We start from the raw sequence: 57671 nt of genomic DNA, 5'->3' as shown, positions 1-57671 counted from the left end.
ATCGTTATCTTGTTTGGCTATTCTATAGGCGGTTTGGAAATTCAATTTGACACCCAACGTTTCTTGTAGTGGTTTGTCGTCTACCAATGAAATTTTAATGCGGCGTTGATTCTCTTTTAGCTCTTCCTTTTTAAAGGCGGCAATAATTTCATCGCCATTATTTATGAGTTGCTCACTGATTTCCTGGTCGGTTTTACCAGAAATAACCACTACAGTTTGAGGTCTTGCATAGACATCATGTTTAATGACCATACCTGCGGGCCCTCCCTTTTCAATTTTAAGAATGGTTCTACTCTTTGTGGCAAATCCATCAAATACAGTTGGAGGCATTTGACTTAGTGAAAATAGGGGCTCAGATTGAGTCAATTCTGGCACTGATGCAGCCACAACATCTCTGATGGTTTCACCTACGCTATCTTCCCACAATAAATTGTCGACCACTATTAACAGGCTATTAATGTTTCCATTAGATCCTGAAATAATTCGTTGGCCTTTACCATTGTTGCAGGAAGTGAACAGGAGTAAAGAAAAGGCAAGAGCGTAAATAATTTTCATGGTGTCGTTTTTAAGATGAAAACACTTAACGTGAAATTTTAAGTGTTGAACCTACTTTTAAATTAGCACCACTAATATCGTTCCAATCTTTGATATTTTGAATGGAAACGCCAGGAAATTTTTTAGAAATGCTCCATAATGAATCTCCAGACCTCACTTTATAGGTTTTTGAACCATTGGAAGCAGTGTTCTTAATACTAGAATTGTTAGCAACCGTACTTATAGATTTTGAGGGCTGAGCATTATAAACCGAAAGGCGTTGCCCGATTTTAAGATTGTTGCTTCGCAATCCATTCCAAGCTTTTAAATCTGAGACTCTCACCCCATATTGTCGCGCAATTTTACCTAAATTATCTCCTGACCGCACTTTATAGGTGGATTTAGACTTAGAATCTAAAATTTGAACGATTGGTTTTTCACGTTTGTTCAATTCATTAGTAACATATTCGTAAATACTTGTTTCATTATTCACAAATTTACCAACGGCATGTTTTGGTAATCTTAATGTGTAGTTTTCGCCTTCAACAAAAGGAATGACGTCCAATTTATAAGAAGGATTTAAAAACTGAAGCTCTTCCATTGGTAATTCCAACAATTCGGACACTTGATCTAAACTGATCATCTGTTTCACGTGGATCGTATCAGTTTCCATATACCTAAAGTTTGGTTTATGTTTTTTGAAACCGTGCTCTTCAGCATATTCAAAAATGTACATGGTGGCTAAAAAGGCGGGGAGGTACCCTGCTGTTTCACGTGGCAAATGAGGTCTGATATTCCAATAATTTTCATAACCTCCAGAACGACGGATGGCTTTACTGACGTTACCCGGACCAGAATTGTAGGCGGCAAGAGCCAAATCCCAATCGCCAAAAATCTCGTAAAGTTTCGCCAAATATTTGCTGGCTGCTTCTGTGGATTTAATTGGATCACTTCGCTCATCTACATAACTGCTTACATCTAATCCATACATTTTACCGGTGCCGTACATAAACTGCCATAATCCGGTGGCGCCAACACGTGATTTTGCCCTAGGTTTTAAAGCCGATTCTACAATGGCCAAATATTTTATCTCCAAAGGAATATTATAGTTGTCCAATTCCTTTTCAAATAAAGGGAAGTAATACTCACTTAAGGACATTAAACGTTCCATAGAGTGACGTCTATGCTTCAAATACGATTTGATAACACTTTCTAACGACTCATTATATTCAATATTAAAAGGGGTCCTAGCGCTTAATTTTTTAAGTCGGACTTTTAATGTATCAGTAGGCAACTCAGGATAATCAACAGCGTCATATTTTAAATCCGTAACAGATTCATAAATACTGTCAAACAATTCGTTTCCATAAAGCTCATCAAGCCATTTTTGGTCAATTTCAGAAGCTATCAGCAAATCTTCAATCTTGGTAGATTGTAAAGAATCAGCAACGGGTTCTATCTCCTTCACGGCCAAGTTTTTTCCATCACTAATGGAATCCATTTGAACTGAAACAGTTTTATTTGGTGCTAGGTCAGTGTCCTTTTTTAGCTTTTGAACTTGAGAAAAGCTAAGGCCACATACACATAAGGCGCCAAAAGTTAGAGATACTATTTTTTGGTTCATTGGTATGGTATTTTATAAATCAACGATTTGTAGATAAAAATCGTACAATAATATTTAAAATGATGGTATAAAACAACAATTTAACACAAACCAATGCGTTTCATCGGATAAATACTACTTGTGGTCTATACCATCATTTTGCTATACATTATGGAGAATATACTATTATTCTAATATGGCTGCAATTCCTGGGAGTGTTTTGCCTTCTAAACTTTCTAACATGGCACCGCCCCCTGTGCTCACATAGCTTACTTTATCTTCAAAACCGAATTCTTTAACGGCAGCAACTGAGTCGCCCCCACCTACTAAAGAAAACGCGCCATTTTTGGTAGCTTTGGCAATTGAATTTCCAAGTTCAATAGTACCCTTAGCAAAATTTTCCATTTCAAAAACGCCTAAAGGTCCGTTCCATAAAATGGTTTTGCATTGTTGGACCACATCGTGAAAAATTTTGATAGATTCTGGACCCGCATCCAAACCTTGCCACCCTTCTGGTATCTGATCCACTTTAACAATTTGCGTGTTGGCATCATTGCTAAAGTCATCTGCAGCCACAACATCTACCGGAAGATGAATTTTTACGTTTTTGGCATCGGCTTGTTTTAAAATTTCAAGTGCCAATTCCATTTTATCATCTTCGCATATCGAATCGCCAACAGCGCCCCCTTGAGCCTTGACAAAGGTATACGTCATGCCGCCGCCAATGATTAAATGGTCCACCTTATCTAATATGTTCTCAATAATAGTAATTTTTGAGGACACTTTTGCGCCACCCAGAACCGCTAATACAGGCTTTTCTCCCGTCTCCATTACCTTTTTAATGCTATTAATTTCTTGCTCCATCAAATAGCCAAAGCATTTCTTTTCTGGGAAAAACTGCGCAATAACAGCAGTGGAAGCGTGTGCTCTATGGGCGGTACCAAAAGCATCATTGACATAGATGTCTCCAAGTTTTGATAACTTTTCAGCAAAATCTTTATCTCCTGCCTCCTCTTCTTTGTAAAATCTTAAATTTTCCAGCAACAGGATTTGACCTGGTTGTAAATTATTGGCAGCAGTCTGTGCTTCTTCACCAACACAATCCGATACAAAAATAGCTTCTACCCCAATAATCTCTTCCACATTGTTTAAAATATGTTGTAATGAAAATTCCTCCTGAACACCTTTTGGTCTTCCTAAGTGTGACATTAAGATACAACTGCCACCATCTTCCAAAATTTTAATAATGGTTGGTTTAGCTGCTGAAATTCTGGTATCATCCGCCACATTAAATTGATCGTCTAAAGGCACATTAAAATCTACTCTAATAAGTGCTTTTTTATCTTTAAAATTGAAGTTGTTTAAGGTTTTCATTGTTATGTAATTTGTTAAAATGGAAACAAATGTAACTAATTCTAAAACGATAAAAAATCCATTCGTTTACGAAATGGAATTCCAGCTTCTTTTATGGAAAAAAATACATAGTTTTGTGCCATGCAATTCAGTACCGTATTAGGACAAGATCATCTTAAAAATCATTTGACCCAAAGTGTAGACAACGGGCGCATACCGCATGCACAGTTATTTGTGGGTCCGGAAGGCTCTGGAACTTTAGCCATGGCTATGGCCTACGCCCAATACATCCTTTGTGGCAATAAGCAATCAGAAAACACTGGTGGTAATGACAGTTGCAACCTAAAATTTGCAAACTTTGCACATCCTGACTTGCATTTTGCTTTTCCGGTGGCTACTACAGATAAGATTAAAAAGCACCCCGTTTCTAACCATTTTATGGAAGAGTGGCGCCAATTGCTTAAAGAGCAACCCTATGGAAACCTTTTTGATTGGTATCGCATCTTAGGAGTTGAAAACAAACAAGGGCAAATTGGTGTTGATGAAGCCTTACATATTGTCAAGGCGCTGTCACTTAAATCTTATGAAGGTGGGTATAAAATAATGCTTATCTGGATGGCGGAGAAGCTCAACACTTCTGCCGCAAACAAATTGCTAAAATTAATAGAAGAGCCTCCAGCCAAAACCGTCTTTATTTTGATTGCTGAAGACGAATCGCAAATTATAAGCACCATACGGTCCCGCTGCCAAGTATTACATTTTCCACCTCTCGCAGAAGGCGTCATTATTGAAGCATTGCAAAGAAATTACCAATTAGACGAAGCTACGGCTACAAAAATAGCCCATCAATCTAATGGCAACTACAATAAAGCCTGTGATTTAGTATACCACGATTCTGAAGATTTACAATTTGAAGAATGGTTTGTATTCTGGATCAGAAGTGCTTTTAAAGCAAAGGGCAATAAAACGGCTATCCACGATTTAATTAGTTGGAGTGAGCAAATTGCCAAAACCGGTCGCGAAACACAAAAACAGTTTTTACAATTTTGTTTGGATTTTTTCAGACAAGCACTTTTGATGAACTACAATGCCGATGCGTTGGTGTTTATGGAGCCGAAAACAAAGAATTTTAAACTAGAGAATTTTGCGCCGTTCATCCATGAAGGCAATATTATGGACATCAGCCAAGAATTGGAAGATGCCATTTACCATATAGAACGCAATGGTAATTCTAAAATAGTCCTAACGGATTTATCGATCAAACTGACGCGATTATTACATAAAAAAGCCAGTTAAAAACTGGCTTTTTTTATTCATATAGCAGATTGATGTCGATCAAATCGCATCAAATTTCAATAGTAGCTTAATCTTTCTTACCTTCCGCATTAAGTGCTTCTAGAATTTCTTTAGTCAAGTCTTTACTTTCATCACCGTACATGACACTTCCTGCCTCATTACTTCCTAAAATATAAGAATAGTCGTTCTTTTCGCCAAAATTCTTCACAAAAGTTCTTACTTGTTTAATAAGCGTATCTATTTGCGATTGACTTTTAGTTTGTATTTGTTGTTCTTCCATTTGGAATTGTTGTTGGAAACGCTGGTATTGTTGCGCTAAAGCTTGGTATTTCTCTTGGGAGCCTTTTTGAGCCATATTAGGATCTGATGCTTGCATCTCTGCAGCTTGCGCTTGAAAAGACTGACCAATACTATCAACTTTTTTATTGAAGGCGTCTATTTCTACTTGGAACTTTGCTTCAATGTCTTTTTTCTTTTGGTAATCATTAATCAATTTGCTGTTATCGACAAATCCAATTTTTGTTTGCTCTTGACATGATGACAACATCACTAAAGTTAGTAGAGCGATAAAACCTTTTTTCATTATTTATGTTTATTAGAATTTGTGCAAATGTAATAAAGTCAACGGGAAATTAACAAAAATATATAGTATAGGTTTTTATTATAAAAATTAAGTTTTGTATAAATTATATCAATCAGAAACACACGCGTACCGCTCGATTTAAAAAAGTCTTACGAAATTTACATGACAATACACTTACGAAGCATTAAAACGCGTTAAAAACGTCTCAAACAGCTTTTAGCCTTTCTTTATCACATAAATCAATGACGAATACTCTCCCGAACTCCGTGCCTTAACATTTGAGCGCCACCCGTTCCAAAACCCCTTGAGATAATTCATTTTCCCTGACTTATATTTTTCAGACAACAAGCTCACGTAAAAGGCATCAAACTTCATGGGTAATATTTCGATGACGTTCATATCCGCCCGAATGGACAAATTTTTAATAGCATCCTGACTAAAATGCCAAAGATGTCGTGGTGCATCATACGCAGCCCAAAATTCTTTGTACAGCTGCGCATCATAACTTCTATAATTTGGAACGGCAATTATGAGGGTACCCCCTGGCTTTAAAAGATTTTTAAGAGTTGAAATATGTTCTTCCAGATTAGGCAAATGTTCTAACACATGCCATAGGGTTATAACGTCATAAGTGTTGGCCTTAAATTGAAAAAGCCGTTCCGCATTATGAACTGCATTTTGCGTCTTTTTATTGGCTATTGCTCGGGCATTAATATTTGGTTCAATACCCGTAATTGTCCATCCAGCTTTTGCAGCAACTTGTAAAAAATCCCCAGTACCACACCCAACGTCTAACAGAGATTTTGAATTGGTGACAAGCTCCTCAATAAGCTTTAGTTTCCTTTTTAAAGCGACACCTTTAATGAGGTGGTATAGTTTTTCAAAAACATTTCGCTTCGCGTCTGTATGAGAAATGTAATCTTCACTCTTATAATATTCCGGCAACCGCTCGTCAGAAGGCTTTGGAAAAGTTTCGAGCATTCCCAATTCAGCATTCATCATCAAGTCAAAATGCTCTCCAGAAACTGAATGATCTTTTACTTTTATATAGTTTTTTTTATGAATTGAATTTGACAAAATAAAAATTATTATTTGCGAATTAAGTAAGCAAATTTAAGAAATAGAAAGCATTTTTTGTCGCAATTAACAGCAACTTCTTCTGAGGAATTTTTTGGTTACTTCACTCCCATGCCATTTAAAATTATAAATGATTAACTCTACGGAGACACGTTGTATTAGATCCCTATACTATATTGACCTAATTCAGCTGTTGTAAAGCCATTTTTTTTTCGCAAAACAATCCATCTAAGTATAAAGTATTGTCTTCGATTTTAGTCAGGCTTACAAATATCTATTCGCCATTTGAGCGAACATATTACAATTAAAACCAAACGTTCCACGTGGAACGTTTGGTTTTAACTTAGGAATTATCGTCCCATATAGACTAAAAGCACAGACACATCACTCGGAGACACTCCACTAATCCGAGAGGCCTGCGAAATAGTTCGCGGCTGTATTTTTTCTAACTTCTGACGAGCCTCAATACTCATCGATTTCAATTTAGAATAATCAAAATCCGACGGAATCTTGAGATCCTCCAGACGGTTTAACTTATCTGCATTATTCTTTTCCTTGTCAATATATCCAGAGTATTTTACCTGTATCTCCGTCTGCTCAATAATCTCCTTATCGAGATCGTGCTTCTGAATATAAGCTTCTACACTCTCTATTTTTCTTATGTCTTCCATCGCAATATTTGGTCTTGCAAAGATTTTAAACAACTTCCCCGACTGATTTACCAATGCGGAATCATTGTCTTTTAAAATAGGGTTGATATCTTCAGATGATACACTTGTGGTTCTAAAAAATTCAACAAAAGATTGCGCTTTGGTATGTTTATCTTCCATGCGTTTCAGACGTTTTTCACTTACCAAGCCAAGTTCATAACCTTTAGGTGACAACCTTAAATCGGCATTGTCCTGACGCAGTAAAGTTCTGTACTCGGCACGAGAGGTAAACATTCGATAAGGCTCTTCCGTTCCTTTTGTAATCAAATCATCGACCAAAACCCCAATATAAGCTTCATTGCGTTTTAATATAAATTCCACTTTTTCTTGAACCTGTAGTGCGGCATTAATTCCCGCCATCAATCCTTGAGACGCTGCTTCTTCGTAACCGGTAGTACCGTTAATTTGACCCGCAAAAAAAAGACCTTTTACCAATTTGGTTTCTAGCGTATGCTTCAATTGCGTAGGAGGGAAATAATCATACTCAATAGCATACCCAGGTCTGAAAAATTTCACATTTTCAAATCCTACAACGGAGCGTAAGGCTTTAAATTGGACATCCTCTGGAAGCGACGTTGAAAACCCATTGACATAAACTTCAACCGTGTTCCAACCTTCCGGCTCTACAAACAACTGATGCCGTTCTTTAGTTGCAAACCGATTGATCTTGTCCTCTATTGACGGACAATAACGCGGTCCCGTACTTTGAATTCGGCCATTAAACATTGGTGACCGATCAAACCCCTCGCGCAATAAATCATGTACAAGCGGACTTGTGTAACTCATATGGCAATCGCGCTGACGCGTCAAGGGCTTTGTAATATCAGAGTAAGAGAATTTCTCTGGAACATCGTCCCCTGGCTGCACTTCCATTTTGGAATAGTCCAAAGACCTTCCGTCCACCCTTGGAGGCGTACCTGTTTTCATTCTTCCGGACTCAAAACCCAATTGCACAAGCTGCTCAGTGATGCCAGTTGCGGCCCTTTCCCCAGCTCTTCCACCTCCAAAATTCTTATCGCCTATATGGATCAAACCATTTAAAAATGTACCATTTGTAAGCACCACGGTTTTGGCTTTAATTTCTAATCCTAAAGATGTTTTCACCCCAACAACTTGATGATTCTCCACAATCAAACCTGACACCATATCCTGATAAAAATCTAAATTAGGAGTGCCTTCCAACATCAATCGCCAATCTTCTGCAAATCGCATCCGGTCACTTTGCACGCGAGGACTCCACATGGCAGGCCCTTTAGATTTGTTCAGCATCTTAAACTGAATAGCCGACGTATCGCTCACAATCCCACTATAACCGCCAAGCGCATCAATCTCCCGCACAATTTGACCCTTTGCAATTCCACCCATGGCAGGATTGCAGGACATTTGCGCAATATTTTGAAGATTCATGGTAATTAAAAGGGTCGAACACCCCATGTTGGCCGCAGCCGCAGCAGCTTCACTACCAGCATGACCCCCGCCAACAACAATCACATCATATATATTTTCAAACATAGTTTGTAAATTTTAATTCTTATATGTTCCACGTGGAACATTCTAATTTTAACCATTAAGATCTCACGTTAACAACAGAAACCCAAAATGCAACCCTCTCAATTAAAGGCCTTATAAAAAAGTCTGCAAATATACGTGAAATTACTGAAACTCAGTCCAGTTGCGAGATGTAGTAATTTTCTTTCTCGCGCATCAAAGCCCCGTCAGCCTCAGTCTTATCTTTGTAGCCACAATAGTGTAGAATACCATGAATCAAAACACGGCTCATCTCGTTCTCAAAACTTACCTCATAATCATCCGCATTCTCTCTAACTCTTTCCACTGAGATATACACATCGCCGTTAACTTGTTTGCCAAGGGAATAATCGAAACTGATGATGTCCGTCAGGGTATCATGTTCCAGAAATTGAATGTTCAAATCTAAAAGGTAGGCATCATCACAAAAAATATAGTTGATTTCGCCTTCATTAAACCCTTCATTTATGATGGCATTTGAGATCCACTGAGACAATGCCGGTTCATTTTGTAATTGAAATTCTGTTTCGTAGTTAAAGCTGATCATTCTCTTTTTTAAAATAGTCTTGAACCTTCTTTTTGTAAAGTTGCTGCAAAGGTAAGGCTTGACGATTTAATATTTCAGTAGTATTAAAATATTCTTTAGCCGTAGGAATCTGATTATTGGTAGTATTGTCAAACTGTTTCCTGTTGGTATGAGACTCTCTTTTGTTCTCTTCGCCCTGTAAAAATGTCGCATTTTCTAATTTAAGCAGTTGATGTTGCAAGTTCATCATTCGTTGTAAAGTTTGATTGGTAAACCCATTGTTGATTAAATCCGATGCTATATGTTCCATTTGTTTGAGCAATTGCTCCCCTTGTACATTTTTACCTAATTCTTGTAACTTTTTTTCTAATGCCTGACGCAACTTTTGTTGCTCTTGATAGATACGATAGAGCTCTCCATTCAAACTTTCGGAGGATCCTTTGCCATCACCTTCACCTTCACCATTAGAACCTTCACCAGACTTACCCTTCCCATCTTTACCCTCTTTACCTTCACCGTCATTACCACTTTCTCCCTCTTTTGACTTTCCTGAATTAGCCTTTTTAAGCCCTTCTTCCATTTGCTTATTCAACTCTTCCTGACTCATGATGATATCGGGTAATTGCATCCCGCCTTTACCCCCCTCTTGCCCTAGGCCCTTTCCTGCGCCTTCTCCTTGACCCGGATTCATGTCAGATTCCATAGTATCCAAAATGTCACTTAAAAAACTCGAAAGGTCGTTAGTAGCGGTGATGGTATATTGTTGGGTTGCTATACCAGGATATAAGTAATTTTCTGAAAGCTGACCCATAGACTTATCAATATTGAAAAACACTTCTGTAATTTTAGTATTGACTTGCTCAGAAAGTTTAGGCTGACGGAGCGCTAACGCAAACAGACTATCATCTATATGCTCAAAATGCTCTCTTAAACTACTCTGCTTCCGTAAAAATTTGCCATATTGATTATGATTGATTTGAATGCTTTTAAATTGGTTCATCAAAGCTTCTTGACCAAAAGAAAATAGCACTAAATTATCCAAAATTTGACGCAACATGGCCGCATCTTCCTGTAACTGTTCTTTGCCCCCAGACATCATGGATTGCGACATCTTAGCACTCATTTCTTTCATTTTCTTGGAAGCATCCTTTTGCTTTTTTTGCGCATCCTTTTGTTTTTGATTGGCATCGTTTTGATCTTTTTTTTCTTCAGAGGCTTCTTTCTTTTCAAGTTGGTCAGAGGCTTCCTGTTGATCTTTCTGGATCTCCTTTTCGGCTTCAACATCCTGAGGCACATCGAAAGGTTTCTTTAAAGCCTTATTATCCTTTTGAAGTTCTTCCAATTCTTTTTGGAACTTCTCGAATTCCTTACTCAACTCGTCCTGCTTTTCCTTGGTGTTTGATTCTATGTCTTCTTTAGACAATTGATCTTGATCGTCTGCCAGTTTTTCAAGTTCCTGTTGCAGTTTTTCAGTCTTTTTGGCTACATAGTAACGCTTGGTTAATTCCAATAATTGCTGTAAACTCTTTTGTTTATTCTTATTTTGTTTGGCCAACTCATCCAACTTTTTAGTAAGTTCTTCTTTCTGGATTTTATCTTGGAGTTTTTCCAGTTCCTGTAATAGCTTTTCATCATTTTGGAGCTGCTCTTCATTATCCTTCAAGCGTTCTTTAAGATCTTCTTTAAACGGGTCATGTTCATTGTTTTCTTTTTGAAAATCCTCCAAATTCTCTTTTAGTTGCTGATTGAAATTCTGCATCATTTCCTCCTGCTGCTTCTGGCGCTTTATAAAATTTTCAAGCTTTTTCCTATCACTAAAATTAAGTTGTTCTTTCTCCTTTTGGGTTTTAGACAATTCCTCCAATTGTAAATCCTGAAGTTTTAACTTCTCAAACGAGTTGTCCATATTTTTGATGGTTTCACTCTGTTCTTGCAATTGCCTGCGCTCTTCCTCATCTTTAGTAAGTTTTCTGTAAGAAAATACTTTACTTTTCACGCTTTTAAAGTTGTGAAGAGCATCATTATCAAACACTTGGAAGTATAATTCGTAATTAACCCCCTCTTCCAAGGTTAAATTATTAGGGAAAGCACTGATAAACTCAGCAAAATTTGAAGCCGTTATAGGCAGAGGTTCCACCTTTTTATCGTCTTCATTATCAGAATTATAATACACCAATTGAAGTTTACTTAAACCATAATCATCACTTGCCTGACCATAAAAATAAAGGGATTGTTGATCAATGGAATCTCTTTCAACCTTTATATTCAGCTCCGGGTAGCCATCTTTAATCACCTGAATACTGTAAGCAATATTTTCGTAATCCTTCAACGCTTGGTTACTGGTTGCAATGTTATAATCCAATCTGGAGAATAGACGTTTAGAGGTCTCAAACTCACCCGAGCTCTTCATCTCGAAACCAACGGTATCACCGGCATACATGACCACTTGATCTGTAGAGCGCGCCTTGATTTTCCAAGTAACGTTCGTGCCCTCAGGTATTGTCGTGTTTCCCGTACTTTTTAAAACTTCGTCAGTTAGATTGGTATATGCTGGATAATTTAAAACCATTTCAAAGTTGACCAAGGTAGGCACCATAACCACGTTTAAGTGATACGGTTTTGAGATCACTTCATTTGCTGAAAGTGTAAATGAAATTGCATCCTTTAATTGCGGAAAAACATATTCAAAAGCTCTAGGTGCCGTTTGTCTTAAAAAATAAGTTTCCCCCGAATAATGAATCTGCGCATTTTCAGGCACAATTTTTCCCGCAGTCTTTACCACCAATTTAAAATTTTTGTTTTCTACAGCCTGCAAATTATCATTTACTACAAAAAACTGAAACGGTGCAGGTGGTTCATAAGCCGTTTTATAATTGACCACACGCTCGTAGCTGTCGCTAAACCAATTAAAATGACCGGTTAAAAAAGTTAGCAATAAAATTCCGACGGGTATCGCAGCATACTTTAAATAGATCATGTTTTTCCTGAAATTCACAGCCCTTTTAAAAGGTATGGGTTGTAACTCTGCCGATTTTTGCTCAATACTCGCCAATAACAGTTCAGACTGTTCTGAGTTTCTTTGCAGCTGAAGCACATTCAACAACTTATCACTGACTTCAGGGAAATGCCTTCCTATAATTTTAGAAGCCTTATCATAATTAATGCCTTTTTGAAGTTTGACTAATTTCAATAATGGCCATAAAATAAAACGCACCAATAACCCTACTTCCACCACCACAAAAACCCAAAATAAAATAGCTCTAGCCGTCGGGTTCAGCCACAAAATATATTCAATAAACAAGGTGATCAATAAATAAAGCAAACCAATGGCGAAAAACAAAATACTGCCTTTTAGCAACTCGTTGGTGTAGTACCGTCTGATAAATTGCTCGAGTTTGTTTTGTATGGTCTTGAAATTGTTCATATCAGGTCTGGAAGTACTGGCTATCTAACCTACTAAATTACGATTTTATTTTAAGCTAAAATTATCCTTATCAGATAAGCTTATGTTAATTTAGAGAAGGTTTCTTGTGTTTTGAAGTAAAAATCAACTTTATCTACCTCTTCTCCCATAAGATTCCGTCATTAAGCAAGCCTTCCGTTGTTTAGTAGTGGCAGCTGCATCATCTGAATAAACTTTTGAACTCTAAACCTTCGCCGAAGCTTCCGGATTGCATTGGAAAAATCTATCTTTGTAGTCTTAAATCAAACAAAATGACTGATCACGTTCGTGTGCGTTTTGCACCAAGTCCAACAGGACCACTTCATATTGGTGGTGTCCGTACCGCCTTATTCAACTATTTATTTGCGAAAAAACATAATGGTACTTTTATTTTAAGAATAGAGGATACTGACCAAAATCGTTATGTTGAAGGGGCTGAACAATATATTATTGACGCTCTAAACTGGTGTCATATTCCTTATGACGAAGGCCCGGGAAAGAATGAAAAATTTGCTCCTTATAGACAAAGTGAACGCAAACATTTATATAAAGATTATGCGGAGCAATTGGTTGCTTCTGGCAACGCCTATTATGCGTTTGACACTGCTGAAAGTTTAGAACACCATAGAAAAGACCACGAATCTAAAGGGAAAACCTTTATTTACAATTGGCATAATAGAAAGTTACTATTAAACTCCATTTCATTATCTGCAGAAGAAACACAAAAGAAATTGGATACTGGTGAAGATTTTGTCATCAGATTTAAATCGCCTAAAGACCAAACCTTGCATTTGACCGATATGGTTAGAGGCGATATTAGTATTGACACCAATATTTTAGATGATAAAGTATTGTTTAAGAGTGATGGAATGCCCACCTACCATTTGGCCAATATTGTGGATGACCATTTAATGGACATTACCCACGTTATTCGTGGCGAAGAATGGTTACCCTCCCTAGCCCTCCATTATCAATTGTATGATGCTTTTGGATGGGATAGACCTCAATTTGCACATTTACCATTACTTTTAAAACCTACCGGAAAAGGAAAGTTGAGCAAGCGTGATGGTGATAAGTTAGGCTTTCCTGTTTTTCCTTTAGAATGGAAAGATCCACAAACTTCTGATGTTTCACGTGGTTATAAAGAAGACGGCTACTTTAATGATGCCTTGGTCAACTTTTTAGCCTTTTTAGGTTGGAATCCAGGTACAGAACAAGAATTGTTTTCAATGGATGAACTTATAGAAGCTTTTGAACTGGAACGTGTTCACAAATCAGGTGCACGTTTTGATCCGGACAAAATTAAATGGTTCAATCATCAATACATGCAAATGCAACATAATGATGAACTGGCTGAAGCTTTTAAAAACAGTCAACCTCAATTAGAAACCATAGATGTTAATTACATCGCTTTAGTTATTGCAATGATTAAAGAACGCGCTATATTTATCTCTGATTTTTGGGACTTATCATCATTCTTTTTTGAAGTTCCTAAAAGCTATGATGAAAAGGCATTCGCAAAAATAATGAATGACGAAACACGTGAACTAATGAACGAACTGGCCCAAATAATCAGTCATAGTTCAGATTTTACAGTAGATAATATTCAATCAGATGTTAAAACCTGGATTGATACAAAAGGTATTGGGTTTGGCAAAGTCATGCAACCGTTGCGTTTAGCATTGGTTGGCGCCATGCAGGGTCCGGATGTTTTTGAAATCATTTTTATGATTGGAAAAGCAGAAACCGTACAACGTATCGACAATTTGGTGCAGGCCACATAATTCTATAATTTATTTCTATAAAAGGCTTAGTTTCCAACACGTATAACTAAGCCTTTTTATATTTCAGGATTCTTTCTAACTGTAATGAATAGGACTAAAATATAATCATCGCGGTTAATGCAAACATGCTTTGATTACCTTTAAATTTACTCGTATTGGTCTCTCCAGCAAACTTCTCATCATTAAGTTGGTTTAATATATTGGTAAACCCATAAATATATTGGCCTCTCAATTTGAATGATGGAAATCCAGCAGACACACCAACTGCACCATTAATATTAAACGGAGAGATTTTATAAATATCTTTAGCCGTAACGCGGGTATAATTCTCTATGATATAACTTCCTTGACGTTCGTTTTCCACCTCTAAATCACCAGTATACTGTATCATTGGGCCTACATCAATAGTGAGATACTCCTGAATGACTTTGAGATGGACCAAAAACGCTACCTGAGCGGTAATCATGTTAAAATCTACCTCTTCTTGCGCACTAGTAAGATTAGGTTTTGCCATAATACCCATAGAATTCTGTGCAATTTGGATAGTATAACTGACGTTATACCATTTATGGGGTAAGGCCACACTTGCTGCAAGACCACCTATCCAGCCCTGACCACTTGTGGTAATAAAGTTGTCTGTAGTGATATCAAATTGTGTGAAACCACCGTAGAGTCCTATATCGTTGTTTGTTTTTATATGTTGTTGTGCTTGTGCAACTGTAACGGATGCTACACTGAGAGCGACTAATAAAATGACGAGTTTATTTTTCATAAAAATTGAGATGTTCCTTAAACAAATTTCGCTTTTTTATTTAAGAAACTCCATAATTCATTGAAAAACAATTACTATGAAACCGCCCTTTTTGAATAAAATACAAGTTTCAGAGTAAATATAGTTTAATTTAGTATTTTACATAGTCTAACCCTTAAAAACCAAGTTATGTTTATTATTCCCATTATCGCCGTTATTCTCTTTATCATCGTCATTTCTTCTTTTTTTACCGTTAAGCAGCAATCCGCAGCTATTATTGAACGCTTCGGGAAATTTCAAAGTATTAGACATTCTGGCCTTCAGATGAAAATTCCAATTGTAGACCGTGTGGCGGGGCGTATGAGTCTTAAAATCCAGCAACTTGACGTTATTGTTGAGACAAAGACCTTAGATGACGTTTTTGTGAGGTTAAAGATTTCTGTACAATTTATGGTCATTTCAGAAAAAGTGTACGACGCATTTTATAAGCTGGATTATGCACATGATCAAATTACAAGTTACGTGTTTGACGTGGTCCGTGCGGAAGTGCCTAAGATGAAATTGGATGATGTATTTGTTAAGAAAGATGACATCGCCATAGCCGTTAAAACCGAGCTGAATGATGCGATGTCCGATTATGGTTATGACATTATTAAAACGCTTGTTACTGATATCGATCCGGATGCTCAGGTAAAGGCTGCGATGAACAGAATTAATGCGTCTGAGCGTGAAAAAATTGCAGCACAATTTGAAGGTGATGCTGCGCGTATTTTAATTGTAGAACGTGCGAAAGCTGAGGCGGAAAGCAAACGTTTACAAGGTCAAGGTATTGCAGACCAACGTCGTGAAATTGCCCGTGGTCTTGAAGAATCTGTTGAAGTACTTAATAAAGTTGGGATCAACTCTCAAGAAGCGTCCGCATTAATTGTGGTAACGCAGCACTATGATACGCTTCAATCTATTGGAGAACATGTTAACAGTAACTTGATATTGTTACCTAATTCACCACAAGCCGGAAGTGATATGTTGAACAATATGGTAGCCAGTTTTACGGCAAGCAATCAGATTGGTGAAGCTATGAAAGAAGCCAAAAACAAGAAAAAAGATAATGATCTGAAAAAACAATAGGTATTAAAAAAGCCCCTCAGTTATGAGGGGCTTTTTATTTTTTAATGCTCTTTTTCATATTTTATGACCAGTTCCTTCAAACTATTTAGATACTCCTTTAAAGCTTCGTTATCCATTTCTACATCACTATTATCGCCCTTAGGAAGGGTCATTGGATTTTCGTCCAAATACTTTTGAAGTTCAGGATAATTATCTTCAATAGCTCTGGTAACTTGCGTGATTTCTGCTAATATTTCTTGTGATAGTTCCATCTTTTATCTGCTTTTAGAAAAAAAAGTTACTGAAATTACCAAAGCCCACAAAATATTTAATTTAATATTAAGATTTTCCATCTGTTTTAAAGAAAACATCATGTGCAATCAATGCACTCCATTCTAATGGAATTTGTGATGTACCTCTTGTTCGTATTATGTCTATTTGAGCCCAGTCGAAAACCCTAACGGTTTCCTATCAAAATATTTCGACTGCGCTCAATATGACATTTTTATGTAAAACAGACTTTTTAGATAGCCTCTTGAATGTTTACTTTATATATTTGATCGCATCAGTGCCCGGTAAAACTGGTGAAAAGTTTTCAAACTCCTTTAAAACATAATCTGGTTCTAGAAATTAAAAATGACACTTTTTTTTTGAAACCAATTTCACTTAGAGTGATTGGGCAAATTTAATTTAGAATAACGACTGTTTATTACTCAGCTACAATCAAGTCTTTGTTCTTTTCCCGATAGTTATCGGGACTATAAGCGCAGCGATCTTAACTCTTTATCGGACAATAATGATTTGGTCGTATGAATTTCAACACCATTTATCGGATTGAAAAGCGTTAAAAACACCAAGAAAATATAGTACGCTTTAGAGCGCTTTTGCCTCAGCCGACAAGGCTTCATTTTTATCGTCTAGTCCTAAAGCGATAAACGCCTCAATATCCTCATTGCGTTCCAAGCCTTGCTCTAATAATACACCCAGTGTGATCATGGTTGCAATACGCGTCCCTACTTTTTTAGCCGCTGTATTAAACCAGGGCTGCAAATCATCATAACTCACATTTTTTGCAAGTTCTTGAATCTCTGCTTTGGTTTTTAACTGTTTCTCTTCAGGCAAATTGGTGTATTTTTTCCCTAATTGCTGAATGATATCAATAGCTTTTCTTTGCGGTTGATTATTTTTAGGTTTCGATTGCTGTGGCGTATTCTTTTGCTCAGTTTTTGCAGTATTCGATTCCTTAGTCCAAGAATCACGTAAGCCCACTGTTTTATTGAACACTAAGTTTTCAGCCGTCGAATCCTTATCAACATTAAAATACCCCAAACGTTGAAATTGGTAACGTTCACCCACTTTTGCATCTTTTAGACTTGGTTCCACGTAAGCACTTATAACTTTTAACGATTCAGGATTTAAAAATTCCATAAAATCCTTTTCCGCATGCGCATCTGGAGAGGCATCCATAAACAACCGATCATATTCTCTAACCTCTGCTTTTACAGCGTATTTAATAGACACCCAATGCAACGTCCCTTTAACTTTTATAGAAGTATCTTCAGTATAGGTACAATGAATTTCTATGATAGTTCCGTCAGCATCTTTAACAACGCTTTCACCTTTAATGATGTAAGCATTCTTTAAGCGTACCTGTTTCCCTAGCGTCAATCTGAAATATTTGCTACCTGCCTCTTCTTTAAAATCGTCTCTTTCAATATACAGTTCTCTAGAAAAAGGGATTTTTCTAAAGCCCATACCCTCATCTTCCTGGTTGTTCTCCGCTTCCAACCACTCTTCTTTTCCTTCCGGATAATTGGTGATGACCAATTTAACTGGATCTAAAACAGCCATGACTCGAGGCGCAGTTTTATTCAAATCTTCACGAATGCAAAACTCTAAAAGCGCCACATCAATCACATTATCACGTTTGGCAACCCCAACAGTTTCCACAAATTTACGGATGGCATTTGGTGTATACCCACGACGACGCAACCCAGAAATGGTAGGCATACGCGGATCATCCCAACCGGAAACAATCTTCTCTTCTACCAATTTTAGCAACTTGCGTTTGCTCATAATGGTATAACTAAGATTTAAACGGGCAAATTCGCGTTGTTTAGGACGTATTTCATCTGATTCAACCACTTGGTCCAAAAACCAGTCGTAAAGCTCTCTATGAGGCTTAAATTCAAGAGAACACAAACTGTGGGATACACGTTCTAAATAATCACTCTCGCCATGCGTCCAATCGTACATTGGATAAATGCACCAATCGTTACCCGTTCTGTGGTGGTGTTTCTTTAACACACGGTACATAATGGGATCTCGCATGAGCATATTGGTATGCTTCATATCAATTTTTGCACGCAATACATGCGAACCTTCCTCACAATCGCCATTTTTCATTTTTTCGAAAAGTGCTAGATTCTCTTCAACACTTCTATTGCGATACGGGCCATCTATACCAGGTTGTGTTGGTGTTCCTTTTTGTTCCGCCATGGCTTCAGACGACTGCGAATCGACATACGCCTTGCCATCTTTTATCAGTTGAACCGCCCAATCATACAACTGCTGAAAATAATCAGAAGAATACACTTCATCAGCCCATGTATAGCCCAACCAAGAAATATCCTCTTTAATGGCGTCTACATACTCTTGTTCTTCCTTTGCTGGATTGGTATCATCGAACCGAAGATTTACAGGTGCATTATACTTTTCACCCAAACCAAAACTAATACCAATGGCTTTGATGTGCCCAATATGCAGATACCCGTTTGGTTCCGGCGGAAACCTGAATCTCAGGTCATCTTTAGACATTCCGTTGGCTAAATCTTCTTCTATAATGTGCTCAATAAAATTGAGGGATTTTGATTCTTCTGACATAGGACTCGTGCTTATTTCTTGTGCTTTGTTGCTTTTTTAGGCGCAATAAGAATTCTATTGCAAAATTAGGGATTTTTTTAGTTCTATAAATGCCTTATTTTTGTGGCTATAAATAGAATTATGGGTGTCATAAAAGTTGAAAATATTAGGGTGTTTGCGCATCATGGATGTTTAAAGGAAGAAACAAAAATAGGGAGTGATTATCGGATAGATCTTAAGGTAAAAGCCGATTTACAAACCTCTGCAAGCTCTGATAAATTGAGTGATACCGTAGATTACGTGTTACTCAACAAAATTATTAAAGAAGAAATGCAAGTGCCTTCATATTTGCTTGAAACCGTAGCCAAACGGATCTTAAACCGGATTTTTAAGGAAGATCAGTTGGTTACAAAAGTGACCGTTTCTGTGAGTAAATTGAATCCTCCAATTGGTGGCGATGTGGAAAAAGTGACGATTAAAATGAGTGAAAGCCGAAAAAAATAGAACTATATAGCTTACCACGTTTATTTTTTTTACATTTGCACTTCCAAATTTGGCATCATGGCCGAGTGGCTAGGCAGAGGTCTGCAAAACCTTCTACAGCGGTTCGAATCCGCTTGATGCCTCAAGAAACCTTCAACTATGTTGGGGGTTTTTTTATTCTAAATTTTAAATCGAAGGAACGCTGATGACGCGGATTTGTCTGATGAGAGCTGATTTATTTATTTTATTCTAAATTTTTATAAAAAATTGATTAAAGCACATAAACCTTCTACAGCGGTGCTCCCGATGGCTATCGGGACGCTTGATGCCTCAAGAAACCTTCAACTATGTTGGGGGTTTTTTTATTCTAAATTTTAAATCGAAAGAACGCTGATGACGCGGATTTGTCTGATGAGAGCTGATTTATTTATTTTATTCTAAATTTTTATAAAAAATTGATTAAAGCATATAAACCTTCTACAGCGGTGCTCCCGATGGCTATCGGGACGCTTGATGCCTCAAGAAACCTTCAACTATGTTGAGGGTTTTTTTATTCTAAATTTTAAATCGAAGGAACGCTGATGACGCGGATTTGTCTGATCAGAGCTGATTTATTTATTTTATTCTAAATTTTTATAAAAAATTGATTAAAGCACATAAACCTTCTACAGCGGTGCTCCCGATGGCTATCGGGACGCTTGATGCCTCAAGAAACCTTCAACTATGTTGGGGGTTTTTTTATTCTAAATTTTAAATCGAAGGAACGCTGATGACGCCGATTTGTCTGATGAAAGCTGATTTATTTATTTTATTCTAAATTTTTATAAAAAATTGATTAAAGCATATAAACCTTCTACAGCGGTGCTCCCGATGGCTATCGGGACGCTTGATGCCTCAAGAAACCTTCAACTAAGTTGAGGGTTTTTTTATTCTAAATTTTAAATCGAAAGAACGCTGATGACGCGGATTTGTCTGATGAGAGCTGATTTATTTATTTTATTCTAAATTTTTATGAAAAATTAATTAAAGCCATCAAACCTTCTACAGCGGTTCTCCCGGTAACTATCGGGACGCTTGATGCCTCAAGAAACCTTCAACTATGTTGAGGGTTTTTTTATTCTAAAGTTTGAATCGAAGGAACGCTGATGACGCCGATTTGTCTGATCAGAGCTGATTTATTTGGTTTAAAAAGTATAAAAAAACGCATATATCTATGTTCATACGGATTTGATGAACATTCAATCTAAAAAAAAGTCCAGTTCTCTATCTCAAATTTCTAATGGTTTGACTGCTATCGACCTTGATTAACTGGTAAGCGAATATTAATATTTTAGAAAGATTAAATATTCAGACCAAAAAAACTATGCTTTATTGTTGATAAGTGCGATCTTTTGATTCACTTCATCAATAAAATTATGGAGATATTCAGGTACATTTTCTTTGATCTGGTCGAGGTTCCAGGTAGATAGTTTTTCATTTTAGGAGAGTTGGATATACAATCCACCGCCATCAGCACAATCTGGACATCCAAAAACAGTAGTTTCGTCTGTTAGTAATTGTTCGGGAATCGCATTTTTAAAATCCTTTACCTTATCAAAGGTGGCTTGGTCTAACTCACGGAATTTTAAATTATCTAAAGTATAATTGTCATTGGTATCCTCATAGAGTTTTGAATCCGTCAATTTGAAAATTTCTACACATTCTTCTCCTCCACACATGCCATAAAAATGACCGAAAATAAGATAATCTCCTGCTTCGACAGTATCGTCGTCAGAGTTGCAAGCCGTGAATATAAACGTAGCTAATACGAGAATGAGTACGCTTTTCATAACATAAGGTTTCTAAATAGATGGAACCAATTCGAAATGGTTGCGTGATCCTGCAGATTATTCGGCGTCAAAAGGGTTGATTTGTTCCAATTGGTCTTTAAGCAATTCCTTTTCTTTTGGGAAGAAGACCTGGGAAAGGAGTAAAATTCCAAAACCCAAGATCACTAAAGCGATAATCTTTTTTGCCTTAAAAATAAGGCGTGGGGTGAGCTTATTCTTAAGTTTCTTAGCAATAAGAATCTTAAAAATATCGATGATAAAATAGGTCACCAGAATGGTACTTAAAAAGACAATAACACCGCCTTTGGTTTCAGTGAATGAATTGGCAATGATGATAAAGCCTACCCACCCCACCAGTACACCGATGTTGATAAAATTCAGTAAAAATCCCTTTAAAAAAAGCTTACCGTAATTTTTTTGGAGTTCCACCTTATGGTATTCTCGAACAATGGAGCGGAAGGATTTTGAAGTTTTTGTAAAGCTAATAATGCCGTAAACCACTAGAATCATACCGCCAAATACCAGAAAATTGGGGTCATCCTTAATTTTATCCAATAATTTATTGGTACTAAAAAATGCCACAGCAATAAATAAAATATCCGCCAACATCACGCCCAAATCAAAAATTAGGGCACTTTTAAATCCTTTTGTAGCACCAGTTTCCAGAAGTACAAAAAATACTGGCCCGATTGTAAATGCCAGTATAAATCCGAAAGGGATAGCCGATAAAATGTCGTCAAACATAAAACTTGTGTTTCAACAAAGCTACATAAATTTTTAGTGTTTATAGTACTCAGAGGTTTTCAAAAACCTGATCAATCATAGGCATTGGTTCATTATCAAACACCTATAACATAAGAGATTTTTAATTCATGCGTTTAATACGGCCACCCAACACCTTGCTCTCATTTACTTGTTCTGGATTTCCGTAAATATACACATCACCTCCAGCTCTTATTTTAATATCAGCCACTTTTGAAGCATTAATATGGGCCTCTCCGGCTGCTCTAATGGATACATGTGTAGCTTCTGTCTCAAAAGATTTTCCATTGAAAATGCCACCAGTATTTATGGAAATATCCTGTCTTACGGCATTACCAGAAACTTGTACTTCACCACCTGTAACGGCTTTAACTTCATTTTCACTAACATCCAGCTTCAATTTAATGATGCCGCCTTCTTGGGCTCTGAGTTCCATTTTGTGCTGTTTAAAGGTGTCTTCAGAACTCACATAGGCCCCTTCATTGACATCCACAACCCTAATATTTCTATAATACAAAGTCACATTAGTTTTGTTACCATCAAATTTTTCTCCTAAGCGCATTTTTATTTTCAGGGTACCATTTTTGTTAACCAATTCCACATCGCTTTTGTGGTCTCCGGAAATGATCGCTTTATTTTCATTAGCCTTCACCAAAGTCACATTGATTAAATCGTAAACTTTCAGTGCATCAAAATCTCCAATATTTTTTTCTATACCCTCTTGGGCTATGGATTGTACACCTAAAAATAGGGACATTACCATTACAAGTATTTTCATAATTAGTGTTTTATATTTTTAAAGTCTACTGTAGTTAAAAAACTACCCTCAATTTAATACTTTGAAAGCACTTTTTAACTAAATCATCTGATAAATATAACTTAAAACTTAGGCTACAGAAACTGCGGTTCCCGTAACAGAAACGGCTATGTAATTACTGGCAGTAACCTCAATATCTACCTTTATGCCCACAATAGCATTGGCATTAAGGTTTCTGGCATTGTCCTGCAATTGTTGAAAGGCCTGCTCCTTTACTTGACTCATACTCACCCCAACACCTTCATAATATTTTTCAACATTGAAGGTCATGGTCATTTTTTGAGCGTTGACGGAAATACCGGAAACGATGCCTTTATATTCCAAAATTTTAAACCCTTCTATAGAGTTGGTGGTAGTGAGGATCATAAGTTGATGTTTAAAAGATTAGTAGAACCTAGAGCACAATTGTTACAATTCTATAATCTGTGGTTTTCCAATTAGCGTAAAATCAAGGTGTTTCTTAACTAAATCTGTGTTTTTAACTTTTACAACTACTTCTTCCCCAAGTTGATAACTTATGCCTGATTTTTTACCAACCAAAGCGTATTCTGTCTCGTCAAATTCATAATGGTCATCATTCATATCTCTGACAGATACCATACCTTCACATTTATTGCTGACAATTTCTACATAAATTCCCCAGTCCGTAACCCCTGAAATAACACCCACAAATTCTTCATTTTTATGGTTTTCCATAAACTTAATCTGCATGTATTTTATCGAATCACGTTCTGCTTTTGTAGACAGGTTTTCCATATTACTGGAGTGGTTACACTTCTCTTCGTAAATAGCTTCGTTTGCTGATTTATCACCATCGAGGTAATGTTGCAACAAACGGTGTACCATCACATCAGGATAACGACGGATTGGTGAGGTAAAATGCGTATAATAATCAAATGCTAAACCGTAATGTCCGATGTTTTGCGTGGTATATTCTGCTTTACTCATCGTTCTAATAGTCAAGGTATCGACTAAATTTTGCTCTGCTTTACCTTGAACATCGCGTAACATTCCATTTAAGGAAGACGATATGCTATTGCGATCCTTAAAATTAAGTTTGTAACCAAACTTAGATACTACACCTTGTAATGCCGCTAACTTAGCAGCATCTGGCTCATCATGCACACGGTATACAAAGGTCTTTTTAGGCGATTGCTTGCCGATATATTGTGCTACTTTTTTATTGGCCAGCAACATAAATTCTTCAATCAGTTTGTTGGCATCTTGACTGGTTTTAAAGAATACCCCAATTGGGTTTGCCTCTTCATCCAGATTGAACTTTACTTCTACTTTATCAAATGAAATGGCGCCATCTTTCATACGTTCACGACGCATAATTTTTGCCAAATCGTCCATTTTTAAAACAGCATCTGCTACTTTTTGGTCCACTTCATATGCTTTTCCTGTAATGGAAATCTCCTCAGGAATATGAGTTTCTTTAGTTTCAATAATGGATTGTGCTTCTTCATAAGCAAAACGTGCATCACTATACGTCACTGTTCTTCCAAACCATTGTGATTTAATTTCGGCTTTATTATTCATTTGAAAAACCGCAGAAAATGTATATTTTTCTTCGTTGGGACGTAACGAACAGGCATTGTTGGACAGCACCTCTGGAAGCATAGGTACTACCCTATCTACCAAATATACTGAGGTTGCACGTTCATAAGCTTCATCATCTAAAATGGTGCCCTCTTGTAAATAATGCGACACATCAGCAATGTGAATTCCTATTTCAAACAAGCCATTATCTAGCATTTCAAATGATAAGGCATCATCAAAATCTTTAGCATCTTTTGGATCGATGGTAAAGGTGAGTACATCACGCATATCGCGACGTTTGGCAATTTCAGCATCTGTAATTGAGGTATCAAGCGTATTGGCATATTCTTCGACTTCCGGAGGAAAATCGTATGGAAGACCATATTCTGCCAGAATAGCGTGAATTTCTGTATTGTGTTCTCCAGGCTTTCCTAAAACTTTTATAACGGCACCTTTAGGCGAATCTTCTTTTTGTTCCCAGCTTTCAAGTGATACCAATACCACATCGCCATTTTCAGCGTTGTTAATTTTATTGATTGGCACAAAAATGTCTGTGTACATCTTAGTCCCATTGACCACTACAAAGGCATAATTGTCATGAATTTGAATGACTCCAACATACTCGCTTTTAGCACGCTTGATGATGTTTGTAATTTCACCTTCAAACTTGCCTTGCTTTCTACGTTTATAGACGTAAAATTCAACTTCATCGCCATTTAAAGCTTTGTTGATATTGTTTGAAGAGATATAAACATCTTCATCAAAATCAGCACTGATAATGTATCCTGATCCCCTGGCGGCCATATCGAGGATTCCAGTATGATATTCTGTATTTACAACAGCTTTAAACTTACCGCGTTCTGTTTCTTCTATTTCTTTTTTAACTAGTAACTCCTGTAGTTTCTTTATAATTTGATTTCTACTGGAGGCATCATCAACCTCAAGTTTAGCAGCAATTTGTTTATAGTTAAAGGATTGGTTTCTATCTTTTTTTAAAATACTTAGAATTGTATTTGTTAGGTTGGAGATCTTGTTTGACGATCCCTTTCTTCTTTTTTTTGTCATTTATAATGTAATCATATTGAATTTCTAAAGTTAAACGAAATTCTGTTATTTGTAACTCAATTAAAGGAGAAGATTGGTAATTAAGTTTTTACAAAACTACAATTTATATATTAAATGAAAGTTTCCTTTACATCAAATTTAAGAAAAGTCAATCCTTGCAACTTTTTACAAACTCTAAACTTGGGTTTTAAAACAGTTATCCACAATAGTATATATTATAATAAGCTTTTCTTTAAATTTAAAAAAAATAATGATGGTTATGATGGGATGTTAATAGCCGTTATAACTTTTTTAGGTTTTGCTTTGAAAGTCTGTAGTTGACATTTTGTTATGATGAAGTTAACAGGTTATCTGATCCGAATACGCTGATTTTAAGGTTAATTTTCATTGTTATTAACAACTGTTGATAACCCTAAATACTTACTTTTTCATGATAAGATTATTCTATTTTTATGTTTACAGCAGCCTCTTTTGATAATGATAAGTAAACAGAAGAAAATGGCTTAAATTTTAGGAATTGATGTTTGTAAGCTTGGTTGTAAAAATAACTGGTTTATAAAAATTTTAATGTTAGAAATTAGCTACAAGATATTAACAAGTAATGAATAGAACTTTGAGGGTTGTTAACAACGTGTTCTGTCCTACTATATAGATGTATAAATATATCCTTTTATTTAAGAGCATTTAGTAACTTTATCCACGAAACAAAACACAACATATATGAAAATTTCAATTGGTAATGATCACGCTGGTACGGAGTACAAAGAGGCTATTATGAAGCATTTAGAAAAGAAAGATTACGTGGTTAAAAATTACGGAACCAATACCAATGATAGTGTAGACTATCCTGATTTTGTACATCCCGTAGCTAAGGATGTTGAGGATAAGACGGTAGATTTTGGAATTATTATCTGCGGTAGCGGTAACGGCGCCAATATGACCGCAAATAAACACCAAGGGGTGCGTTCAGCGTTATGTTGGAGTAAAGAAATTGCGGCGTTGGCACGACAGCATAATAATGCTAATATTTTGAGTATTCCATCCCGCTTTACGGCCCTGCCACAAGCCATTGAAATGGTAGATACATTTTTAAATACCGCTTTTGAAGGTGGACGTCACGAAAACCGTATCAAAAAGATTCCTGTGGATCAATAATCCATGGGCCATAACCATTCACATCCTGATAAGAAGCATAGAAATTTAGTGATTTCTATTTTGCTGAACATCCTGATTACCGCGGCACAAATTGTGGGTGGTTTACTTTCAGGAAGTTTGGCCTTATTAAGTGATGCGCTCCATAATTTTAGTGACGTTATTTCTTTAATTGTTACCTATGTAGCTTCTAAACTATCAAAACAAAAAGCTTCTTTCCATAGAACCTTTGGGTATAAACGCGCTGAGATTTTAGCCGCTTTTATCAATGCTTCTACGTTGGTTATTGTTGCCATTCTATTAATAATAGAGGCTATTAAGCGGTTCCAGAATCCGCAGCCCATTGAAACAGCTTTAGTAATTTGGCTGGCATTTATTGCTATTATAGCCAATGGTTTTAGCGTGTTATTGCTTAAAAAAGATGCACAGAGCAATTTGAACATGCGTTCGGCCTACTTACATCTGCTCACCGATATGTTGGCGAGTGTAGCCGTATTGATTGGTGGTTTATTGATGAAGTTTTACGAGTGGTTTTGGGTAGATAGTGTCCTTACCTTTTTAATTGCGCTTTATTTAATTTGGGTAGGGTTTGATTTGCTCATCAAATCTTCAAAAATGTTGATGTTGTTTACGCCAGACCATATTGATATTAAAGATGTGGTGAGAGTGGTCCATCAACTTTCTAAGGTGAATAGATTGCACCATGTACATATTTGGTGTTTGAATGATGATGAACTGCATTTGGAAGCACATTTAGAATTTAAGGAAGACATTAGTTTGTCTGAATTTGATACCATTTTACATGAGATTGAAACGGTCCTGCATGAGCAATTTGAAATTAATCATGTGAATATTCAACCAGAATTCAATAAAAAAGACCCTAAAGAAATTATTGTCCAGGATTAATAAATAATTTAAAAATACACCATCAAGAAATGTTAACTATTAGCACTAAAACCTTTAAAGAACTCACTATTGATGAGCTTTATGCTATTTTACAATTGCGCAGCGAGATCTTTGTGGTGGAGCAAAACTGTGTCTATCAGGATCTCGATTATAAAGACCAAAATGGCTTACATGTATTAGGGTATAAAGATCATAAAATTGTAGCGTACACGCGTATTTTTAAACCCGACGATTATTTTGAACATGCGAGCATTGGGCGCGTATTAGTGAAAGCTGAAGAACGCCATTTAAAATATGGATATACTATTATGGAAGCTTCCATAAATGAAATTGAAAAGCGGTATAACGAAACTAAAATTAAAATTTCAGCCCAAGCGCATTTAAAAAACTTCTATAATACTTTAGGATTTAAAGAAATTGGAGATGTATATTTTGAGGATGGTATTCCACATATTGGGATGATAAAAGACTGAATAATTTGCGAAACCCAAGTAACCAAAATTTCACACCTTTGGAATCTCTCCAAAGGTTATCAAATGACCACCGGAATTTTATTGAAGATAGCCTAAATAAGTTGAAGGGCTTTTAAGGATGTCTGTCCCTTTTCTAATTTCTGTATTGTTTGAAATATAATACGCATACATCCCTTCTCTATAGAAATAGCGTTTTACGATTTCTTCAGACAATAGGCCCATAAGCTGGGTTTTATTGTCGTCAATAGCTTTGGTCTTATAAGCGGACAAAGACTTTAATAAGTCAGTATATTGTGTATCTATAACACTCTGTAGCTCTTCATCAGTTGCCACTGTTAGCGCATCGTCAAATGCTTTTTCGGTCTTGGTTTCAAAGGTGAAATTTTTATCCTTTAAAAAGGTTTTAAAAGCATTGAAATCAGCGTCCGTCAGTTTGAAAGAATTTAAATCTTTAACGTCATGAGAATAATAATACATTGTAGCGAAGTCAAAAATAAGAAAGTCATTGACAATGGCAGACGTAATCGGACTTAATTTAGTAATGTCTAACTCGACATCTGGTTGTATACCGCCGCCGTCATAAACAGTTCTGCCTCGTTTGGTTTTAAAGGCGGTGTAATTTTCTTTTTTTACACGGGTAGCTTTTCCAAATTCGTCTCTATTCCAATAGTCTAAAGATTGGATGCTGCGTCCTGAAGGTGTGTAATACCGCGAGATGGTAATTTTCATTTGGGTACCATAAACCAAGGCTTTTGGACGCTGTACCAAGCCTTTACCGAAGCTTCTGGCCCCTACTACCACTGCTCTATCCAAATCTTGTAATGCACCCGCAACAATTTCACTGGCAGAAGCACTTCTACCGTCAATAAGAACCACTAATGGAATCTCAGTGTCAATGGCTTCTTTTTGGGTATAATAGGTTTTATTGTACTTATCAACTTTTGATTTTGTGGTGACCACCAATTGATTTTTAGGTACAAAAATATTGGTGATGTTTACGGCTTCATTGAGCAATCCGCCCAAATTACCTCGAAGATCTAAAACGATTTGTTTGGCACCTTGACTTTTTAATACCCGAACCGCATTGATAGTTTCGGCTGATGCTTTTTCATTGAATTTTCGCAACACCACATAGCCTGTTTTATCATCAACCATAGAATAATGGGGTACGGCGTGTATTTCTACAGCTTCTCTTTGAATACTGGCCGTTTGTGTTTTACCTTGACGCAAATAGGTGACTTCTACGGATGTACCAGCGGTACCTTGTAATAAATTGCCCGCATCATCATTAAAATCTGCCACCACGGTTTGATCTATTTTTATAATTTCATCGCCAGCCTTTAATCCGGCTTTATCCGCAGGAAAATCTTTATAAGGCTCCAAGATGACCAGCTTATCCTTTAAAGTTAACACACTGGCTCCAATACCTGTATAATCGTCCGTATTGTTGATTCTAGATTCTTCTACATCCTGTTCATTGTAAAAATTTGTGTAAGGATCCAAATCTTGAAGCATGCTTTTAATGGCGGTATCCATCAACTCTGCAGGATTTGTGTCGTCCACATAATTCATGTTGACCTCTTTAAACAAAGTGGTGAAGATTTCAATTTGTTTGGCAATCTCAAAAAAATCACCTTTAAATGCTGATCCGGTTATAAATAAAACACCGATAAGAATAGGGAGTACTATTCTTTTTGTCAATAACTTTTTCATAATCTAAGGGTCAAAAGTTTAGGGTTTAGGCTGTGATTCTTTTTTTAAGAAAGCATCCATCAAGGTATTCATTTTTTTCGAAACTGTTTTAAAATCGCTATCAGACTTCCCCGTATACAAAATCATAAACGCATATTGCTCCGTAATGTTGTTAAAATAGGCTGATTTATTGAGCCTGTAAGCCTCTCTCATCAAGCGTTTTAATCTGTTTCTCTGGACTGCTTTTTTAAAATTCCGTTTACTTACTGATACGCCCGCCTTTACAATTGCAGCATCATCAAAGCTGGTCTTTAAATACACAAGTCGTAAGGGGTATGCAACAACAGACTTACCTTCAGCAAATAGCTTTTCAATAAGCTTCTCGCTTTTAAGCTTTTCTATTTTTTTGTACGACTGCTCCATAGGACCCAAAGGTAATTAGGTTTCATAAAAAAACCGCTTGATTAAAAACGGTTTTTTATAATTTATGATCGGGTGCTAATTAACGGTCATTACGTTGTTTTCCCTTTTAACATCTGCCATATAACCTCTTGGGTCTATGGTAATCGAGGTTATGGCACTTTTAGGTTTTTGAATGTCAAAGGTATAATTTGGATGTGTCCACGCCCAATTTGGCAATACTGTGGTTGTAGTTGCTACGGGTTTAGCACCACGCATCATACGCAACGGAATGTTAAATTGGGCGGTTGTACCATCGGCATAAGTCACTTCAATATCTAAAGGCATGGGCATTAACCCTATGCGTTCAAGTGTAACTGTGGTCTTGTCGTCTTCTGAATCTACTGTTTTAATTGCGTAATCTATCGTGTTGGTAGTTTGCGTCCAGTCCATCAAATACCAATCGAGCTCAAGGCCTGAAACTTTTTCAGCTACTCTGATGACATCCAATGGTTTTGGGTGTTTAAACGCCCATTCTTTATAATACCGCTTGATGGTTTTATCAAGGTTGTCTTCACCAATAATATAGCCCAATTGCGATAAAAATAAGGTGCCCTTACTGTAGGCTGAAATAGAATACGCACGATTGTATATATAACGGTCAGAATGCGTGCCTTGAGGTTGTTCTCTGTCAGAATTGGCTAAAGAAATATAAGAGCGGTATGAGCCCGCAAACGGATTATCACTGTTGGTACCGTTAATGGCGTCTAAGGCTCTATCTTGAATATAGCTGGTAAACCCTTCGTCCATCCAAGAATGTTTGCTTTCATTGTTAGCCAATACAAATTGGAACCAACTATGTGCCAGTTCATGAGCCGTTACACTGATCAACCCCTTTAAAGTACCTTCGCCCACAATAAGGGTGCTCATGCCATATTCCATGCCCCCATCTCCACCCTGTATCACAGAATATTGATCATAAGGATACTCACCTACATGTGCGCTGAAATATTCCATCAATTGCTGTGTAATGGGCTGTAATTTTTTCCAGTTTTCCAGCTTCTCTGCCGGCATGGTACTTTTGTATAAAAAATGGAGCATGGGTCCATTTTCCATTTGAAGTTTGTCGTGGATATAATCCGTATCTGCTGCCCAGGTAAAATCGTGTACATTGGGCGCTTTAAAATGCCAGGTTAAGGTTTTTCCTTTTTCCTTTTTTAACTTTTCGGTTTCATACCCGTGTCCTATGTCGTTAGGGTTTTGAAGGTAGCCTGTGCCTCCAATGGTATAATTTTTATCGATGGTAATCTTAACGTCAAAGTCGCCCCAAACGCCATAAAATTCTCTTGCAATATAGGGGTCGGCATGCCAACCTTCATCATCATATTCTGCCAGTTTAGGATACCATTGCGCCATAGATAAGGCCACCCCTTCTTTGCTGTTTCTTCCAGAACGGCGGATTTGCAAGGGCACTTGTGCATCAAAAACCATATCAAAGGTTACCTTTTCGCCTGGTTGAATGGGTTCATTTAAGGTGACCATCAAAATGGTGCCTTGAGTTTCGTGAGTTACTGGTGTACCATTTTGAAGCAAAGTGTTTACCTTGATATAGCCAAATTCATCTGGACCCAACTTGCTGATTCTACTTTCGTAGATAGGATCTGCTTTGGTTCCTAAATTATTGACCATACGCCCATCAGGATCTGCAATACTTTTTAAGCGTGCATCCATTTCGCTATCCGGTTGAAAAGCGTTGGGATATAAATGATAAAATACCTTGTGCAATACATCAGGAGAATTGTTGGTATAGACTAATTTTTGGGTTCCTGAATATTTGTAGGTCTCCACATCCATATCAATAACCATCGTATAATCTACATGTTGCTGCCAATAATAGGGGTTAGAGAATGGAGTTATTTTATTTTGGGATTGTCCGTTAAAAGAAGACATCATCAAAAGAAAACCAAGAGTTAAAGCACTAAATTTCATTTGAGAAAGGTTTTATTAAAGGTTTTTTGCCACTTGTGCCGCTAAGATTAAAGCATTGTAAGCGTTGGCAATTTTTTGTGATTTAGACAGGGCGCTGAAGGGCTTTATTTGCGATGGATCGCCACCTACAACCACCTTCGTAGTTAATGCCAAACCAGAATCCATAATGATTTTCTTAACCTGTGGTGCGGTTAATTTTGGATATTGAGAACGTATTAACGCTGCAATTCCGGCCACGCCTGGAGACGCCATTGAGGTACCACCGATAGTTTTGTAATCATTGTTGGGAAAGGTTGAGTAAATTTCGCCGCCTGGCGCAAAAATATCAACGTTTATCTTTCCATAATTTGAAAATCCTGACACCAAACCTGAACCGTATTTTGGGTCTAAAGATCCCACGCTGATAAAGTTATCGGCAACTTCAGGACCTGTGCCAATAGCATCATTGGGATACACCTCTTTGGTATCTAAATCAGCCCCTTCATTTCCTGCTGCATTCACAATTAAAACATCTTTAGAAGCTGCGTATACAATCGCTTCTCTCACCCAGTCGCTGTGTGGCGAATAGTATTTACCAAAACTGGTGTTGATTACCTTTGCGCCATTATCTGCAGCATATCTTATAGCTAAAGCAATGTCTTTATCATATTCATCGCCGTTGGGAACCGCTCTAATGCTCATGATTTTGACATTGTTGGCCACGCCATTACCACCTTTTCCATTGTTTCTTACAGCTGCAATAATTCCAGCCACATGTGTCCCGTGGCTTTCAGAAGCTTTTACAGGTTTTACGTTGTTGTTACCATAGTATTTTTCAGTCATGTCATCAGGATTGTCACCTGTTTTACGACCTTTAAAATCTACATTCAGATTGTAATTCAGACGGTCTGTAATATCCACCAAGCCTTGGGTAAGCTCTTTAGTAGCCTTTTTTAACGTATCGAAATCTAAACTGTACACATATTTTGCCACAGCAATATATTGTTGAAGTGTTTGATTACTGGTGTTAAGAGCATCTACATCTGCTTTGGTATAATTACTCTTTTTTGTTTCTCTTTCTAAGGCATCATCAGCATTTTTTATTTGTTGTAAAAACTGCTCATAGTTGGTTTTGATGCCCACATATTTGTCATATTCTGACTGACGCTCTGCTTTTGCTTCTGCATATCTTGGGTGTGCTGTATTACCACTTGCCAATAAACGCACATATTCCAATTGCTCATCATACCCATCGCCCAGAAAATTCCACCCGTGGATATCATCAATATATCCATTTTTATCATCGTCTTTTCCGTTGCCAGGAATTTCTTTGGTATTTGTCCAGATAGCTCCTTGCAAATCTTCATGATCAATGTCAATGCCTGAATCGATAACCGCAACTATGGTAGTAGTACCTTTTCTGTTTTTTATAATTTCATCGTAAGCTCTATCCACACTCATCCCAGGAATGGTGTCATTTTTAAGGTCTAAATGTCCCCAATGGTGCTTTTCAGCCTCGGTTAGTTCAGACGTTTTTAAGGGTAGTGTGTCTATATTTTCCATTGGTGTAGAAACAACACCTGTGGAAGAACTACAATTAAAAAGCGTGGTTGCCGCAAAAGCAGCAATAGCGAATGATTTAAATAATTTCATGTGATCTATGTATTAATTTGTAAAAATGTCTTGTGTAGTATAGGTTTGATCTAAGCGCACACCTTTTTCAGTGTGTTGTACGGTGATGATTTGGTTGTGGGCATCATGCTCCAAAAACAGATAATAATTTTCGTCTGCGGCGGTTTTTAGGAAGATTTCTTTTTCATCTAAGGTCAACAATGGCCGGGTATCATAACCCATTACAAAAGGTAAGGGTAAATGACCCACGGTGGGAAGTAAATCGGCCATAAAAGCGATGGTTTTATCTTTATATTTGATGAGTGGGATCATTTGTTTATCAGTATGGCCATCGGCAAAAAAGATAGCGAAGCCCAGATCAGAATTTTTAAGCAGCCGATCTTCTGGAAGTTCCGTAAACCTCAATTGGCCACTTTCCTGCATCGGAAGGATATTTTCTTTTAAAAAGGACGCTTTTTCACGATTGTTAGGCTGGGTTGCCCAGTCCCAATGCTCTTTATTGCTCCAGAAATTCGCGTTTTTAAAGGCAGGTTCGTACGCGGTTCGGTCTTTATTCCATTGAATGCTTCCGCCACAATGGTCAAAATGCAAATGCGTCATAAACACGTCAGTAATGTCATCGCGATGAAATCCGTGCTGTTTTAAAGAATTATCTATTGAATCATTTCCCCATAAATAATAATACCCAAAAAATTTATCATTTTGCTTGTTTCCCATTCCGGTATCCACCAAAATCAGACGGTTTCCATCTTCTATCAGCAAACAACGCGCGGCAATATCAATCATGTTATTTGCATCTGCAGGATTGGTGCGTTGCCATATTGATTTAGGCACAACACCAAACATGGCACCTCCATCGAGTTTGAAATTTCCAGATTCAATAGGATATAGTTGCATAGTTTCAATTTTAAGGCTTTATTAATCCTGCAAATTACTAAATCACTTAAAATTTGTGGGTTTTGCACATTGATATTGGCTGTATTTTAACATTTAATTACGATAAGTATTGGGGAGATTATTTGAATCCTATTAAAATTAATCTAATTTTATAAAAAAGTGTTATGAAAAGAATCGTACCAGAGCCTTTGCGGCTCAAAAAAATGAGACTCTTAAAGTTTGGTCGTGATTTTAAGCCAGATCAAGAGATTATTTTAAGAGATTATCTTGCCATTGAACGCACACGCTTGGCCAATGAACGGACACTGCTATCTTACATCAGATCTTCACTTTACCTGCTTTTGGGAGGTATTGCTTTTTTTCAATTGAAGAATTTTCAAGATTTTAGATATTTGGCGTTGTTGGCCTTAGTATTTAGTGCCATTTTCTTCATTATTGGGATCTATCGCTTTACCTTACTAAAAAAGAGCTTAAAAAAATTATACTACAAATTCGAGTCGAAAGGCGGCGACAAATAACTACATTGTAGATATTGAAAGCTTCGCATCCTGCGCTTATTTTCATTTTATGATAATTTTTAAGGATGGATTACTCCAAAAAAAATAACTTTACCACCTTTGCAAAACGAAATTAAGGATACACAAATTATATGATTGAACTAGCAGGAATCGTTATACTCGGCATATTGGCGCAATGGGTGGCATGGAAATTTAAAATTCCGGCTATTTTACCATTAATTTTAATCGGACTTTTAGTTGGACCTATTGCTGCAGAATATCTGTCCAGTGACGGATCCAAATGGATAGAACCGATATATAATGGTGAAAAAGGGCTATTTCCTGGAGAGAGTCTCTTTTATTTTGTGTCTCTAGCCATTAGCATCATCCTTTTTGAAGGCGGACTAACGCTCCGGGTCAAGGAGATAAAAAACGTAGGTCCAGTTATCTCAAAATTAATCACGGTTGGCTCTTTGGTCACTTTTTTTGGAGCCGCCGTAGCAGCACATTTCATATTTTATTTAAGTTGGGAAATGTCCTTTCTATTCTCAGCCTTAATCATTGTTACGGGCCCTACCGTAATTACGCCAATTTTACGTAATATTCCCTTAAAACAAGATGTTTCAGCGGTGTTGAGATGGGAAGGCATCCTTATTGATCCTATAGGCGCCTTGGTGGCCGTATTGGTGTTTGAATTTATTAGTGTAGATGCTGGTGGTGCCTTTACAAAAACTGCCTTTATTGAATTTGGAAAGATTGTGTTGTTCGGAAGTACCTTTGGATTTGCCTTTGCGCACGGCCTCAATTTTATCATTAATAAGCGTTTAATTCCGCATTATCTTCTTAATGTTTTTGCACTTGCCAGTGTGTTGGGCGTCTTTGTGTTGGCAGATACCTTTGCGCATGAATCTGGGTTATTGGCTGTTGTGGTCATGGGGATGGTTTTGGGTAATTCCAATTCGCCTTACCTAAAGGAACTGTTATATTTCAAGGAATCATTGAGTGTCCTATTAGTGTCCATCTTATTTATCTTGCTTGCGGCCAACATCAATATGGAAGACCTCCTGCTTATATTTAACTGGAATACGGTGGTCTTATTTGCCATTGTAGTATTTGTATTAAGACCTATTGGCGTATTTTTAAGCACTTATAATTCTTCTTTACAACTTAATGAAAAACTATTTATAAGCTGGGTCGGCCCTAGAGGGATCGTGGCGGCAGGAATTGCGTCCTTATTCGGCTTAAAATTAGCCAAAAATGGGGTGCCAGATGCTGAATATATTACCCCTTTGGTGTTTATGATTGTGTTAGGTACCGTGCTATTAAATGCTACAACGGCGCGTTATGTAGCACAATGGGTGGGTGTGTTTTTGAAGAAATCCAATGGTATTCTGATTATAGGAGCCTCTAAAGCTTCGCGATTGATAGGAAACTATTTAGAAGAAAATGGACGCCATGTGGTGCTAATTGATAACAATCAGAACAACATCAACAAGGCCACCGAATTGGGTTTAGAAGCGATCAATACCAATATTTATTCAGATTCTTTAGACGATAATATTGAGTTGAATGATGTGGGTTATATTATTGCATTGACCGGCAACTCTGAAATCAATCAATTTGCGATTAACAGATTTAAGGGAGAATTTGGTGAAAATGGTGCGTTCAGACTGATCACTTCTGAAGAATTAAATGATCCCAATTACCAACCAAAACAAAGTATTTTCATTCAAAGAGACGATTTTATTTCATTGACAGAAACCACCCGAAGATATCCAGCGGTTCATGAAATTGACATCACTGATAAAAAACACTATGAAAACCTGATTGATCTTAGCGGTAGAGATTATGATATCATTCCTTTGTTTTTAAAGGATGAATCTAATGAATTACATATCCTTACTAATATTGACAAAGATGATGAAGAATTTACTGAAGGCTGGAAACTGGTGTATTTAGGGAAGCCTTATGATGTTGAAAAAATTCAGAAGGAAAAAACCAATACAAAAGAAAATGAAAATGAAGACGTTTCAGACTAAAAGCTTAAAACGTCTTCATTTTATATAAGTGCCTCTATAACATCGCAAGTCCCGTTCAATTTTGATGCTATTTAAAAGCTTATAATCGAGTATGATACAAGTAATGTCCTTGAAGGTTAAAACCCTTTAAATAACTGTTCCGTGAGGTATGGTTGCCCCTTTCCTGAGCACTACAATCCCATCTCTGATAACATAGGTATCTGTTTCGATGTCTTTGGAGTTGATATCGCCATGGATTCTCACATCATTGCCAACCCGGCAATTTTTATCGATGATGGCATTTTTTATAAAACAGCGTTCTCCAATGCCCATGGGTATTTTTGTGGTAGAAGTCACTTCCTCAAGGGTTTGGTAAGTATCACTTCCCATCATATAGGTGTTAATAATGGTCGTCTCATGACCTATGCGGGCACGAATACCAATAACAGAATGCTCTATTTTAGCTGCATTAATAATACAGCCTTCTGCAATGACCGCCTTGTTAAGCGTGGTTCCGCTTATTTTGGTGGTAGGTAACATGCGTGCTCTTGTGTAAATTCGTTTTTTAATGTTGAAGAGGTCAAATTCAGGGATATCATCTGTAAGACCTAGGTTAGCCTCAAAAAAAGAATCAATATTACCAATATCAGTCCAGTACCCCTCAAATTGATAACTTAAGGTTTTATGTTTGTCTATAGACTGTGGAATGATTTCCTTGCCAAAGTCGTTGGTGTCAGGATTGTTCATTAAATCTATCAATAGGTCTCTATTAAAAATATAGATCCCCATGGAAGCCAAATGATTACGGCCTTCGGCTTTCATCCCATCACTTACTTGAGAGGTCCAATCTGGTAATAAACTGGCATCTGGTTTTTCGATAAAGGAGGTAATCATGCTGTTCTCATCGGTTTTTAAAATTCCAAAAGACGTCGCTTCTTTCTCTTTTACAGGTAAGGTAGCAATGGTTATTTCAGCGTTACTCTCTTTATGTGCATCCAACATCTTATTGAAATCCATTTGATACAGTTGATCTCCCGATAATATCAGGGCGTACTCAAATTCATGGTTTAAAAAATGATGCATATTCTGGCGCACGGCGTCTGCAGTACCTTGAAACCAGGTATTGTTGGACATGGTTTGTTCAGCAGCCAAAACGTCCACAAAGGCTTGACTAAAAAAACTAAAGTGATAGGTGTTTTTTATGTGCTTGTTCAATGACGCTGAGTTGAATTGGGTCAGTACAAACATGCGTTTGATTTCTGAGTTGATACAGTTTGAAATGGGAATATCTACCAATCTGTACTTTCCCGCAATAGGCACAGCGGGTTTTGAACGCGATTGGGTTAGAGGATATAGTCGGGAGCCTTGCCCACCACCTAAGATGATAGAAATTACACTGTCGTGGTACATAGTTATAGAATTAGTGAATTATAAAGATTAACATACGCTTGCGCAGAAGCGTCCCAAGAGTGGTCAATTTTCATGATTAAATTACGATTTTTTTTGAACCTATCGCTATCATTATAAAAATTAATGGCTCTGTAGATTGCAAAACTGCCTTCTTGAACGGTTGCACCATCATGTAGCGCACCAAAACCGTTGTTGTCAATATCCGCAACGGTATCTTTTAAACCCCCAACTTTATTAACAATGGGCACGGTGCCATAACGCAAGGCATACATCTGATTTAAGCCACAGGGTTCTACACGTGATGGCATGAGTAAAAAATCTGCGGCAGCATATAGAATATGCGCCAAACGTTCGTTGTAACCAATATAGGTGTTGTAAAATCCCGCATGCTGTTGTTTCAGATCGTCTAATTGTTGTTCTACACCAGTGTCACCAGAACCCAACATCATGATGGATATATTTTTATGATAGAGCGAATTGTTGAAAATTTCAGGTAGTAAATCGGCTCCTTTTTCATCAACCAAGCGCCCAATAAATGCAAATAGAGGCAGCTTCGGGTTGAGATTGAACTCTTTACAAAGCCATTCTTTATTGGCTTTTTTACCTGAAGCAACGGTTTTTAACGAATAATTTTTAATCAGGTCCGTATCTGTAGACGGGTCCCAAACCTTGTCATCAATCCCATTTAAAATACCTACACATTTTCCACTTTCATAGCGTAACAAATCTTCTAACCCGTTAGCCGCATATTTGAGTTCTTCCATATAATTGGGAGATACGGTAGTTACCTTCCATGCACACTTTATGGCGGAAGCTAACGGGTTGATCAGGTGTTTCCAATCTAATAAGCCTGCTTTAGAAAAATCGAAAGGAGGGATGAGGTGTATTTTATTATGGCCAAACCAACCCTGATATTGTCCGTTGTGGATGGTCACTACCGTTGGAGTACGCCGTAATTTATGATAGGCATAAGACTGAGCCATCATAAACGGGATTAATCCGGCATGGTGATCATGACAATGCACTAGGTCAGGTTGTTGGTCCAATTGCACCAACCAATCCAATGTTGCTATTTGAAACCCTAAAAAGCGCTCCGTATCATTGGAAGAATAGACATAATCTGTGTACAATAGATCAGGAATATGCACCAGATAAAGGTCATACCCCAGTGTATTATCTACTAGGGTAAGAATATCAAAAGCGAAGGGTCTGCCCAAATTGAACCGGCCACTAAACACTTTTTCAAAATCGTGTGTATTGGTAAACTTGTTATCATAAAAGGGCATGATCACACTACTGGTTTCGCCGAGTTTGTTTTGATATTTAGGCAGTGCGCCAACCACGTCTCCCAAGCCACCAACTTTGGCAATAGGATAACATTCTGCACTGATATGGAATATGGTCATTGGTTGATTTTATGAGTTGTTTAAAACTACAAAATATTTGAGCATATTACCTACATATAAAATAAAATAATTATTGTCTGATAAAGAATTAAGATCCTGCCTCGCCGGCAGGCAGGCGCTGCGCTTATAGTTCCGATGGCTATCGGGAAAAGAACAAAGACTTGATTATGACTGATTGATAAACAGTCGTTATTCTAAATTAAATTTGCCTAATCCCTCTAAGTGAAATTGGTTTCAAAAAGCATGGCGTCATTATAAAATCTCCTGCCGCGTCTTACTATTAATGGGTTTGTACACTTTTTACTTGTTTTACCGGACATTCATGATTAAATTTGCCCTATAAATCTCAGTTAAACTGGTTTCAAAAAGCAAGGCGTCATTATAAAATCTCCTGCCGCATCTTACTATTAATGGGTTTGTAAACTTTTTATTTTTTTTAGTGATACTTATGTTATATAAATCGTTAGGTCAAGTTTGGATAGCATTGTGAGTAAACTAAGAAGCTCCATAGAATTATGATTCTATGGAGCTTCTCTTTAAGTTTAATTTTTTTTTAGAGAAAAAGTAAATTTATGACTTAATCATTCAGTTTTAACACGGCCATAAACGCTTGTTGCGGAATTTCAACATTTCCTACTTGGCGCATGCGTTTTTTACCTTTTTTCTGTTTTTCAAGAAGTTTACGTTTACGTGAAATATCACCCCCATAACATTTTGCGGTCACATCCTTACGAAGTGCCTTAATGGTTTCTCTAGAGATGATCTTGGCACCCACAGCGGCTTGGATCGGGATGTCAAATTGTTGACGCGGAATCAATTCCTTCAACTTTTCGCACATCTTCTTGCCAATATTTTGTGCGTTATCGGCGTGAATCAACGCTGAAAGGGCATCTACCGGTTGCGCATTTAATAAAATATCCAAGCGTACCAATTTGGACGCTTTCATTCCAATAGGATGGTAGTCAAAAGAGGCATAACCCTTAGAAACTGTTTTTAATCTATCATAAAAATCGAATACAATTTCAGCCAGGGGCATATCAAAAGTGAGCTCCACACGTTCTGGAGTCAAATAGGTTTGGTTAAGTACATTGCCTCTTTTTTCAATACACAATGACATGACGTTACCAACAAAATCAGCTTTAGTAATAATTGTAGCTTTAATATAAGGTTCTTCCACACGATTAACGGTAGATGGATCCGGTAAATCAGACGGGTTGTTGACAATAAAGGCAACATCAGGATTTTTATTGGTAAAGGCGTGATAAGACACGTTAGGAACCGTAGTAATCACTGTCATATCAAACTCACGCTCCAAACGTTCTTGGATAATTTCCATATGCAACATGCCCAAGAATCCACAACGGAACCCAAATCCTAAGGCCGCTGAACTTTCTGGCATAAACACCAAGGACGCATCATTTAATTGCAGCTTCTCCATAGAGCTGCGCAACTCTTCATAATCTTCTGTATCTACAGGATAGATGCCGGCAAATACCATAGGCTTCACATCTTCAAAACCTTCTACAATATTGGTGGTTGGATTTGCAAAATCAGTAATGGTGTCTCCAACTTTTACTTCTTTTGCAGTTTTGATCCCTGTTATCAAATAGCCAACATCACCCGTTTTAACACTTTGTTTTGCAACTTGGGTGAGTTTTAGCGTGCCTACTTCATCGGCATAATATTCTTTATCAGTAGCGACAAATTTTATTTTTTGTCCTTTTTTGATTTCACCGTTAAACACTCTAAAATACGTTTCAATACCTCTAAAGGTGTTGTAAACTGAATCAAAAATCAAGGCTTGTAATGGTGCGTCAGGATTTCCTTTAGGTGCCGGGATGCGTTCAATAACTGCTTCTAAAATTTTATCTACTCCAAAACCTGTTTTACCACTGGCATGGATGACGTCTTCTGGTTTACAGCCTAACAACTCAACAATATCATCCGTAACTTCTTCAGGATTTGCACTTGGCAAATCTACTTTATTCAATATGGGAATGATTTCTAAATCATTCTCTAAAGCCAAATATAAATTTGAAATGGTCTGTGCCTGAATGCTTTGTGCAGCATCAACAATCAGTAACGCGCCTTCGCACGCAGCGATGGAACGGGACACCTCATAAGAAAAATCAACATGGCCGGGAGTGTCAATAAGGTTCAGGATATACTGTTCGCCTTTATAGGTGTAATCCATTTGTATGGCATGAGATTTTATGGTAATACCACGCTCACGCTCTAAGTCCATACTGTCCAGAAGTTGGTTTTGTTTCTCCCGTTCGGTTACAGTTCCGGTAAAATCCAATAAGCGATCTGCAAGGGTACTTTTACCGTGATCAATATGTGCTATAATGCAAAAATTTCGAATGTTTTTCATAAAACTGCCTAACTAATTTGCAAATATAAGCGATTTATTAGCTTTTGGTTCTTTTTTATTGCTTCTAAATAGCAGTAAATCTGTGGAAAAACCGTAAAAATAATTCTAAAACTATTTATATATTGCACAACTAAAAAAAACTATTTGACACGCTCCATCAAAATTGTCTACCTCTTATTTGCCTTATTTTCAGCTACACTAAGTTTTGGACAGGATCATTTTATATCAGGAACAGTAGGCGATGCTGAAGGCTTACCTATTGCATTTGCGAATGTACTTTTAATGACAGCTCAGGATTCTACTTTAATAAAAGGGGTTTCCACCAATGAGAAAGGCCTTTTTATGATGGATAAAATCCAGGAAGATGACTATTTGCTAAAGTTCAGCTTTATTGGTTTTAAAGATGTTTACAATAAGATAAGGGTAGATCAACCTTTTAAAATGGGCACCGTGGTCTTGTATCCATCTTCACAAGAACTTGATGAAATCAATATTTTGGTGAGAAAGCCCACTTTCAAAAAAGAAGCAGACCGCTTGGTGTTCAATATTGAAAATACGGCGCTTATTGAAGGCAATATGTTTGAGGTGTTGAAAAACACACCCGGAATTTTGGTTTTGGATAACACGATCCAAGTCAAAAACTCCAAGCCAACGGTCTATATCAACGATAAGAAGGTCCAGTTGAACACCGCAGAGTTAATACAGCTTTTGGAGGGGTCTTCAGCAAACAATATCAAGTCTGTGGAGGTCATTACCAATCCATCGGCAAAGTATGATGCCTCTAGTGGTGCTGTCATTAACATTGTAATGAGCAAAAATTTAATTACGGGATATAGAGGTAATGTGTTTGCCAATTTTACCCAGGGTGCCTTTCCGCGTTACAATCCGGGCACAAGTCATTTCTTTAAAAATGATCATATTGATTTTTTTGCAAACTATAGTTATTCACAGGATAAAATTAATAGGGATCAAGATGAAGTGGTCAATTATTTAGATGGGAATAACGTCATAGACGAAATTTTTAAATCCAAAACCAACAGAAATACCTGGTCTAAAACCCACAATTTTAATTTCAATTTTGACTATAGTCTCAATGAGAACAATACCTTGAGTGTAACGTCAAATATACTTCTGATGCCTTATTTTAAGTATCATATTAATACTGCTACTGAAGTATTGGATAGCCATCAGGATTTGGATTACTTTTTTAAAGCCAACAATTTTTCTGATGATGACAAGTATAATTTAGGTTTTGATGTGGATTACATTCATAAATTTAAACAGGCTGGCGAAAAACTAGCGGTTAATGCGCATTATACAACCTTCAATTATAATCGAAATCAAAATGTTAAAAGTGATTATTTTCTTGCTGATGGAAGTTTTATAGAGACCACCGCATTTAGAACGGACAATCACCAAAATACAGATATCTATACTGTTAAGGCAGATTATACCCTGCCTTTAAGTGACTCTTCAACTTTAGAGGTAGGGGCTAAAGGCTCCAATATTAAAAGTACAAGCAATCTTACTCAGTTTAATCGAATTGACGGAACTGAAATTATCGACCCAAATAATACCGATGCCTTTGATTATGATGAAGTTATTATGGCAGTCTATGTCAATTTTTCCAAAGATTGGGACAAGCTAAATCTGGTAACAGGGCTGCGGGCTGAACAGACCACGGTTGAAAGTAATTCCGTTGTGGATATGACTCCTAAAACACAGGATTATCTAGATTGGTTTCCTACCGCCAGCTTGAGCTACAATGTTTCAGAGGAGGTGTCTGTATACGCGAATTATAAAAAAAGTATCCAGCGTCCTAATTATCAAAATTTGAATCCGTTTCAATTTTATCTCAACGATTTTAATATTGTTACCGGAAATCCTGATTTACAACCTGTTATTGTTGATCACGCTGTCATAGGTACATCTTTAGGTAAAGGTATGTATACTTTTGAGGCGTATTATAAAACCTATACCAATAATATTTTTGAGCTTCCATTTCAGGACAATACCACTAATATTTTGACTTATACGCCAATCAATCTCGATAAGACTATAGAATTTGGTTTTGATTTTATTACCTATTTCTATGTCCTGAACAATTGGTCCGTATATTTTGTGTCCTCATTTTACAATACTCAGGATGAAGCTGAATTTGAAGGCACAAAAATAGACCGAAATCAATGGTCTAACTACAGTGTTTTAAGCAATGATTTTACGTTTTTAAAAGACCGAAGCCTTATTGTTAATTTCAATATGACCTATCTCAGTAAGAGTATAAGTGGGTTTAGGGAAATTCAGGATATCTTGGCGTCAGAGTTGACTGTTTCAAAGAGTGTCCTTAAAAACAAAGGCAGTATTTCCTTGGTCGTTTCAGATCTGTTCAACACCCAGAATTTTGACATCAGCTCCCGATACTTAAATCAGAATAGCGCGCTCTATTATGATCAGGATACACGATTTATTAAATTGGGTTTTCGATACAAATTTGGAAACACCAATTTAGAGACTAACCAACGTCGTAAATCACAACAAGAGATTGAACGCTTAGAAAAGTCTGACAATTAGTGATTTTTAGACATTTTTTTGCAGCATCCCGCCATACAAAGAGTAGTCGCTTTACTAAAACCTCTGAGGTTTAAATAATTACATTTACAGAAAAAGCATTAATTTTGTCGAAAATTTCAACAGTGGTTAAAATAGGCGACATACAACTTCCGGACTTTCCTTTGCTTTTGGCACCTATGGAAGATGTCAGTGATCCACCATTCAGAGCCTTGTGCAAAGAACACGGTGCTGACGTGGTATACACAGAATTTATCTCTAGTGAAGGCTTGATCAGGGATGCTGCAAAAAGCATCATGAAGTTAGATATTTATGAAAAGGAGCGTCCGGTTGGCATCCAGATTTTTGGAGCCAATTTGGAAAGTATGTTGCAAACCATTGACATTGTCGAAAAATCCAATCCAGATATTATTGACATCAATTTTGGCTGTCCGGTAAAAAAAGTGGTGAGTAAAGGTGCTGGTGCCGGTATTTTAAAAGACGTGTGCCTCATGGAACAGTTAACTGCTGAAATGGTAAAACGCACCAATTTGCCTGTTACGGTAAAAACCCGTTTGGGGTGGGATCATGATTCTATCCGAATTGTTGAGGTTGCAGAACGTTTGCAGGATGTAGGCTGTAAAGCTATTTCCATTCACGGCCGCACACGTGCCCAGATGTATAAGGGGAACGCTGATTGGGGACCGATTGCTGAGGTCAAAAACAATCCGCGCATGCACATTCCGGTGTTTGGCAACGGCGATGTAGATACCCCAGAAAAAGCTATGGAAATGCGTGACGTATATGGATTGGACGGTTGTATGATTGGTCGCGCCAGTATCGGGAATCCGTGGTTTTTTAAACAAGTGAAGCACTTTTTTAATACAGGAGAACATTTGGCGCCTACATCTTTAGAAGAACGTGTAGATGCTGCCCGCAGACATCTTCAAATGGCTATTGATTGGAAAGGGGAGAAGCTAGGTGTTTTCGAAACCCGACGCCATTACACCAATTACTTTAAAGGCATTCCTAACTTTAAGGAATACCGTTCAAAAATGGTAACCAGCGATGACTCTGGTGATGTTTTTGCTGCGTTTGATGAGGTGCTCGAAGTGTTTTCTGGTTACGAGTTTGTATAAGCGCTGGAAGACCAAATTTTGAAGTCTGATAATGAACAACCTCGACCCAAGGGTACGAGGTATCAAGTAGAAGCTCCTTTTTCTTTCGACGCAGAGCGTCGGGGAATAAAACCCAAGGATCCCGCTAAAAAGCGGGATTAGTTCAACTAACAATTTTTAATTCATTGCTTCGCAACTTTTAAAAATTGAGTTTCACTAATTTAACTGCTAACCAATTTCTCAGAAATCCGGCTTGAGGCAATCTTGGAGGCAAGCAAGCCTAAAACAATAATTGTGACGAGCACCAACACAATATTCATCACTTGAATGGTCACAGGGTAAGGAAGCGATGGGGTAATCATGACCAGCGCAAATTGCTGTTGTAATACGACCAGAATAAATCCTATTAACACCCCTACAAATCCACCAAGAACAGTCATTAAACTGCCCTGAAGGAAAAACACCCGTCGGATATCTTTGGTGGTAGCGCCAATATTATAAAGGGTGTGAAGGGAGTCTTTTTTGTCCAATATCATCATGATCAACGCTCCAATCACATTAAATAAGGCAATGATGATGACTAAGGTAAAAATAAGATAGACCACCAAATTTTCAGTGTTCAACATCTTGTAAAGCGAATCATTGAGTTGCGCTCTGTTTTTGACGATCACATCGGTTTCAAATTGCTCTAAAATGGCGTTTCTAACCGATTTTTCGTCGGTGTTAGGTTGTAGCTTAATTTCAATGCTGCTCAGTTGGTTGGCAGCAAAATCCATTAAATAACGGGCATTGACAATATCTGTATAGACATACGAGGCGTTTAAATCTTCATTGACGTCAAAAACTCCAATATTGACCATGTTGAGCGAATTAAAGGCACCTTTTATGGAACTGATTTGTCCGACGCCTGGTTTAGGCACATAAATACTAAGTGTTTTACCATAATCTAAGACCCCAAAAGAGAGATTGTGAGCAATTCCCCAACCTGAAACCAGTTGGCCACTCCCTTTTTCAAACCATTGTCCTTGGATGATCATAGAATCAATATGGGTGACCTTTAAATACTGATCATCAACACCTTTTAAAGAGGCCAATAAATTTTTATTGTCGAATTCAATAATGATGCGCTCTTCAATGATTCTTGAATAGGATGCAATACCTTCAATATTTTGTAAGGCTGTAGAATCCTTATCCGTAAGCAAAAACGATTTTCCTTGGGCAGGAGTAATTTTGAGATCAGGATCTACAAAAGAAGAAAATTCGAGGCTAAAATCTTTTAGGCCCGCAAAACCAGAAAGCACTATAAACAAGGCTGCAGCGGCAACAACCACACCTGAAGCAGCAATAACGGTCATGATATTAATGGCATTATTACTACTTTTGGTAAAGAGGTATCGCTTAGCGATGTAGAGCGTAAAGTTCAATTACGATTTTTTACGTTTGTCTAATAAATCGGCGTCCTTAATAGGATTTTCTTCGCCTTTCAAGGATTTATCGATGCGCTCAATATATTCTAGAGAATCATCAATAAAAAATTCCAAATTAGGCATTCTGCGCAATTGATGTCTGGTCCGTTGTGCCAATTCATGACGAATTAGAGGTGTGTTTGAGCGGATCCCTTTTAACAATTCTTCAGCTTCCTTATTAGGAAAAATACTTAAATATACTTTGGCTAAGCCCAAATCGGCCGTCACATTCACCTTACTTACAGATATAATGATCCCGCGCATGCCGCCTTTAGTTGCTGCACCTTGAAGTACGTCAACCAAGTCTTCCTGCAATATTCCACCTATTTTTTTTTGTCTATGACTTTCTTCCATGTGTCGTTTTTATAAATCTAAAATTGCTAATTTCTGATTTAAATTAGTATTTAAAAGCCTCATTAGTGGCTTATCAACTGCAAAAATAGAGCATATTTAAGGATTATTGTATTTTTGATTAACTAAAGTGAGCTTCGGTTATAATAACAGTAGGAGCAAGGAGAGCTAATTATACAGATTTATATTACCTTATTACTGATATGTTAGCTGAAAATTAATAAAATTTCTTCCCAAGTGTCATCGGGATTATAGAAATTACTAAATAAGATACTCGTCATGACGGGCATATATGAAAAAGATTGAACACATAGGTATTGCAGTTAAAAATTTGGATGACGCTAATGCGCTTTTTGGATCACTTTTTGGTGTACCGCATTATAAAATTGAGGCTGTAGAAAGTGAAGGTGTCCGGACATCATTTTTTGAGACAGGTCCCAATAAAATTGAATTGTTGGAAGCGACATCGGCGGACAGTCCGATTGCTAAATTTTTAGAAAAGAAAGGGGAGGGGATACATCATATAGCCTTTGCCGTGGATGATATAGAAGTTGAAATAGAGCGCTTAACTCAAGAAGGTTTTACAGTCTTAAATAAAGTTCCAAAAAAAGGTGCCGATAATAAGTTAGTGGCATTTTTACATCCAAAAAGCACAAATGGTGTTTTGATCGAATTATGTCAAGACATAAAGCCATAAAAATGTTGTAAGATTTTAAAATAAGTAGTAATATTGCATCCTCTTAACCGGTCCTATAGCTCAGCTGGTTAGAGCACCTGACTCATAATCAGGTGGTCCCTGGTTCGAGCCCAGGTGGGACCACACCAGTAAAGACAAGCCTTTCAAGAAATTGAAAGGTTTTTTGTTTTTGGACCAGTACAACATATGTACAACAATTCATTTTTCTTTTGCTTTCATTTATTATTATCTTTAAGTTGTGGAACGCTTAAGTGAAATATTTGCAAGTTGGCTATATCAAAGTCGAAGGGAGTTTAAACTATTATGGTTAAAGCACGGCGCTTTGACCACCAACCGACTTTCTCTTTTTGTTATAATTATTTTCGGAATATTACCGCTAACCCTTTATTTTTTACTTTCTGGGACGATTTATTCCGTAACACAAATCATAGCGAGCTATATTTTTGTATCACTATTATTCGGTTTGTCCTTATTGCTGGTAATTACTTGGTTCAAGTCCGAGGAATTATTCAAGAATAATGTTCAGGGTTTTTCTTTCTTGCTATTGTCCCCGTCCAGAATCGATACCGTCTTTTTTGGTTTTGACAGTAATGACGTGGAGAACCTTCTTCGTTTGATAAATGGTTTGCCTGCAGAGCAAAAGATTGTAATCAGGGAAACTCCTAAGAACAAGCAGACAGGAAACATTCGGTTTCTGTTTACCTTTTTGGATCTCCTTGTTCGTGGCGGCATATTTAGGATGGATACAAAGCCCAAGGAGGCTTTAAACATACTTATCTCAGAACGTTTCACGTTTCAAAACTCCGAAATCAATTCAGGTACGCTGCCTTCGAGTTACTCCAAATGGTGCGCTGCTACCCATGAAGGTAATTATGATGATGTGCGAAAGGACATCTCAAAAGCATTAGGTATCTTCTAACATTTATACAATTCAACTTTTTATAAAGAAAACTTAGAGCAATCTTAAAGCAATCGTTATTTCCCTATTGTTTTTACTGCATCTATCGTCATATGTTTGCCGTGTACAATCAAAGTAAAAGGCCTTTTACTCATTATTAATTCTTAAATAAAAAGATTATGAATGAGCAAGAACATGTTGTGGATTTGTTGCAGGATATCAAAGGCCTGCTTTCCCACAACAAGAAAGTATACAACATGGATGACCTGGTAAATTACACAGGGCTATCAAAAAGTAAGATCTATAAACTCTCGCAGCTAAAACTGATACCGGCTGGAAACAATCCGCATATTAGACAACTCTTCTTTAATAAAGCTGAAATAGATGCCTGGCTTCTGGGAGAACCTAATCTATCCGACGAATTTTTAGAACGGCAGTTCAATAAACAGTTGTTGACCAATAAAAAATTCGGATCATGGAAGACTTAACATACATCCGGGTTGGTACCGTCTACTATAAATTGGTATATGTCCCAACTATCGGCGGAAAGTTCAACGAGACTCTTGTGCCCTGGAACATGGAGACCATCCGGCAGGATCACGGAAGAAACTTTATCGGAACGATCAAAAGATATGATGGATTTACCTGCATTCCCAGCCACTTGAACTTTGTAAGGGAATGGCACGGATTTTATAATACCTATTCGCCCTTGCCCCACCAACCAAAGAAAGGAGAGTTTCCGTACACCTTAAGGCTATTGGAACATATTTTCGGTGGACAGTTGAACTTGGGTATCGATTATTTGCAGCTCTTGTTTGAGCGGCCGATCCAGGTCCTGCCCATTCTCTGTTTGGTGTCCAAAGAGCGTTCTACGGGCAAGACCACCTTTCTAAAATGGCTCAAAATGTTTTTCGACAATAACATGACCTATTTGACCAACGACAGCTTCAGCAGCCAGTTCAATACAGATTGGGCGAACAAGCTCCTGATCTGCATTGACGAAGTGCTTTTCAACAAAGAAGAACTCACCGAACGGATCAAGTATTTGAGCACGACCAATTTCAATAAGGTAGAAGCCAAGGGGAAGGATAAAAGAGAGATAGAATTTTTTGGGAAGTTCATTCTTTGCAGCAACAACGAGGACAACTTTATTAAGATAGACAGTAACGAGACCCGTTTTTGGGTATTGAAGATCCCATCGCTTAAAAAGGAGGAGACAAGGTTTCTAGACTATCTGGATGCAGAGTTGCCGGCATTCCTACATCACTTGCAACACAAGGAACTCACCAGTCCACAATTGACCCGCATGTGGTTCACGCCAGCACAGATCAGGACCCAAGCTTTGGAAAATTTAATGTCCAACAACAGAAACCGTGTGGAAAAGGAATTGGCCAGCATTATTCTTAATGCCATGGACACCTTGGAGGAGGAAGAGATACAATTATGCCCATTGGATGCCCTTCACCTATTAAATCGGACCCGGATCAGAACAGATCTTACCCAGTTGCGGCATATTTTAAAAAAGGACTGGAAATTGACCAATCAGGATAATTCCATGGGCTATAAAAAATTGATGATTTGGCAGGAGGGAGGAATGGGGTTTACCGATGCCAAAGGAAGGTATTATTCGATAGAAAAAGATTTTTTATTAAAACGCTTTGGAGAGGATTAGAAAAAATGATATCGTGATTCGATGACAAGGGACTTCAATGTTTATGGGTCATAGAAACAGTTTTCATCATTTTCGACAGTATTTGCCGATGAAGAGAGAAAACACACTGCATATTATGTTTTATTTCGATGAAACGATGACAGATAGTGATCAAGCCCAGTAAATATAAGGGATTAGGTTGTCATCGTTTTGTCATCATTTTGTCATCAAAAAAAACTAAGCTCTAAATGGGTTGTAAATACTGGGTTTTAAACAAACTGGCTGATGAAAAGAAAAATAAACTGTGAAAGAGCCCGAGCTTTTCCCATCGGAAGGGCGCTGGCAAAACTCGGGCACTTTCCCCAAAAGACAGCGGAAAAAGAAGCTTGGTTTCTGAGCCCTTTCAGGTCAGAAACCCAAGCCTCTTTTAAAGTTTCCAAAACCAGGAACCGATGGTATGACCATGGCGAAGGGAGTGGAGGCAATGTGATTGATTTGGTCTGTAGGATTTTGAAATGTTCTGTAAAGGAAGCTCTGACATTTCTGGATGAAGATGGTTTCTGTTTTTCTTTTCAACAGCCACAACATCTCAGTCCAAATGAAACAAGTTTAACTATACTTAAAATTAAGAGAATCAAACACCCGGCATTGATCCAGTATTTGAACCTGAGAGGGATTCCACTGCACGTTGCCAATGCCTATTGCCATGAGGTATGGTACACTTTTAAGAACTCAAAATTTTTCGCTATTGGCTTACAGAATAACAAAAACGGATGGGAATTGCGGAATAAGATTTTTAAGAATAGTAACAGCCCAAAAACATATACCCATCTCCAAAGAAACACTAAACAACTGATCATTTTGGAAGGGATGTTTGACTTATTATCGTTGGCCGTTTTGAATGCCCCTTTAATAGAAGTTTCAGATATCATGGTTTTAAACTCCATTGCATTTATTGAAAATATTGAATCGCATATTTCGGATTATGAAATAGTCGATCTCTATTTAGATAATGATTCGGCAGGACAAAAAGCAACACTTTATTTGACAAAGAAATATAGTCACGTAAATGATCAAAGTGATGGCTATAAAAACCACAAAGATTTAAATAATTTTTTATGCCATGAGAGAAAAAGTTGATGTTAATTCAAAAGAGAAAGGACAGCATTATTTAAAGATTCCTAGTGAATTACTTAAGGATTCTGATAGCCTGGAAGTGGAGCTGGAAATGGATTCAAATGAAAAGGAAATTATTCTGGATAGGACTGCGAGATGTGTGTCTGTGGCCACATTCTCGTTTGCTCCCGAAGGTCGCAAAGAAAAAAAAGGAGTGTTTAAGGGGAAAAGTGATCTGGTTAAGTTTAGATGTTCCATCTATGAAAAGAAGCTCCTGAATATTAAAGCGACGCGCAGCGGAATGACACTTAGCGAATATATACGGCGAACCGTATTTGAAAAGGAAATCACGGAACGTTTTACGGAAGAGCATATTCAACTTTATAAAATGCTGATCAAATACCACAACAATTTTAAGGCTATTGGCAACATGTACAGAAAACGAGATCCGAAATTAATGGAAACAGTTTATGACCTGGCCAATGAAATCAAGTTACATCTTAAAAAATTTCAACAATGATAGGAAAGGGTAAAAGCATATCACACACTAAGGCGTCGATGTCCTATGGTTGGGATCAAGAAAAAGACGCTGAGATTGTGCTGAAGGAATTTTTGCATGGGGATTCCCCAGCTGAAATCACCCAAGAATTTAAAATGCTCCAGGACCAAAATCACAATTGCACCAAAAACACCTTGTCATTTATTATAAGTCCAACGATAGAGGATGGAAAGCGATTGGACAAAAGTAAATTGGAAGAAATATCAAAACGGTTCATACACGAAATGAAATTGGGCGAGCGTCAGGCCATCGCTTTTGTGCATAGGGACAAGGATCATAAACACATCCATTTATATGTCAACCGGATTGATTTTAAAGGTGTGGCTTATAATGACAGCTTTATAGGTAAGCGGAGCCAGTTGGCAGCAGAAAAAGTAGCAGAACAATTGGGGTTGACCACCGTTAAGCAAGTACAATTTGAAAAGGAATTCAATCTGAAGGAAATACGGACCGAAATCAAGCGCAGACATGACCTGACCATGAATCAATTTAAGCCCAAATCCTTTGATGCTTATATTAAGGGAATGGAAACCAATGGCGTTAAAGTGATCCCGACCATAAATAATCAAGGCAAATTGCAAGGGTTTCGGTTTGAGTTTGATGGGCATAATTTAAAGGGAAGTGAAGTCCACCGCAATATATCCATTGGAAATATTGGTAAGCAAATGGGCAGCCTGGATTGTGCCAAGATTTCAAAGGACAACATGATAGGAGTGAAGCTTGCAGGTAAAACAGTAGGCCTAGCCCCACAATTAGCTTTAAAGCTGACCAAGTTCATTATTAAAAAAACAATAGAAAAAGGACTCTCTTATTAAATGCATCTATCATGACAAAAATGGAAGAACTTACCTCGCTATTGGTCGATGAGATCAATGACTTTAAAAGTGCCGTAGAAAAGCTGGAGAAAATGAATGCCCATTTAAGGGAAACGAAGATCAAGATGGATCTCACGGAATATAAAGCGAGCATCGAAACCCATCAGCAACGAATGGCATCGCACTTAAGTTCGTTAGAACGTTTTCAAAATCACTTTGACACTAAAATAAATAAGGCTAAGATTTATCCTAATTGGGCAGTGGTGGTTTTTATTGTTAGTTTGGTTTTGGGAGTTGGGGCGGTGGTTTTTGTTATTATAAGTCATTTTAGTTGACAAATTCATATGAGAAAGGTTTTTTTAAAAAACCATCGAAGCATTTTTAAGTTCTCCCACCGAAAATATTGCTTACATGGAATTACTTTGGAGCAATATAGCTTCAATAATCATTGGACATACCATTATGGTAAGATAGGATTCAATAAACAACTTAAAAGCGCAATGAGAATGATGTTTTCTTTCCAATAATTGAATTTACAGAAAGCGTGCCCCCATGCAATCGCATAATATGTTTAGAAAGACTTAAGCCAATCCCGGTACCATCCTCTTTGGTGGTGAAAAACGGAATGAAAATTTGGTTTAAAATTTCTGGTGAAATTCCGGGGCCATTGTCGACGACGTGTATGATCGTATTGTAACTGTTTTTTTCTTTTTCAGCAATGAGTTTTATGATGCCTTCTTTGCCCGTTTTATGAATAGATTGAATCGCATTCTTCACTAAGTTTAATAACACTTGGATCATTTGTTTTTCATCGGCATAAATTTCTAAATTATTGGATTGAATTGCTATTTCAAATTTAATTTTCTGAAAACCTACCTCTTGGCTCGATAAAATGCGAATTTTATTAAAAAGTGTTGCCGTTGAAATAATCTCTTTTTCTGGTTTTGAAATTTTTGTTAAGGTTCTATAAGATTCTACAAACGTTATTAAATCTTTTCCTTGCTCTTTTATAATGTCTAGGCCTTTTATCAGGTTTGAAACATCCGTTTCGTTTAATCCTGAAGGCGTTTTCTTAGTGTTTTCGTTTTCAAAAATATGGGATAAGGTTTCAGAAAGTGAGGTAATTGGCGCGATAGAATTCATGATTTCATGGGTAAGCACTCTAAATAGTTTAATCCATGAATCGGTTTCATTTTCATCTAATTCGTAATTGATATTTTGAATAATTATTAAAATGAGGTTTTCATTGCCAACAGTAATAGGTTTAGAACGAATGGTCAGTTGAACTGTTTCACGCTCATTGGTGATGGATGTTAGTTTTTGGTCGAATGGTTTTAATTGGGATATTAACTTAAATAGTTTTTCGTCAACGCGCTTTAATTGTTGAATATGGGTTAGGGAATCATAATTGAATAGTTTTTTTGCCGTTTTATTAGCCAATAATATATGGCCTTTTTCATTTAAAGTAAGAAAGCCAACTGCAGCTTGTTCTAAAATAGAATGGTAATAGTGTTCTTGTTGCCTGTTTTCAATTTTTATTTTCTGAATTAAAAAATTCAAACGATTTAGGCTTTTATGCAAATCTCTTACTGATTTATTTTTAGTGTCAATCGGGAAGTGAATTGTAGAATCATCATTTTCAACCGCATTAAAAAAGAAGGCGATTTTCTTGTTCATTCTATTTATAAAGTTGATTAATCCAACGACTTGAAAAGTTAAAAAAATTGCTAAATAAATGGCATAATCAATATGTTTATTAAGGCCTAAATAGGCAACTCCAAAAGCTATTGCAGTTATAAAAAGTACGCGAATAATGATATTATAATATAGATTTTTACTAGCCATAACTGTTTATTAGTGTTGTCCGATTAAAATTGTTGTGCTTCGCGTAGCCATGGAAACATAAAAGACCTCTGAGGTTTTTAGCAATAATGGCCTTCTTTTTAATGTTTATTGGAAATGTCATCAACACTTTACGACTCAAGTCTATACTCTAAAGCGGAGTGGTCTAGGTTCTTTTTTGCGCACTGCTAATTATTTTACTAAATCCCGTAACGTTTTATTTTGTTATACAGCGTTTGCCTAGTAATTCCTAATTGATTGGCAGCTGCGCTATGGTTATTTTCATGTTTTAAAAGTGCGTTTTCAATCATGGTTTTTTCCATGTCATCTATCGTAATGTCTAAAACTTTAGTGAAAGACTGTGACGGTTTTTTAAACATAAAATCGTTAGCTGTAAATGTTTTGTTATCGCTCAAAATAACACTCCGTTCTATGGTGTGTTGAAGCTCTCTAACATTTCCAGGCCAATTGTGCTCTAAGAGTTTTTTTTCTGCGGAAGCACTTATTTTCAATCCGATTTTCCCGTATTTTTTTGAGTAACTATTCAAGAAAAATTCGGCAAGGAGCAATACGTCGTTACCACGATCACGTAGCGGTGGCACTTCTATTTGAATAGTGTTTATCCTATACAATAAATCTTCTCTAAATGTGCCTTCCTCAACCATTTGATCGAGATTACAGTTGGTGGCGCAGACTAATCGGATGTCAATCGGGATTGGGGTGCTTGATCCAATTCTAAATACTTCTCTGTTTTGTAAAACGGCTAATAACTTGGCTTGTAAGGATAATGACAGATTTCCAATTTCATCTAAAAAAAGTGTACCACCATTGGCGGTTTCAAATTTGCCAGCCCGATCTTCATGAGCATCTGTAAAAGAGCCTTTGGTGTATCCAAAAAGTTCACTTTCAAAAAGACTTTCTGTAATGGCGCCCATATCCACACTGACCAGAATTTCATCTTTTCTTAAGGACCCGCTATGTATGTCTTGAGCGATGAGTTCTTTCCCCACGCCATTTTCACCTGTAATTAAAACATTTGCTTTTGTTTTTGCAACTTTGTGAGTGATATTTAAAACTTGATGGATCGGTTTTGAGTTGCCAATAATTGGTGTTTGGGTTTTGTTGATGAGTTGTTTTAAGTGTTTTGTTTCTTGTTTTAAATGGCTAACTTCTATTCGTGATTGCCGCAATTGAAAAGCCGATTGTATGGTGCCTAAAAGCTTGTTGTTATCCCAAGGTTTCAATACAAAATCGTTGGCGCCTTCCTTTAAAGCGCGAACCGCAATTTCTACATCTCCATAGGCTGTAATCATAATAACAGAGACGTCCGGTGATAATTCTTTAATACGTTTGAGCCAATAAAAGCCTTCGTTACCAGTATTGACGCCTGCCGAAAAATTCATATCCAATAAAACAACATCGTAATTTTTTAAATCGTAGAAGGCCGTGATTTGATTGGGATTAGAGATCGTTGTAATCGTTTTGTATTCCGATTGCAATAGTAATTCTAGGGCACTCAAGATACCTTTGTTATCATCTACAATAAGAATGTTGCCTTCAATCATTTATTATAAGCTTTGTTTTTCAAAACTAAACAATAGTGTTATTAGTTTTTTAAAAGTGTCAAATATCTTTACACTTTTTGTCAATTTATTTTACACTGAGCTTGGCGTTATTTAAATTAAAATAATGTAAGATGCTGATTGTGTCAGTCTTGTCTTTTGCGGTATGACATTGGCATAGGATTTATGAAATAATTAGAAATAAGTGAAACCACAATTTATGAGAGTATTATCTTTTTCAATATTAATATTGATTTCCATTTCTTGTAATCAAGAAAAAAAGTCTAAATTCTCGTTAATAGGAACTACAAACGAACTGAAAAACGAGACCGTTTTGTACCTCTTAAATCCTTCAACAGACGAAATAGTAGATTCCGTTCAAGTCCATGACAATAGTTTTTATTTGACGACTATTCTACCCACTGACCCTTTTCCAGCTATTTTGAAAAACAAGGACAATTCCTTATATAAAATTCTGTGGTTAGAAGATAATCCAATGACGTTTAATGATTCAAATCAAGACTTCGGAAATGCTGTGATTACAGGTTCTGATTCTGAAATAGAATATAGCA

At 37.1% G+C, this 57671-nt stretch carries 48 protein-coding genes and 2 tRNA genes (2 of these 50 only partly in view); 22 read left to right on the top strand and 28 right to left on the bottom strand.

Annotated features, from left to right (window positions below):
* The 3 genes from JEM65_RS03225 to JEM65_RS03215 form a co-directional block, all read right to left on the bottom strand.
* A protein-coding gene (locus tag JEM65_RS03225) for a DUF4837 family protein (protein ID WP_199597122.1) crosses the window boundary here: on the bottom strand, window positions 1-555 show its 5' portion. It extends 417 nt beyond the left edge of the window; 555 of the gene's 972 nt are visible here — the first part of the coding sequence; the start codon lies at window positions 553-555; the stop codon falls past the left edge of the window.
* A 25-nt stretch (window positions 556-580) separates the two neighbouring features.
* Window positions 581-2158, bottom strand: coding sequence for a LysM peptidoglycan-binding domain-containing protein (locus tag JEM65_RS03220; RefSeq protein ID WP_199597121.1), 1578 nt, complete (start codon window positions 2156-2158; stop codon window positions 581-583).
* Window positions 2159-2323: 165 nt separating this feature from the next.
* The gene (locus tag JEM65_RS03215) at window positions 2324-3511 is read right to left on the bottom strand and encodes a phosphoglycerate kinase (RefSeq protein WP_199597120.1); all 1188 of its coding nucleotides are present in this window, start codon (window positions 3509-3511) and stop codon (window positions 2324-2326) included.
* Between the two features lie 120 nt (window positions 3512-3631).
* Here JEM65_RS03215 and JEM65_RS03210 point away from each other — a divergent pair, with 120 nt between their 5' ends.
* Complete coding sequence (locus JEM65_RS03210; protein ID WP_199597119.1) at window positions 3632-4786, top strand: DNA polymerase III subunit; 1155 nt, start codon at window positions 3632-3634, stop codon at window positions 4784-4786.
* A gap of 67 nt (window positions 4787-4853) precedes the next feature.
* Here the strand turns inward: JEM65_RS03210 and JEM65_RS03205 are convergent, their stop codons facing one another.
* The 5 genes from JEM65_RS03205 to JEM65_RS03185 all read right to left on the bottom strand — a co-directional run bounded on the left by JEM65_RS03205 (window position 4854) and on the right by JEM65_RS03185 (window position 12633).
* A complete protein-coding gene (locus JEM65_RS03205; RefSeq protein ID WP_199597118.1) occupies window positions 4854-5369 on the bottom strand; it encodes an OmpH family outer membrane protein in 516 nt (171 codons plus the stop codon).
* A 216-nt stretch (window positions 5370-5585) separates the two neighbouring features.
* Window positions 5586-6371, bottom strand: coding sequence for a class I SAM-dependent methyltransferase (locus JEM65_RS03200; protein ID WP_199597229.1), 786 nt, complete (start codon window positions 6369-6371; stop codon window positions 5586-5588).
* 425 nt (window positions 6372-6796) lie between these two features.
* Window positions 6797-8668, bottom strand: coding sequence for a tRNA uridine-5-carboxymethylaminomethyl(34) synthesis enzyme MnmG (gene mnmG, locus JEM65_RS03195; RefSeq protein WP_199597117.1), 1872 nt, complete (start codon window positions 8666-8668; stop codon window positions 6797-6799).
* A gap of 151 nt (window positions 8669-8819) precedes the next feature.
* Window positions 8820-9230 (bottom strand): rRNA maturation RNase YbeY, encoded by a 411-nt coding sequence (ybeY, locus tag JEM65_RS03190; protein ID WP_199597116.1) that lies wholly within the window; start codon window positions 9228-9230, stop codon window positions 8820-8822.
* Window positions 9217-12633 carry a DUF4175 family protein gene (locus tag JEM65_RS03185; RefSeq protein ID WP_199597115.1) on the bottom strand — a complete coding sequence of 1139 codons (3417 nt, stop codon included), beginning with the start codon at window positions 12631-12633 and terminating at the stop codon, window positions 9217-9219. Before JEM65_RS03185 ends, ybeY begins: the two co-directional genes overlap by 14 nt.
* Before the next feature lie 290 nt (window positions 12634-12923).
* Between JEM65_RS03185 and gltX the strand changes: the two genes are divergently transcribed.
* Complete coding sequence (gene gltX, locus JEM65_RS03180; RefSeq protein WP_199597114.1) at window positions 12924-14435, top strand: glutamate--tRNA ligase; 1512 nt, start codon at window positions 12924-12926, stop codon at window positions 14433-14435.
* Between the two features lie 94 nt (window positions 14436-14529).
* Here the strand turns inward: gltX and JEM65_RS03175 are convergent, their stop codons facing one another.
* Window positions 14530-15207, bottom strand: a complete 678-nt coding sequence (locus JEM65_RS03175; protein WP_199597113.1) for a hypothetical protein — start codon at window positions 15205-15207, stop codon at window positions 14530-14532.
* Window positions 15208-15375: 168 nt separating this feature from the next.
* On the opposite strand from JEM65_RS03175, the gene JEM65_RS03170 reads away from it, so the two are divergent.
* A complete protein-coding gene (locus JEM65_RS03170; protein WP_199597112.1) occupies window positions 15376-16314 on the top strand; it encodes an SPFH domain-containing protein in 939 nt (312 codons plus the stop codon).
* Between the two features lie 41 nt (window positions 16315-16355).
* Here JEM65_RS03170 and JEM65_RS03165 read toward each other — a convergent pair whose 3' ends face one another.
* The gene (locus tag JEM65_RS03165) at window positions 16356-16565 is read right to left on the bottom strand and encodes a hypothetical protein (RefSeq protein ID WP_199597111.1); all 210 of its coding nucleotides are present in this window, start codon (window positions 16563-16565) and stop codon (window positions 16356-16358) included.
* Between the two features lie 601 nt (window positions 16566-17166).
* The gene (locus JEM65_RS03160) at window positions 17167-19176 is read right to left on the bottom strand and encodes a glutamine--tRNA ligase/YqeY domain fusion protein (protein ID WP_199597110.1); all 2010 of its coding nucleotides are present in this window, start codon (window positions 19174-19176) and stop codon (window positions 17167-17169) included.
* A gap of 120 nt (window positions 19177-19296) precedes the next feature.
* Here JEM65_RS03160 and folB point away from each other — a divergent pair, with 120 nt between their 5' ends.
* A complete protein-coding gene (gene folB / locus JEM65_RS03155) occupies window positions 19297-19659 on the top strand; it encodes a dihydroneopterin aldolase (RefSeq protein WP_199597109.1) in 363 nt (120 codons plus the stop codon).
* A 51-nt stretch (window positions 19660-19710) separates the two neighbouring features.
* Window positions 19711-19781: transfer RNA gene (locus JEM65_RS03150), tRNA-Cys, on the top strand.
* Window positions 19782-21116: 1335 nt separating this feature from the next.
* Here JEM65_RS03150 and JEM65_RS03145 read toward each other — a convergent pair.
* The 5 genes from JEM65_RS03145 to rnr form a co-directional block, all read right to left on the bottom strand.
* Window positions 21117-21467 carry a hypothetical protein gene (locus JEM65_RS03145; protein ID WP_199597108.1) on the bottom strand — a complete coding sequence of 117 codons (351 nt, stop codon included), beginning with the start codon at window positions 21465-21467 and terminating at the stop codon, window positions 21117-21119.
* 57 nt (window positions 21468-21524) lie between these two features.
* On the bottom strand, window positions 21525-22211 hold the full coding sequence (locus tag JEM65_RS03140; protein ID WP_199597107.1) for a LysE family translocator: 687 nt from the start codon (window positions 22209-22211) through the stop codon (window positions 21525-21527).
* 121 nt (window positions 22212-22332) lie between these two features.
* Window positions 22333-23007: a head GIN domain-containing protein gene (locus JEM65_RS03135; protein WP_199597106.1), complete on the bottom strand. Its 675-nt coding sequence runs from the start codon at window positions 23005-23007 to the stop codon at window positions 22333-22335.
* Window positions 23008-23115: 108 nt separating this feature from the next.
* Window positions 23116-23412 (bottom strand): YbjQ family protein, encoded by a 297-nt coding sequence (locus tag JEM65_RS03130; RefSeq protein WP_199597105.1) that lies wholly within the window; start codon window positions 23410-23412, stop codon window positions 23116-23118.
* Between the two features lie 42 nt (window positions 23413-23454).
* Window positions 23455-25653 (bottom strand): ribonuclease R, encoded by a 2199-nt coding sequence (gene rnr, locus JEM65_RS03125; protein WP_199597104.1) that lies wholly within the window; start codon window positions 25651-25653, stop codon window positions 23455-23457.
* A gap of 720 nt (window positions 25654-26373) precedes the next feature.
* Between rnr and rpiB the strand changes: the two genes are divergently transcribed.
* The 3 genes from rpiB to JEM65_RS03110 are packed head-to-tail and all read left to right on the top strand — an operon-like array spanning window position 26374 to window position 28184.
* A complete protein-coding gene (rpiB, locus tag JEM65_RS03120) occupies window positions 26374-26808 on the top strand; it encodes a ribose 5-phosphate isomerase B (RefSeq protein WP_199597103.1) in 435 nt (144 codons plus the stop codon).
* 3 nt (window positions 26809-26811) lie between these two features.
* The gene (locus tag JEM65_RS03115) at window positions 26812-27711 is read left to right on the top strand and encodes a cation diffusion facilitator family transporter (RefSeq protein ID WP_199597102.1); all 900 of its coding nucleotides are present in this window, start codon (window positions 26812-26814) and stop codon (window positions 27709-27711) included.
* A 29-nt stretch (window positions 27712-27740) separates the two neighbouring features.
* Window positions 27741-28184, top strand: coding sequence for a GNAT family N-acetyltransferase (locus JEM65_RS03110; protein ID WP_199597101.1), 444 nt, complete (start codon window positions 27741-27743; stop codon window positions 28182-28184).
* Window positions 28185-28262: 78 nt separating this feature from the next.
* On the opposite strand, the gene JEM65_RS03105 is transcribed toward JEM65_RS03110, so the two are convergent.
* The 5 genes from JEM65_RS03105 to JEM65_RS03085 form a co-directional block, all read right to left on the bottom strand.
* Window positions 28263-29897, bottom strand: coding sequence for a S41 family peptidase (locus JEM65_RS03105; RefSeq protein WP_199597100.1), 1635 nt, complete (start codon window positions 29895-29897; stop codon window positions 28263-28265).
* A gap of 18 nt (window positions 29898-29915) precedes the next feature.
* Window positions 29916-30299: a ribonuclease P protein component gene (gene rnpA, locus JEM65_RS03100; protein ID WP_199597099.1), complete on the bottom strand. Its 384-nt coding sequence runs from the start codon at window positions 30297-30299 to the stop codon at window positions 29916-29918.
* 75 nt (window positions 30300-30374) lie between these two features.
* Window positions 30375-32264, bottom strand: a complete 1890-nt coding sequence (locus tag JEM65_RS03095; protein ID WP_199597098.1) for a M1 family metallopeptidase — start codon at window positions 32262-32264, stop codon at window positions 30375-30377.
* Between the two features lie 15 nt (window positions 32265-32279).
* Window positions 32280-33896 (bottom strand): S8 family peptidase, encoded by a 1617-nt coding sequence (locus JEM65_RS03090; protein ID WP_199597097.1) that lies wholly within the window; start codon window positions 33894-33896, stop codon window positions 32280-32282.
* A gap of 12 nt (window positions 33897-33908) precedes the next feature.
* On the bottom strand, window positions 33909-34772 hold the full coding sequence (locus tag JEM65_RS03085; RefSeq protein ID WP_199597096.1) for an MBL fold metallo-hydrolase: 864 nt from the start codon (window positions 34770-34772) through the stop codon (window positions 33909-33911).
* 203 nt (window positions 34773-34975) lie between these two features.
* Here JEM65_RS03085 and JEM65_RS03080 point away from each other — a divergent pair, with 203 nt between their 5' ends.
* Window positions 34976-35290: a DUF202 domain-containing protein gene (locus JEM65_RS03080; RefSeq protein ID WP_199597228.1), complete on the top strand. Its 315-nt coding sequence runs from the start codon at window positions 34976-34978 to the stop codon at window positions 35288-35290.
* Between the two features lie 131 nt (window positions 35291-35421).
* Entirely contained in the window at window positions 35422-37308 is a 1887-nt protein-coding gene (locus tag JEM65_RS03075) for a cation:proton antiporter (RefSeq protein ID WP_199597095.1), read from the top strand.
* 126 nt (window positions 37309-37434) lie between these two features.
* On the opposite strand, the gene JEM65_RS03070 is transcribed toward JEM65_RS03075, so the two are convergent.
* From JEM65_RS03070 to lepA, 3 genes are all read right to left on the bottom strand, one after another.
* Window positions 37435-38697 (bottom strand): glucose-1-phosphate adenylyltransferase, encoded by a 1263-nt coding sequence (locus tag JEM65_RS03070; protein ID WP_199597094.1) that lies wholly within the window; start codon window positions 38695-38697, stop codon window positions 37435-37437.
* A gap of 2 nt (window positions 38698-38699) precedes the next feature.
* Window positions 38700-40103 (bottom strand): glycogen synthase, encoded by a 1404-nt coding sequence (locus JEM65_RS03065; protein ID WP_199597093.1) that lies wholly within the window; start codon window positions 40101-40103, stop codon window positions 38700-38702.
* A 577-nt stretch (window positions 40104-40680) separates the two neighbouring features.
* Window positions 40681-42477 (bottom strand): translation elongation factor 4, encoded by a 1797-nt coding sequence (gene lepA / locus JEM65_RS03060; RefSeq protein WP_199597092.1) that lies wholly within the window; start codon window positions 42475-42477, stop codon window positions 40681-40683.
* 144 nt (window positions 42478-42621) lie between these two features.
* Between lepA and JEM65_RS03055 the strand changes: the two genes are divergently transcribed.
* Entirely contained in the window at window positions 42622-45048 is a 2427-nt protein-coding gene (locus JEM65_RS03055; protein ID WP_199597091.1) for an outer membrane beta-barrel family protein, read from the top strand.
* A gap of 122 nt (window positions 45049-45170) precedes the next feature.
* Window positions 45171-46163 (top strand): tRNA dihydrouridine synthase DusB, encoded by a 993-nt coding sequence (dusB, locus tag JEM65_RS03050; RefSeq protein WP_199597227.1) that lies wholly within the window; start codon window positions 45171-45173, stop codon window positions 46161-46163.
* A gap of 200 nt (window positions 46164-46363) precedes the next feature.
* On the opposite strand, the gene JEM65_RS03045 is transcribed toward dusB, so the two are convergent.
* Together JEM65_RS03045 and rbfA are read right to left on the bottom strand one after the other, a co-directional pair.
* On the bottom strand, window positions 46364-47566 hold the full coding sequence (locus tag JEM65_RS03045; protein ID WP_199597090.1) for an ABC transporter permease: 1203 nt from the start codon (window positions 47564-47566) through the stop codon (window positions 46364-46366).
* Window positions 47567-47962, bottom strand: a complete 396-nt coding sequence (rbfA, locus tag JEM65_RS03040; RefSeq protein ID WP_133756954.1) for a 30S ribosome-binding factor RbfA — start codon at window positions 47960-47962, stop codon at window positions 47567-47569.
* A 289-nt stretch (window positions 47963-48251) separates the two neighbouring features.
* Between rbfA and mce the strand changes: the two genes are divergently transcribed.
* The 9 genes from mce to JEM65_RS02995 all read left to right on the top strand — a co-directional run bounded on the left by mce (window position 48252) and on the right by JEM65_RS02995 (window position 54030).
* Window positions 48252-48656, top strand: a complete 405-nt coding sequence (gene mce, locus JEM65_RS03035; RefSeq protein WP_199597089.1) for a methylmalonyl-CoA epimerase — start codon at window positions 48252-48254, stop codon at window positions 48654-48656.
* A 49-nt stretch (window positions 48657-48705) separates the two neighbouring features.
* Window positions 48706-48779, top strand: a tRNA-Ile gene (locus tag JEM65_RS03030).
* A 472-nt stretch (window positions 48780-49251) separates the two neighbouring features.
* Window positions 49252-49575 (top strand): hypothetical protein, encoded by a 324-nt coding sequence (locus JEM65_RS03025; RefSeq protein WP_199597088.1) that lies wholly within the window; start codon window positions 49252-49254, stop codon window positions 49573-49575.
* Between the two features lie 158 nt (window positions 49576-49733).
* Window positions 49734-50042, top strand: coding sequence for a helix-turn-helix transcriptional regulator (locus JEM65_RS03020; protein ID WP_199597087.1), 309 nt, complete (start codon window positions 49734-49736; stop codon window positions 50040-50042).
* Window positions 50030-51226: a primase-helicase family protein gene (locus JEM65_RS03015; RefSeq protein ID WP_199597086.1), complete on the top strand. Its 1197-nt coding sequence runs from the start codon at window positions 50030-50032 to the stop codon at window positions 51224-51226. Before JEM65_RS03020 ends, JEM65_RS03015 begins: the two co-directional genes overlap by 13 nt.
* Window positions 51227-51490: 264 nt before the next feature.
* Window positions 51491-52345 carry a toprim domain-containing protein gene (locus JEM65_RS03010; RefSeq protein ID WP_233530498.1) on the top strand — a complete coding sequence of 285 codons (855 nt, stop codon included), beginning with the start codon at window positions 51491-51493 and terminating at the stop codon, window positions 52343-52345.
* On the top strand, window positions 52329-52841 hold the full coding sequence (gene mbpA, locus JEM65_RS22305; RefSeq protein WP_233530497.1) for a mobilization protein MbpA: 513 nt from the start codon (window positions 52329-52331) through the stop codon (window positions 52839-52841). The genes JEM65_RS03010 and mbpA overlap by 17 nt, the downstream gene beginning before the upstream one ends.
* Window positions 52838-53695, top strand: coding sequence for a relaxase/mobilization nuclease domain-containing protein (locus JEM65_RS03000; RefSeq protein ID WP_199597085.1), 858 nt, complete (start codon window positions 52838-52840; stop codon window positions 53693-53695). The genes mbpA and JEM65_RS03000 overlap by 4 nt, the downstream gene beginning before the upstream one ends.
* Before the next feature lie 11 nt (window positions 53696-53706).
* Window positions 53707-54030 (top strand): DUF6730 family protein, encoded by a 324-nt coding sequence (locus JEM65_RS02995; protein WP_199597084.1) that lies wholly within the window; start codon window positions 53707-53709, stop codon window positions 54028-54030.
* 154 nt (window positions 54031-54184) lie between these two features.
* On the opposite strand, the gene JEM65_RS02990 is transcribed toward JEM65_RS02995, so the two are convergent.
* Both JEM65_RS02990 and JEM65_RS02985 read right to left on the bottom strand, forming a co-directional pair.
* The gene (locus tag JEM65_RS02990; protein WP_199597083.1) at window positions 54185-55540 is read right to left on the bottom strand and encodes a sensor histidine kinase; all 1356 of its coding nucleotides are present in this window, start codon (window positions 55538-55540) and stop codon (window positions 54185-54187) included.
* Between the two features lie 197 nt (window positions 55541-55737).
* A complete protein-coding gene (locus JEM65_RS02985; protein ID WP_199597082.1) occupies window positions 55738-57102 on the bottom strand; it encodes a sigma-54-dependent transcriptional regulator in 1365 nt (454 codons plus the stop codon).
* A gap of 217 nt (window positions 57103-57319) precedes the next feature.
* Here JEM65_RS02985 and JEM65_RS02980 point away from each other — a divergent pair, with 217 nt between their 5' ends.
* Window positions 57320-57671, top strand: partial view of a peroxiredoxin family protein gene (locus JEM65_RS02980; protein WP_199597081.1) — the start only. The gene runs 647 nt beyond the window's last position; 352 of the gene's 999 nt are visible here — the first part of the coding sequence; it begins with the start codon at window positions 57320-57322; the stop codon falls past the right edge of the window.

Source organism: Gelidibacter salicanalis (assembly GCF_016469035.1).
Taxonomy (GTDB): domain Bacteria; phylum Bacteroidota; class Bacteroidia; order Flavobacteriales; family Flavobacteriaceae; genus Gelidibacter; species Gelidibacter salicanalis_A.
Note: the sequence above shows the minus strand (reverse complement) of the source record. Positions and strands in the feature narration are given on the sequence as shown.

Coding starts and splice junctions, on each gene's coding strand:
- JEM65_RS03165 (WP_199597111.1), bottom strand. CDS start 16,565: ATGGAACTATCACAAGAAATATTAGCAGAAATCACGCAAGTTACCAGA.
- JEM65_RS03010 (WP_233530498.1), top strand. CDS start 51,491: ATGAAAAGAAAAATAAACTGTGAAAGAGCCCGAGCTTTTCCCATCGGA.
- JEM65_RS03115 (WP_199597102.1), top strand. CDS start 26,812: ATGGGCCATAACCATTCACATCCTGATAAGAAGCATAGAAATTTAGTG.
- ybeY (WP_199597116.1), bottom strand. CDS start 9,230: ATGATCAGCTTTAACTACGAAACAGAATTTCAATTACAAAATGAACCG.
- JEM65_RS03135 (WP_199597106.1), bottom strand. CDS start 23,007: ATGAAAATACTTGTAATGGTAATGTCCCTATTTTTAGGTGTACAATCC.
- rnpA (WP_199597099.1), bottom strand. CDS start 30,299: ATGGAGCAGTCGTACAAAAAAATAGAAAAGCTTAAAAGCGAGAAGCTT.
- JEM65_RS03080 (WP_199597228.1), top strand. CDS start 34,976: ATGAGACTCTTAAAGTTTGGTCGTGATTTTAAGCCAGATCAAGAGATT.
- JEM65_RS03160 (WP_199597110.1), bottom strand. CDS start 19,176: ATGTCAGAAGAATCAAAATCCCTCAATTTTATTGAGCACATTATAGAA.
- JEM65_RS03170 (WP_199597112.1), top strand. CDS start 15,376: ATGTTTATTATTCCCATTATCGCCGTTATTCTCTTTATCATCGTCATT.
- mce (WP_199597089.1), top strand. CDS start 48,252: ATGAAAAAGATTGAACACATAGGTATTGCAGTTAAAAATTTGGATGAC.
- JEM65_RS02990 (WP_199597083.1), bottom strand. CDS start 55,540: ATGGCTAGTAAAAATCTATATTATAATATCATTATTCGCGTACTTTTT.
- JEM65_RS03065 (WP_199597093.1), bottom strand. CDS start 40,103: ATGACCATATTCCATATCAGTGCAGAATGTTATCCTATTGCCAAAGTT.
- JEM65_RS03185 (WP_199597115.1), bottom strand. CDS start 12,633: ATGAACAATTTCAAGACCATACAAAACAAACTCGAGCAATTTATCAGA.
- JEM65_RS03130 (WP_199597105.1), bottom strand. CDS start 23,412: ATGATCCTCACTACCACCAACTCTATAGAAGGGTTTAAAATTTTGGAA.
- JEM65_RS03090 (WP_199597097.1), bottom strand. CDS start 33,896: ATGAAATTATTTAAATCATTCGCTATTGCTGCTTTTGCGGCAACCACG.
- gltX (WP_199597114.1), top strand. CDS start 12,924: ATGACTGATCACGTTCGTGTGCGTTTTGCACCAAGTCCAACAGGACCA.
- lepA (WP_199597092.1), bottom strand. CDS start 42,477: ATGAAAAACATTCGAAATTTTTGCATTATAGCACATATTGATCACGGT.
- rbfA (WP_133756954.1), bottom strand. CDS start 47,962: ATGGAAGAAAGTCATAGACAAAAAAAAATAGGTGGAATATTGCAGGAA.
- JEM65_RS03175 (WP_199597113.1), bottom strand. CDS start 15,207: ATGAAAAATAAACTCGTCATTTTATTAGTCGCTCTCAGTGTAGCATCC.
- JEM65_RS03140 (WP_199597107.1), bottom strand. CDS start 22,211: ATGTTTGACGACATTTTATCGGCTATCCCTTTCGGATTTATACTGGCA.
- JEM65_RS03070 (WP_199597094.1), bottom strand. CDS start 38,697: ATGTACCACGACAGTGTAATTTCTATCATCTTAGGTGGTGGGCAAGGC.
- JEM65_RS03015 (WP_199597086.1), top strand. CDS start 50,030: ATGGAAGACTTAACATACATCCGGGTTGGTACCGTCTACTATAAATTG.
- JEM65_RS03200 (WP_199597229.1), bottom strand. CDS start 6,371: ATGATGAATGCTGAATTGGGAATGCTCGAAACTTTTCCAAAGCCTTCT.
- JEM65_RS03220 (WP_199597121.1), bottom strand. CDS start 2,158: ATGAACCAAAAAATAGTATCTCTAACTTTTGGCGCCTTATGTGTATGT.
- rpiB (WP_199597103.1), top strand. CDS start 26,374: ATGAAAATTTCAATTGGTAATGATCACGCTGGTACGGAGTACAAAGAG.
- JEM65_RS03085 (WP_199597096.1), bottom strand. CDS start 34,772: ATGCAACTATATCCTATTGAATCTGGAAATTTCAAACTCGATGGAGGT.
- mbpA (WP_233530497.1), top strand. CDS start 52,329: ATGAGAGAAAAAGTTGATGTTAATTCAAAAGAGAAAGGACAGCATTAT.
- folB (WP_199597109.1), top strand. CDS start 19,297: ATGGGTGTCATAAAAGTTGAAAATATTAGGGTGTTTGCGCATCATGGA.
- JEM65_RS03210 (WP_199597119.1), top strand. CDS start 3,632: ATGCAATTCAGTACCGTATTAGGACAAGATCATCTTAAAAATCATTTG.
- JEM65_RS03105 (WP_199597100.1), bottom strand. CDS start 29,897: ATGAAAAAGTTATTGACAAAAAGAATAGTACTCCCTATTCTTATCGGT.
- JEM65_RS03095 (WP_199597098.1), bottom strand. CDS start 32,264: ATGAAATTTAGTGCTTTAACTCTTGGTTTTCTTTTGATGATGTCTTCT.
- JEM65_RS03110 (WP_199597101.1), top strand. CDS start 27,741: ATGTTAACTATTAGCACTAAAACCTTTAAAGAACTCACTATTGATGAG.
- JEM65_RS03075 (WP_199597095.1), top strand. CDS start 35,422: ATGATTGAACTAGCAGGAATCGTTATACTCGGCATATTGGCGCAATGG.
- JEM65_RS03000 (WP_199597085.1), top strand. CDS start 52,838: ATGATAGGAAAGGGTAAAAGCATATCACACACTAAGGCGTCGATGTCC.
- JEM65_RS03020 (WP_199597087.1), top strand. CDS start 49,734: ATGAATGAGCAAGAACATGTTGTGGATTTGTTGCAGGATATCAAAGGC.
- JEM65_RS03215 (WP_199597120.1), bottom strand. CDS start 3,511: ATGAAAACCTTAAACAACTTCAATTTTAAAGATAAAAAAGCACTTATT.
- rnr (WP_199597104.1), bottom strand. CDS start 25,653: ATGACAAAAAAAAGAAGAAAGGGATCGTCAAACAAGATCTCCAACCTA.
- JEM65_RS02985 (WP_199597082.1), bottom strand. CDS start 57,102: ATGATTGAAGGCAACATTCTTATTGTAGATGATAACAAAGGTATCTTG.
- mnmG (WP_199597117.1), bottom strand. CDS start 8,668: ATGTTTGAAAATATATATGATGTGATTGTTGTTGGCGGGGGTCATGCT.
- JEM65_RS03145 (WP_199597108.1), bottom strand. CDS start 21,467: ATGAAAAGCGTACTCATTCTCGTATTAGCTACGTTTATATTCACGGCT.
- JEM65_RS03205 (WP_199597118.1), bottom strand. CDS start 5,369: ATGAAAAAAGGTTTTATCGCTCTACTAACTTTAGTGATGTTGTCATCA.
- JEM65_RS02995 (WP_199597084.1), top strand. CDS start 53,707: ATGACAAAAATGGAAGAACTTACCTCGCTATTGGTCGATGAGATCAAT.